At 51.7% G+C, this 56,726-nt stretch carries 61 protein-coding genes and 1 pseudogene (2 of these 62 running past the window's edge); 49 read left to right on the top strand and 13 right to left on the bottom strand.

Features of this window, described 5'->3' with window-relative positions:
* The 36 genes and pseudogenes from ACTU3N_RS22590 to ACTU3N_RS22415 form a co-directional block, all read left to right on the top strand.
* A protein-coding gene (locus tag ACTU3N_RS22590) for a hypothetical protein (protein WP_443088363.1) crosses the window boundary here: on the top strand, positions 1–67 show its 3' portion. Its footprint begins 152 nt before the window's first position; only the last 67 of its 219 coding nucleotides appear in the window; its start codon lies off the left edge, out of view; its stop codon occupies positions 65–67.
* A 137-nt stretch (positions 68–204) separates the two neighbouring features.
* A complete protein-coding gene (locus tag ACTU3N_RS22585) occupies positions 205–849 on the top strand; it encodes a hypothetical protein (RefSeq protein ID WP_443088362.1) in 645 nt (214 codons plus the stop codon).
* A gap of 237 nt (positions 850–1,086) precedes the next feature.
* The gene (locus ACTU3N_RS22580; RefSeq protein WP_443088361.1) at positions 1,087–1,650 is read left to right on the top strand and encodes a hypothetical protein; all 564 of its coding nucleotides are present in this window, start codon (positions 1,087–1,089) and stop codon (positions 1,648–1,650) included.
* Positions 1,592–3,715: a phage terminase large subunit family protein gene (locus ACTU3N_RS22575; protein WP_443088360.1), complete on the top strand. Its 2,124-nt coding sequence runs from the start codon at positions 1,592–1,594 to the stop codon at positions 3,713–3,715. The genes ACTU3N_RS22580 and ACTU3N_RS22575 overlap by 59 nt, the downstream gene beginning before the upstream one ends.
* Positions 3,716–3,723: 8 nt before the next feature.
* A complete protein-coding gene (gpW, locus tag ACTU3N_RS22570; RefSeq protein WP_443088359.1) occupies positions 3,724–3,987 on the top strand; it encodes a gpW family head-tail joining protein in 264 nt (87 codons plus the stop codon).
* On the top strand, positions 3,987–5,624 hold the full coding sequence (locus ACTU3N_RS22565) for a phage portal protein (RefSeq protein WP_443088358.1): 1,638 nt from the start codon (positions 3,987–3,989) through the stop codon (positions 5,622–5,624). Before gpW ends, ACTU3N_RS22565 begins: the two co-directional genes overlap by 1 nt.
* The gene (locus ACTU3N_RS22560) at positions 5,621–6,487 is read left to right on the top strand and encodes a S49 family peptidase (protein WP_443088357.1); all 867 of its coding nucleotides are present in this window, start codon (positions 5,621–5,623) and stop codon (positions 6,485–6,487) included. The genes ACTU3N_RS22565 and ACTU3N_RS22560 overlap by 4 nt, the downstream gene beginning before the upstream one ends.
* A gap of 1 nt (position 6,488) precedes the next feature.
* A complete protein-coding gene (locus ACTU3N_RS22555; RefSeq protein ID WP_443088356.1) occupies positions 6,489–7,100 on the top strand; it encodes a hypothetical protein in 612 nt (203 codons plus the stop codon).
* Complete coding sequence (locus ACTU3N_RS22550) at positions 7,100–7,504, top strand: head decoration protein (RefSeq protein WP_443088355.1); 405 nt, start codon at positions 7,100–7,102, stop codon at positions 7,502–7,504. Before ACTU3N_RS22555 ends, ACTU3N_RS22550 begins: the two co-directional genes overlap by 1 nt.
* Positions 7,505–7,605: 101 nt before the next feature.
* Entirely contained in the window at positions 7,606–8,655 is a 1,050-nt protein-coding gene (locus tag ACTU3N_RS22545; RefSeq protein ID WP_443088354.1) for a major capsid protein, read from the top strand.
* 1 nt (position 8,656) lies between these two features.
* Entirely contained in the window at positions 8,657–8,899 is a 243-nt protein-coding gene (locus ACTU3N_RS22540; protein WP_443088353.1) for a DUF7210 family protein, read from the top strand.
* The gene (locus tag ACTU3N_RS22535; RefSeq protein ID WP_443088352.1) at positions 8,899–9,255 is read left to right on the top strand and encodes a head-tail joining protein; all 357 of its coding nucleotides are present in this window, start codon (positions 8,899–8,901) and stop codon (positions 9,253–9,255) included. Before ACTU3N_RS22540 ends, ACTU3N_RS22535 begins: the two co-directional genes overlap by 1 nt.
* Positions 9,252–9,797, top strand: a complete 546-nt coding sequence (locus ACTU3N_RS22530; protein WP_443088351.1) for a hypothetical protein — start codon at positions 9,252–9,254, stop codon at positions 9,795–9,797. Before ACTU3N_RS22535 ends, ACTU3N_RS22530 begins: the two co-directional genes overlap by 4 nt.
* Positions 9,798–9,800: 3 nt before the next feature.
* Entirely contained in the window at positions 9,801–9,977 is a 177-nt protein-coding gene (locus tag ACTU3N_RS22525; protein ID WP_443088350.1) for a DUF2635 domain-containing protein, read from the top strand.
* On the top strand, positions 9,977–11,467 hold the full coding sequence (locus ACTU3N_RS22520; RefSeq protein ID WP_443088349.1) for a phage tail sheath subtilisin-like domain-containing protein: 1,491 nt from the start codon (positions 9,977–9,979) through the stop codon (positions 11,465–11,467). Before ACTU3N_RS22525 ends, ACTU3N_RS22520 begins: the two co-directional genes overlap by 1 nt.
* A gap of 15 nt (positions 11,468–11,482) precedes the next feature.
* Positions 11,483–11,851 (top strand): phage tail tube protein, encoded by a 369-nt coding sequence (locus tag ACTU3N_RS22515; protein WP_443088348.1) that lies wholly within the window; start codon positions 11,483–11,485, stop codon positions 11,849–11,851.
* Between the two features lies 1 nt (position 11,852).
* On the top strand, positions 11,853–12,140 hold the full coding sequence (locus tag ACTU3N_RS22510) for a phage tail assembly protein (protein WP_443088347.1): 288 nt from the start codon (positions 11,853–11,855) through the stop codon (positions 12,138–12,140).
* A gap of 117 nt (positions 12,141–12,257) precedes the next feature.
* Positions 12,258–14,021, top strand: coding sequence for a hypothetical protein (locus ACTU3N_RS22505; RefSeq protein WP_443088346.1), 1,764 nt, complete (start codon positions 12,258–12,260; stop codon positions 14,019–14,021).
* Between the two features lie 96 nt (positions 14,022–14,117).
* Positions 14,118–15,533, top strand: coding sequence for a DNA circularization protein (locus ACTU3N_RS22500; RefSeq protein ID WP_443088345.1), 1,416 nt, complete (start codon positions 14,118–14,120; stop codon positions 15,531–15,533).
* A complete protein-coding gene (locus ACTU3N_RS22495) occupies positions 15,530–16,585 on the top strand; it encodes a phage baseplate assembly protein (protein ID WP_443088344.1) in 1,056 nt (351 codons plus the stop codon). The genes ACTU3N_RS22500 and ACTU3N_RS22495 overlap by 4 nt, the downstream gene beginning before the upstream one ends.
* Positions 16,582–17,160: a phage baseplate assembly protein V gene (locus ACTU3N_RS22490; protein ID WP_443088343.1), complete on the top strand. Its 579-nt coding sequence runs from the start codon at positions 16,582–16,584 to the stop codon at positions 17,158–17,160. The genes ACTU3N_RS22495 and ACTU3N_RS22490 overlap by 4 nt, the downstream gene beginning before the upstream one ends.
* Positions 17,160–17,591, top strand: a complete 432-nt coding sequence (locus ACTU3N_RS22485; RefSeq protein WP_443088342.1) for a phage GP46 family protein — start codon at positions 17,160–17,162, stop codon at positions 17,589–17,591. The genes ACTU3N_RS22490 and ACTU3N_RS22485 overlap by 1 nt, the downstream gene beginning before the upstream one ends.
* 4 nt (positions 17,592–17,595) lie before the next feature.
* Complete coding sequence (locus ACTU3N_RS22480; protein WP_443088341.1) at positions 17,596–18,771, top strand: baseplate J/gp47 family protein; 1,176 nt, start codon at positions 17,596–17,598, stop codon at positions 18,769–18,771.
* Positions 18,768–19,658 carry a YmfQ family protein gene (locus tag ACTU3N_RS22475; RefSeq protein WP_443088340.1) on the top strand — a complete coding sequence of 297 codons (891 nt, stop codon included), beginning with the start codon at positions 18,768–18,770 and terminating at the stop codon, positions 19,656–19,658. Before ACTU3N_RS22480 ends, ACTU3N_RS22475 begins: the two co-directional genes overlap by 4 nt.
* Positions 19,659–19,660: 2 nt before the next feature.
* On the top strand, positions 19,661–22,114 hold the full coding sequence (locus ACTU3N_RS22470; RefSeq protein ID WP_443088339.1) for a discoidin domain-containing protein: 2,454 nt from the start codon (positions 19,661–19,663) through the stop codon (positions 22,112–22,114).
* A gap of 62 nt (positions 22,115–22,176) precedes the next feature.
* Positions 22,177–24,222: a tail fiber protein gene (locus tag ACTU3N_RS22465; protein ID WP_443088338.1), complete on the top strand. Its 2,046-nt coding sequence runs from the start codon at positions 22,177–22,179 to the stop codon at positions 24,220–24,222.
* A 3-nt stretch (positions 24,223–24,225) separates the two neighbouring features.
* Positions 24,226–24,900 (top strand): hypothetical protein, encoded by a 675-nt coding sequence (locus tag ACTU3N_RS22460; protein ID WP_443088337.1) that lies wholly within the window; start codon positions 24,226–24,228, stop codon positions 24,898–24,900.
* A gap of 201 nt (positions 24,901–25,101) precedes the next feature.
* Positions 25,102–25,521 (top strand): translesion error-prone DNA polymerase V autoproteolytic subunit, encoded by a 420-nt coding sequence (locus tag ACTU3N_RS22455; RefSeq protein WP_443088336.1) that lies wholly within the window; start codon positions 25,102–25,104, stop codon positions 25,519–25,521.
* Between the two features lie 2 nt (positions 25,522–25,523).
* Positions 25,524–26,792 carry a Y-family DNA polymerase gene (locus ACTU3N_RS22450; protein WP_443088335.1) on the top strand — a complete coding sequence of 423 codons (1,269 nt, stop codon included), beginning with the start codon at positions 25,524–25,526 and terminating at the stop codon, positions 26,790–26,792.
* A 258-nt stretch (positions 26,793–27,050) separates the two neighbouring features.
* Positions 27,051–27,743, top strand: coding sequence for a hypothetical protein (locus tag ACTU3N_RS22445; RefSeq protein WP_443088334.1), 693 nt, complete (start codon positions 27,051–27,053; stop codon positions 27,741–27,743).
* Positions 27,744–27,953: 210 nt separating this feature from the next.
* Positions 27,954–28,268, top strand: a complete 315-nt coding sequence (locus ACTU3N_RS22440; RefSeq protein WP_443088333.1) for a DUF1493 family protein — start codon at positions 27,954–27,956, stop codon at positions 28,266–28,268.
* A gap of 464 nt (positions 28,269–28,732) precedes the next feature.
* Positions 28,733–29,104, top strand: coding sequence for a nuclear transport factor 2 family protein (locus tag ACTU3N_RS22435; RefSeq protein ID WP_443088372.1), 372 nt, complete (start codon positions 28,733–28,735; stop codon positions 29,102–29,104).
* 344 nt (positions 29,105–29,448) lie between these two features.
* Positions 29,449–29,601 carry an isocitrate/isopropylmalate family dehydrogenase gene (locus tag ACTU3N_RS22430; RefSeq protein WP_077264251.1) on the top strand — a complete coding sequence of 51 codons (153 nt, stop codon included), beginning with the start codon at positions 29,449–29,451 and terminating at the stop codon, positions 29,599–29,601.
* Between the two features lie 443 nt (positions 29,602–30,044).
* On the top strand, positions 30,045–31,007 hold the full coding sequence (locus ACTU3N_RS22425; RefSeq protein ID WP_443088332.1) for a hypothetical protein: 963 nt from the start codon (positions 30,045–30,047) through the stop codon (positions 31,005–31,007).
* Positions 30,973–31,632, top strand: a complete 660-nt coding sequence (locus ACTU3N_RS22420; RefSeq protein ID WP_443088331.1) for a hypothetical protein — start codon at positions 30,973–30,975, stop codon at positions 31,630–31,632. The genes ACTU3N_RS22425 and ACTU3N_RS22420 overlap by 35 nt, the downstream gene beginning before the upstream one ends.
* A gap of 177 nt (positions 31,633–31,809) precedes the next feature.
* A pseudogene (locus tag ACTU3N_RS22415) lies at positions 31,810–31,983 on the top strand (hypothetical protein); the annotation flags it as partial.
* Between the two features lie 41 nt (positions 31,984–32,024).
* Here ACTU3N_RS22415 and ACTU3N_RS22410 read toward each other — a convergent pair.
* Positions 32,025–32,942, bottom strand: a complete 918-nt coding sequence (locus ACTU3N_RS22410) for a LysR family transcriptional regulator (RefSeq protein WP_443088330.1) — start codon at positions 32,940–32,942, stop codon at positions 32,025–32,027.
* Between the two features lie 272 nt (positions 32,943–33,214).
* On the opposite strand from ACTU3N_RS22410, the gene ACTU3N_RS22405 reads away from it, so the two are divergent.
* Positions 33,215–34,243, top strand: a complete 1,029-nt coding sequence (locus tag ACTU3N_RS22405; protein WP_443088329.1) for an alpha/beta hydrolase — start codon at positions 33,215–33,217, stop codon at positions 34,241–34,243.
* 201 nt (positions 34,244–34,444) lie between these two features.
* Here ACTU3N_RS22405 and ACTU3N_RS22400 read toward each other — a convergent pair whose 3' ends face one another.
* Complete coding sequence (locus ACTU3N_RS22400; protein WP_443088328.1) at positions 34,445–34,930, bottom strand: (R)-mandelonitrile lyase; 486 nt, start codon at positions 34,928–34,930, stop codon at positions 34,445–34,447.
* Between the two features lie 129 nt (positions 34,931–35,059).
* On the opposite strand from ACTU3N_RS22400, the gene ACTU3N_RS22395 reads away from it, so the two are divergent.
* Positions 35,060–35,956: a LysR family transcriptional regulator gene (locus ACTU3N_RS22395; protein ID WP_443088327.1), complete on the top strand. Its 897-nt coding sequence runs from the start codon at positions 35,060–35,062 to the stop codon at positions 35,954–35,956.
* A gap of 79 nt (positions 35,957–36,035) precedes the next feature.
* Here the strand turns inward: ACTU3N_RS22395 and ACTU3N_RS22390 are convergent, their stop codons facing one another.
* Entirely contained in the window at positions 36,036–36,827 is a 792-nt protein-coding gene (locus tag ACTU3N_RS22390; RefSeq protein WP_443088326.1) for a hypothetical protein, read from the bottom strand.
* 760 nt (positions 36,828–37,587) lie between these two features.
* Here ACTU3N_RS22390 and ACTU3N_RS22385 point away from each other — a divergent pair.
* The 4 genes from ACTU3N_RS22385 (at position 37,588) to ACTU3N_RS22370 (ending at position 40,724) form a co-directional block, all read left to right on the top strand.
* Entirely contained in the window at positions 37,588–38,499 is a 912-nt protein-coding gene (locus tag ACTU3N_RS22385) for a hypothetical protein (RefSeq protein ID WP_443088325.1), read from the top strand.
* An 801-nt stretch (positions 38,500–39,300) separates the two neighbouring features.
* Entirely contained in the window at positions 39,301–39,939 is a 639-nt protein-coding gene (leuE, locus tag ACTU3N_RS22380) for a leucine efflux protein LeuE (protein WP_443088324.1), read from the top strand.
* Positions 39,940–39,967: 28 nt separating this feature from the next.
* Positions 39,968–40,174 carry a hypothetical protein gene (locus ACTU3N_RS22375; protein WP_443088323.1) on the top strand — a complete coding sequence of 69 codons (207 nt, stop codon included), beginning with the start codon at positions 39,968–39,970 and terminating at the stop codon, positions 40,172–40,174.
* 295 nt (positions 40,175–40,469) lie between these two features.
* The gene (locus tag ACTU3N_RS22370) at positions 40,470–40,724 is read left to right on the top strand and encodes a hypothetical protein (RefSeq protein WP_443088322.1); all 255 of its coding nucleotides are present in this window, start codon (positions 40,470–40,472) and stop codon (positions 40,722–40,724) included.
* A gap of 186 nt (positions 40,725–40,910) precedes the next feature.
* Here ACTU3N_RS22370 and ACTU3N_RS22365 read toward each other — a convergent pair whose 3' ends face one another.
* Together ACTU3N_RS22365 and ACTU3N_RS22360 are read right to left on the bottom strand one after the other, a co-directional pair.
* Positions 40,911–42,500 carry a methyl-accepting chemotaxis protein gene (locus ACTU3N_RS22365; protein WP_443088321.1) on the bottom strand — a complete coding sequence of 530 codons (1,590 nt, stop codon included), beginning with the start codon at positions 42,498–42,500 and terminating at the stop codon, positions 40,911–40,913.
* A 219-nt stretch (positions 42,501–42,719) separates the two neighbouring features.
* Positions 42,720–44,534, bottom strand: coding sequence for a sensor domain-containing phosphodiesterase (locus ACTU3N_RS22360; protein WP_443088320.1), 1,815 nt, complete (start codon positions 44,532–44,534; stop codon positions 42,720–42,722).
* A 32-nt stretch (positions 44,535–44,566) separates the two neighbouring features.
* Between ACTU3N_RS22360 and ACTU3N_RS22355 the strand changes: the two genes are divergently transcribed.
* On the top strand, positions 44,567–44,791 hold the full coding sequence (locus tag ACTU3N_RS22355; RefSeq protein ID WP_443088319.1) for a hypothetical protein: 225 nt from the start codon (positions 44,567–44,569) through the stop codon (positions 44,789–44,791).
* Between the two features lie 12 nt (positions 44,792–44,803).
* On the opposite strand, the gene ACTU3N_RS22350 is transcribed toward ACTU3N_RS22355, so the two are convergent.
* Positions 44,804–45,409 (bottom strand): GGDEF domain-containing protein, encoded by a 606-nt coding sequence (locus ACTU3N_RS22350; protein WP_443088318.1) that lies wholly within the window; start codon positions 45,407–45,409, stop codon positions 44,804–44,806.
* Positions 45,369–45,833 (bottom strand): GAF domain-containing protein, encoded by a 465-nt coding sequence (locus ACTU3N_RS22345; protein WP_443088317.1) that lies wholly within the window; start codon positions 45,831–45,833, stop codon positions 45,369–45,371. The genes ACTU3N_RS22350 and ACTU3N_RS22345 overlap by 41 nt, the downstream gene beginning before the upstream one ends.
* Positions 45,834–46,146: 313 nt before the next feature.
* On the opposite strand from ACTU3N_RS22345, the gene ACTU3N_RS22340 reads away from it, so the two are divergent.
* Positions 46,147–46,392 (top strand): putative hemolysin, encoded by a 246-nt coding sequence (locus tag ACTU3N_RS22340; RefSeq protein ID WP_443088316.1) that lies wholly within the window; start codon positions 46,147–46,149, stop codon positions 46,390–46,392.
* A gap of 81 nt (positions 46,393–46,473) precedes the next feature.
* Complete coding sequence (locus tag ACTU3N_RS22335) at positions 46,474–46,779, top strand: hypothetical protein (protein ID WP_443088315.1); 306 nt, start codon at positions 46,474–46,476, stop codon at positions 46,777–46,779.
* Here ACTU3N_RS22335 and ACTU3N_RS22330 read toward each other — a convergent pair.
* The gene (locus tag ACTU3N_RS22330) at positions 46,776–47,123 is read right to left on the bottom strand and encodes a DUF488 domain-containing protein (protein ID WP_443088314.1); all 348 of its coding nucleotides are present in this window, start codon (positions 47,121–47,123) and stop codon (positions 46,776–46,778) included. The genes ACTU3N_RS22335 and ACTU3N_RS22330 overlap by 4 nt on opposite strands.
* 160 nt (positions 47,124–47,283) lie before the next feature.
* Here ACTU3N_RS22330 and ACTU3N_RS22325 point away from each other — a divergent pair, with 160 nt between their 5' ends.
* Entirely contained in the window at positions 47,284–47,991 is a 708-nt protein-coding gene (locus tag ACTU3N_RS22325; RefSeq protein WP_443088313.1) for a CTP synthase C-terminal region-related (seleno)protein, read from the top strand.
* Between the two features lie 36 nt (positions 47,992–48,027).
* On the opposite strand, the gene ACTU3N_RS22320 is transcribed toward ACTU3N_RS22325, so the two are convergent.
* Positions 48,028–49,212 (bottom strand): CynX/NimT family MFS transporter, encoded by a 1,185-nt coding sequence (locus tag ACTU3N_RS22320; RefSeq protein ID WP_443088312.1) that lies wholly within the window; start codon positions 49,210–49,212, stop codon positions 48,028–48,030.
* A gap of 99 nt (positions 49,213–49,311) precedes the next feature.
* Between ACTU3N_RS22320 and ACTU3N_RS22315 the strand changes: the two genes are divergently transcribed.
* The gene (locus tag ACTU3N_RS22315; RefSeq protein ID WP_443088311.1) at positions 49,312–50,088 is read left to right on the top strand and encodes an AraC family transcriptional regulator; all 777 of its coding nucleotides are present in this window, start codon (positions 49,312–49,314) and stop codon (positions 50,086–50,088) included.
* Between the two features lie 15 nt (positions 50,089–50,103).
* On the opposite strand, the gene ACTU3N_RS22310 is transcribed toward ACTU3N_RS22315, so the two are convergent.
* The 4 genes from ACTU3N_RS22310 to yeaG form a co-directional block, all read right to left on the bottom strand.
* On the bottom strand, positions 50,104–50,550 hold the full coding sequence (locus ACTU3N_RS22310) for a DUF441 domain-containing protein (protein WP_443088310.1): 447 nt from the start codon (positions 50,548–50,550) through the stop codon (positions 50,104–50,106).
* Between the two features lie 375 nt (positions 50,551–50,925).
* On the bottom strand, positions 50,926–51,420 hold the full coding sequence (locus ACTU3N_RS22305) for a YbaK/prolyl-tRNA synthetase associated domain-containing protein (RefSeq protein WP_443088309.1): 495 nt from the start codon (positions 51,418–51,420) through the stop codon (positions 50,926–50,928).
* A 372-nt stretch (positions 51,421–51,792) separates the two neighbouring features.
* Positions 51,793–53,076, bottom strand: a complete 1,284-nt coding sequence (locus ACTU3N_RS22300; RefSeq protein ID WP_443088308.1) for a YeaH/YhbH family protein — start codon at positions 53,074–53,076, stop codon at positions 51,793–51,795.
* Positions 53,077–53,141: 65 nt separating this feature from the next.
* Entirely contained in the window at positions 53,142–55,076 is a 1,935-nt protein-coding gene (yeaG, locus tag ACTU3N_RS22295; RefSeq protein ID WP_443088307.1) for a protein kinase YeaG, read from the bottom strand.
* Between the two features lie 437 nt (positions 55,077–55,513).
* On the opposite strand from yeaG, the gene ACTU3N_RS22290 reads away from it, so the two are divergent.
* Both ACTU3N_RS22290 and ACTU3N_RS22285 read left to right on the top strand, forming a co-directional pair.
* Positions 55,514–56,260, top strand: coding sequence for a MipA/OmpV family protein (locus ACTU3N_RS22290; protein ID WP_443088306.1), 747 nt, complete (start codon positions 55,514–55,516; stop codon positions 56,258–56,260).
* A 258-nt stretch (positions 56,261–56,518) separates the two neighbouring features.
* A protein-coding gene (locus tag ACTU3N_RS22285) for an aldo/keto reductase (RefSeq protein ID WP_443088305.1) crosses the window boundary here: on the top strand, positions 56,519–56,726 show its 5' end (the start). The gene runs 644 nt beyond the window's last position; only the first 208 of its 852 coding nucleotides appear in the window; the start codon lies at positions 56,519–56,521; its stop codon lies off the right edge, out of view.

The following is a 56,726-nucleotide window of genomic DNA, read 5'->3' as shown; positions in this document are numbered from 1 at the left end:
GGTTGCCGAAAAAGTTGAAGCGCTTGCAAATGCAATTCAAACTGCGCTTACTAAAAACATTGATTGAGTTATAACCGCCGTCGGGCGGTTTTTTTCCTCCAAAAAGCCACTGGCATCCGCTGGTGGTTTTTTTATTGCGCTTCGCATGTGCTTAATAATCGAGAGTCTTTCAGTCGTGAGCTTGGAGAAAGCCGGAGGCGAAGTATGGCAGACCTGAATGATCTATCCCGTCAGTTACGCCAGCTTCAGAAGCAGCTCCCGTTTGCGATGGCACAGGCATTAACAAAAGTTGCACGCCAGATAGAGGCAGCAGAACGTACAGCACTTCAGCGTCATCTGGATAACCCGACACCGTTCACCGTTAAGTCTGTTGGTTCACAGGGGGCGCGCAAAGATAACCTGCGGGCAAAAGTGTTTGTCCGTGACACAGCTGCTGCTTACCTTGAACCGTTCGAATTCGGTGGACAGCATAAGCTGCATGGCCAGGCACTGCTTAACCCAAAGAACATCAAACTCAATAAATACGGCAACCTGCCGCGAACCAAAATGGCTCAGCTCAAAGCAAAGCCGGATGTGTTTATCGGCACGGTTGGTGAGGTGAATGGCGTATGGCAGCGGCGTAAGCCACGGAAAAGCAAAAAAGCGGTGAAGCGTGCAAAGCGGTCGCCGAACGGTACACGTCGTGTTCGCCAGAAAAGGCCAGCACCAAAGCTGCTTATCCGGTTTGGTAATGCGCTGACCGTATCCCCGACGCTGGGATATATGGACCGGGCTGAAAAGATGGCTTCCGCACTCATGCCAGCAGCACTAAGCCGGGCGATCAGCGAGGCGCTGAGCAGCGCGCGATGACCCTGCTCCGTTTTGGGTCCTTCCTATGGCTTTTGTAAGGCACGGGCATTGCGCGCCGCGGTGTTTTTGCAGCTACAAATTTTTATTTTGTGTCCCATGTCCCACCTGTTGAGATCGTACCGGACACCGCGCCAGCTCTGGTTATTCCTGTTTATTCCGGTGGGACATTGGGGTGGGACATTGCAAAAATGTCCCAGGTAAATGTCCCACCCCTGAAAATGTCCCAGGTGATGTCCCATGACAACGATGAACCAGAGTCAGTACGCGCAGCATTCTGGCGTTGATCGCAAAACCATTGGCCGCTGGATCAAAGCGGGCAGATTCATCGTGATGGACGGTGACCTGATTGATGTCGAAGCCAGCGATGTAGCACTCAAAAAGAATCGCGACGGAAAAGATCCGCGCGCGTCGAATGCGAAGAAAAACAAAGCGCCGGTTATCAGCGAAGATGACGGTGATGACATTGATAAAACTGTACAGCAGATAATGCTCACGGAGGGCGCCAGCCTCACAAGGGAGGAAGCGGCACGTATTCGTGAGAACTACATGGCTCTGCTGGCAAAGCTTCAGTATGAGAAAGACAGCAGCCAGCTCGTTGAGATGGCGGTCGCCGAGGAGGTTCTTTTCAACGCCTTTCGCCAACAGCGTGACGCCTGGCTTAACTGGCCGTCCAGAGTGGCGCCGCTTATGGCTGCTGATCTGGATGTACCGGCGGACAGGATGACAGAGGTGCTGATTGAACATGTCCACAAACATATCTCAGTCCTCGGAGAGCCAGAGTTTAAGCCAGCAGAAGATTGACCGTCTTTTGCTGAGTGCGCGGAAAGGCTGGACGCCGCCACCAAGGATCAGCGTTCCCCAATGGGCCGATGATTACCGCAAACTGGCGAAAGAGGCGGGAAGCACGTCGGGGAACTGGGAGACATCTACTGTTGAGATCGCCAGGGGGCCGATGCTGGCGGCAACGGAATCTGGTGTTCACATCATCACCGTGATGTGCTGCACCCAGTTAATGAAAACCGCATTGCTGGAAAACCTTTTCGGGTATTTCGCACATCTCGATCCGTGCCCGATATTGTTGCTGCAGCCGAAAGAGGAAGCGGCAGAACAGTTTTCAAAAGAGCGAATCAGCCCTCTGGTGCGCGTAACGCCAGCTCTGCGCAGGATTATTGGCGACTCAAAACAAAAAAGTTCGAAAGAGACGATTCTCTATAAATCCTTCACCGGCGGATTTCTTGCGCTGGCGGGGGCCGGTAGCCCGGACAACCTTGCTCGCCGGCCAATTCGTATCCTGCTGGCGGATGAGGTGGACAAATACCCGATAACGCGCGAGGGCGATCCCATCGCACTGGCGGAAGAGCGAACGGCAACGTTTGGCCTGACCTGGCTGTCTGTCCGGGCCTGTTCTCCGACGGTGGAAGATGAGAGCCGGATAGCGGACAGCTATGCCGATTCCGACCAGCGCCGCGCTTCCGTGGTGTGCCCGCACTGCGGACACCGGCAGTTCCTTGATTTCTTCAAACACGTTCAGTGGCCGAAGGACGGGGACAAACACCTGACCAAATCGGCCATGATCCACTGCGAATGCTGCGGGGCGGGATGGTCTGAAGGTCAGCGGCTGCGCGCGTTACAGACCATCCGCTGGCATCAGACAAAGGCGTTTGAATGTTGCGGAGAGCGGTATTCCCCGCTGATGGCTTATGACAATGCCTGGCGGGCAGAGGATGACGGCAGCATTGATGCCGTATGGCGCTGGTCGGAATCAGAGCGTCACGCTGTATACAGGGCCATCTGCCCGGTCTGTGGACGCGAAGCCGTTGAAAATACCCATGCCGGTTATCAGGCATCAAAGTTGTTCAGCCCGTGGCAGAAAGACAAGCCGTCCGATATTGCAGAGAAGTACATCAAGGCGAAAGGGGATCCGGACAAAGAACAGGCCTGGTGGAACACCCAGATGGGGCTGCCTCACCGGCCAAACCATGGCAAGCAGCTTCCTGTCGATATTTTACTGGCGCGCCGGGAAGTATTCCCCGCGCCGGTACATGACAGGGTGGCCGTGCTCACCGCCGGGATTGATACCCAGGACGATCGTTTCGAAATTGAGGTGATTGGCTGGGGGAAAAACGAAGAATCCTGGTCGGTGGCGCACGATGTTATTTACGGGGATCTGGAGACCGATGAACCATGGAAGCGACTTGATGCGTATCTGAAACAGGTCTGGCGCCGGAACGATGGCAGGGGACTGACCATCATGGCGGCCTGCCATGACTCTGGTGGTCACCATACCCAGAAAGTTTACGAGTTCGCGAAAGAACGCCTCGCCCGTCGCATCTGGGCTGTAAAGGGGGAGTCTGCCCAGGGCGGTAAACGGAATCCCGTTTGGCCGACCAAACGGCCATCCTCAAAAAGCAAGGCTCAGTACCGGCCAATTATTATCGGCGTCAATGCGGCCAAAGATGTTGTGCGCGGCAGGCTGCACCTTGAACCACCCAAACAGGATGAACCGGCGCCGGGGTACATGCATTTCCCGGATGATCGTGATGTTGGCTATTTCAACCAGCTTCTGGCGGAGCGCCTCGTTTACAAAGTAGTTGCCGGGCAGCGGTTCAGTGTCTGGGAACAGATCCCCGGACGTGCGAATGAGGCGCTGGACTGCCGGGTTTATGGGTATGCCGCGCTGTGCGGACTCATGCATATGGGGCTGAAACTAAACGTTCGGGCTGCCAATCTTGAAGCGAACCCGGACAGATTGCAGCCACCTCCGGCAGAGCCTGAAGAAAAAATCAGCTACGAGCTTCCTGGTGCTGTTATTGAAGAATTAACGGCATCGAAGCGGAAAAGTCTGTCAAAACTCCTGCCCAGATAAGGATCTCCATGTTTAACCGAAACACCAGTCTGCTTGCCGGTGGGATGACAGACGCGCAGCTACGGGAGGCGCTGACGAAAGCCCAGCAGGCCTACATCGATCTGACCACAGGAAGCCGTGGCGTTTCCTTCTCCTATTCGCAGGGTGACGGTACACGGTCTGTGACTTACCAGCAAAGCAGCCTTGCCGATCTGCTGGCGCTCATTCAGTTGCTGCAGGCGCAACTGGGAATTGTGTCACGGCCACGCAAACCAGTGAGGTTCAGATTTTAATGAACAAAGTACAAATCCTCGGCGCTGACGGTAAACCGCTGCGGTCTGCCCGTCCGTCGATGCTGACCGGCGGCAGCCGCGTGCCTTATGATGCTGCCGATTCGTTCAGTGACCAGCTGGCGAACTGGCAACCCGCTTTGTGGTCGCCAGACAACGAGATCAATATTTACCGGGATCGCATCGTTTCACGTGCGCGCGACCTGGTGCGAAACGATGGCTGGGCGAATGGCGCCGTTACCCGTCTTCTCGATAATGCTGTGGGGGCCAACTTTCGTCCGATCATGAAGCCGGATTACCGCGTGCTCAGAATGATCACCGGGAACAAAGCATTCGATGCAACATGGGCGGAGGAGTATGGCAAAGCGCTGGAGGCGCACTGGCGTACATGGGCTTATGACCCCGGACGCTACTGTGATGTTGAACGCAAGCTGACAGTACCCCAGATGCTCCGCCTGGGTTTCCGCCACAAACTTATTGATGGCGATGCGCTGGCGGTCCTCCAGTACCGTACGGACAGGCTGGGGCGAGGCAAGGGCCGTTTTGCCACGACGGTTCAGATTGTGGATCCCGATCGGCTGAGTAACCCGCAGCAGAACTTTGATATGCCACATATCCGCGGCGGTGTGGAGATTGACGAAGATGGTGCGCCGGTGGCCTACCACATCCGCGAGGCGCATATCGGCGACTGGTGGAGCGGCGAAAAAACACTGACGTGGAAGCGCATTCCGCGCGAAACGGACTGGGGCCGCCCGCATGTTGTGCATGACTTTGACCATGAACGCGGGGCGCAGCACCGGGGCAACGGGATACTTACCCCCGTCGTTCAGCGCCTGAAAATGCTGATTAAGTATGACCAGAGCGAGCTGGAAGCGGCGATCCTGAATGCTATATTTGCCGCCTATATCGAGTCACCCTACGATTCTGAAATGGTGCAGGCCGCCATGGGAGAAAACTTCGATGATACGAGTCTGGGCGCCTATCAGGACGGGCGTATTGAGTTTCACAAAGACCGGCGACTGACCCTTCAGAACGGTGCGCGTATGCCCATTTTGTACCCCGGTGAAAAAATCACGACGGTAAATGCCGCACGCCCTTACAGCAATTTTGAAGTGTTTGAGTCGGCGGTACTGCGTAATTTCTCTTCCGGAACCGGATTATCACCCCAGCAGGTGACGCAGGACTGGTCAGATGTTAACTACAGCTCTGCACGTTCATCCCTGCTTGAGGCCTGGAAAACACTGTCACGTCGTCGCGACGATTTTTCCACTGGCTTTGCCCAGCCCATCCTTACTGCGTTTGCCGAAGAGGTCCACGATAACGAGGATTTACCTCTGCCAGCCGGCGCGCCCGATTTTATAGATGCCCGCGCGGCGTACTCACGAGCGCGCTGGATGGGGCCGGGACGTGGATGGGTGGATCCTGTCGCAGAGAAAAAAGGGGCCATTCTTGGCCTGGATTCCGGTCTGTCAACGCTGGAAATCGAAGTGGGCGAGAACGTCGGTGAAGACTGGGAAGAAGTCCTGGATCAGCGCCAGCGTGAAATCGAAGCCTGCCGGTCGCGCGGGCTTCCGTTGCCGAGCTGGGCGCAGGCCGACGAATTCGCCAGTGAAACCATTACTGATCCGGAGGAAAAGTGAATCTACCTCATCTGGCGCAGCGTCTGTTTAATACGCCGCTGGCCATTCATCCCAGTAAAGCCGAGGTCATTATGGCCGCCGTTATGGACCGGTTCGGCATTTCCCGGATTGAATCCTCCTTTGCGATGGAGGACGACGATTATTGCTATGACGATAACCAGGGGCGAAACACACGCCGGGATCCCGGATATGACAATGTCGCCGGGGTGGCGGTTATTCCGGTGCGTGGCACGCTGGTCCAGAAACTGGGAAGCCTTCGCCCCTGGAGCGGCATGACCGGATATGACGGTATCCGGCAGGTATTTCTTACCGCAATGGCCGACCCGGAGGTGAAGGGAATTTGCCTGGATATTGATTCGCCGGGCGGAGAGGTCGCAGGTTGCTTTGATCTGGTGGATGAGATCTATAGCGCGCGCGGGGAAAAGCCCATTCACGCCATCCTGTCTGAGAGCGCCTATTCGGCGGCATATGCCATCGCCAGCGCGGCAGACAAAATTTACGTTCCCCGCACGGGGGGCGTGGGATCGGTTGGCGTCATTACCATGCACATCGACTGGACCCAGCGGATCAAGGACGAGGGGCTGAAGGTGACGATTATCACCTTCGGTACCCGAAAAGCCGAGGGTTCGCCTTACCGCGAACTATCTGACGAAGCACTGGCCGCCATCGAACATGACATCAATGCGATGGGGGAGTTGTTTGTCAACACTGTTGCACGCAATCGCGGCATCAGCGCAAAGGCGATTAAAAGCACTCAGGCAGCCTGTTTTATGGCGGCTGACGGCGTGGAGCTTGGACTGGCGGACGGGGTAATGCCCCCTGACGCAGCGTTCAGGCAGTTACTTTCATTAACAGGAGCCTGATATGGCAAAGAATAAAACGTTCAGTTTTGCTCATCTTTTCGGCAGCGGTGTTCGTGCATCTGATGAAGAAGATGACAAGAAGTCTAAAAAAGCCCGTAAGGCGAAAGGTCGTGCGGAAGAAGATGAAGACCGCGACGATAACGCTGAAGATGATGATCGAGATGACGACGCGGAAGATGAAGACCACGATGATAACGCCGAAGACGATAACAGCGACACGGATGCCGACGAAGGCGATGATACCGATCCGGATGCTGAAGACGATGACGGCGACGATAACAGTGATGGCAAAAGCGCCAGTAAGGCACGCCAGGCTGAACGCCGTCGCTGCGCGCGTATCTTTGGCAGCAAATATGCCGCCGCTAATCTGCCGCTTGCCGCTTCTCTGGCATTCAATACCGGCATGAGTTCTGCCGATGCCGTCAGCATTCTGAAAACGTCCGGCACGCCGGCTGCGACACAGACTTCCCGCCGACATTCTCTTGATGAGCGCATGGAGAGGATCGGTAAGGTCCGTCTGGAGCGGGATGACAGCTCACGGGCTCAGTCCAGTAAATCAGTGCTGGTTTCGAAAATGACCAGTCTCTACAACAATGCACGGGGTGAAAAATAATGGTCGATCAGATTGGTCAGAATCCCTGGTCTCCAGGGGTGAAGAGTGCGGTTTTTGTTCCCGATCAACTGGTATCCGGCCCGCTGCAACTTGTCACGGATACCGTCACCCTTACTGGCGGCGCGGTGTACCGTCGTGGCACGGTGCTGGGCATGATTACCGCCAGTGGGAAATACACTATCAGTGTGAAAACTGCTGAGGATGGCAGTGAAAAACCCGTCGCCATTCTGGTTGATGATGTGGATACCACCAGGGCTGATCAGCAGGGTGGCATTTACCTGATGGGTGAGTTTAACCAGAGCCGCCTTATTATCGACGCAACCTGGACACTGGCAGAGCTTAAAACAGCCCTGCGTCCGCTGGCAATTTATCTGCGCGGCGCCGTGCAGGCTCCCGCTTCCTGATTTAACCCTCTCCGTGAATACCCGATGCCACTTACGCGGCAGGGATTCGTACGACCTGAATTCGTGTCGGTGTCCTCACCGACATAACAAAGAGATCGCATATGGATAATATTTTTGATACCAGCGTGCTGGTACAGGTTGTTCCCAACCTGAAAACCAGCCAGAACTGGTTGCTGGACCGTTTCTTTCCGAACGTGGTGACCTACGAGACGGAAGAAGTGGCGATCGACGTGGACATAGGTCTGCGCCGTATGTCGCCGTTTGTCTCCCCGCTGGTGGAAGGAAAACTGGTGGAATCCCGTAAATACCAGACCAATACCTTTAAACCGGCCTACATCAAGGACAAGCGCGCGCCGGATCTGCGCAAACCGATCCGTCGTCAGATCGGCGAACGTATCGGTGGCGAGTATACGGCGGCTGAGCGTGAAATGCTGAACCTCCAGTTTGAGATGGCGGACCAGATCGACATGATTCAGCGCCGTATGGAATGGATGGCAGCAAGCGCCCTGGTATCCGGTACCGTAACAGTTACCGGCGAAGGGTTTGAAACCAAAGTGATCAACTTCGGACGCGCTGACAGCCTGACTATCACGCTGAGCGGTTCGGATAAATGGCCTGTAGCTGTTGCGGCAGGCGCCACCAACACCAGGCCGTCAGACGATATTGAGGCCTGGCAAACTGAATTCCTGAAACAGTCCGGCGCCACGCCAACGGATCTGGTTTTCACTAATGCATCCTGGCGCGCTTTCCGGCTGGATACCTCCATCAAGGATAACGCCATCACGTTCCCGGCGCTGAGTCCTTTCGGTAACCAGATCAACGCAGGCGCACAGATTATGAAGGGGGCGGTTTATAAAGGCCGCTGGGGTAACTTTGACCTGTGGCTTTATAACGACTGGTTTATCGACCCGGTTGATAACATTGAAAAACCGATGATCCCCGATGGTGCGGTGATTATGTCCAGCGCAGACCTGATGGGAACCCGCGCATTCGGTGTAATTCTTGACCCGGAATTCAATTACGGGCCGCTGGCATATGCGCCGAAAACCTGGGTTGAAAAAGATCCTGCGCAGCGTTTACTGCTGATGCAATCCGCTCCGTTGGTTATTCCGAGCCGGGTAAACGCGTCCCTCTGTGCAACGGTGGTGTGAAATGGCAAAACAAGATAATGAAAGGCTGAACGCTGATGGCGAGAATGGAGAAATTGAGTCCGTGCAGGAACCGGAATACGTGGTCCTGAGGGGAAACACCATCCGCCACAATGGAGCGAAATTCGCGTCCGGCGAAACCATTCCTGTTGCCGGCGATGATGCCCGGCGCCTGTTAAAAATGGGGATTATCGCCGATATCCAGGTACTACGGGCGAAAGCCCTCGGCATTCAGGACGCGGAATAATGGGCGTTAACTGGGATAAACACCTGCTGGCGCCGCTTCATGTCCAGTTCGGCGATACCCAGGAATACCGCCCGAAGGGCCAGTCCCCGTTCATGGTGAACGGGGTTTTTGATCGCGGCTATACCCTGATTGCCGAAAATCTGGACGGGGATTCAGATATCAATACCACCAGTCCGGTGCTGGGCGTGCGGGATGCGGAGTTTCTGGCAGCCGGACGCGCGCTGCCGGTTAAAGGTGATCGCGTGTTTGTCGGCGTGGTGGGCGGTCGCACGGTTAACCAGCTTTTTGTGGTTATGGATGTTCAGCCGGACAGTCATGGCGGCACAAAGCTGGTACTCAATAAGGTCGGTACATGAACGCATCAACCCTCCGTCAGATGGTGGTCACCGCGCTGATCGGCAAAACGGATGCCGCTGAGCGGGTATATTCCCCGCGTGACTGGCCGACTACCGCCGATCTGTATCCGGCGATTTTGGTTCAGACACCTTTTGATCACAAGCGGTCGCTGGGGCGCAATGCTCCCCAGTTCAACACGATCACCACAGTGCGTATTTCCGGGCGCATTCAGGAATACGACAGCGAAACTGATGATGACGGCGCCATGAAAGCAGAGATCGCGCTGGAGCGTCTGCGGGAGCAAATCGAACGGGCAGTCATCAACAGCTATGAGCTGACCCGCGTAATTCAGCAGTATGCAGAAGTTCGCTCAACGCTTGATGTTGATGCCAGCGGTGAAGCACATCTTGGGCAGTTACTGATGGAAATTGACATCGAGCACTATCAGGGACCGGAGGACTTTTACCCCGTCGATATTAATACACTGGAAGGCATCGACGTCACCCTCAGCATGCCGGATGGCACCACGCGGCCTGTCGTACAAATCAATCTCACGGAGTAATCCATGAAAATTAAACCCACTGCCGGGCGGGCTGTGCGCGATCCGGTTAAAGGCACTCTTTTGCCCGAAGAGGGCGCAGACGTTGAAAACTCTCCGTTCTGGCGTCGCCGTTTACGTGACGGGGATGTGGAGCTGGTGACGGAGAAAACTATCCGTACCAAAACCGGAGGGACTGAATAATGGTTGCATTCGCGAAAATTCCTGACCAAATCCGGGTGCCGTTGTTCTATGCAGAATTTGATAACGCGCAGGCCAATACAGCCACGGCGACACAGCGTACGCTGATCATCGGGCAGAAGCTGGACAGCAGCACGCAAACGGCCAATGTACCCGTGGAAGTCTCTTCGGCTACCAAAGTTGCTGGCCTGTATGGCGATGGATCCATGCTGCATACAATGATGACTGCCTATCTGGAGAATGACACCTCGGCAATCATCCATGTACTGCCGCTGGCGGATGATAGCGAGTCCATGACCGCGGCGAGGGGCACTATTACCGTGGTGTCAGCTGCTTCGGCAACGGGAGTTATTTCGCTTTATATTGCCGGGCAGCGTATCCAGCTTACAGTTATCGCGTCCGACACCGTCAATGCCATTGCTGCCGCACTGGCTGTGCGGATCAACGCAAAATCAGGTATGCCCGTTATAGCGACAGTGGCTAATAACGTCATCACCCTGACCGCCAGAAATCGCGGCGCCCACGGCAATGACATTGATATCCGTCTGAATTACTTGGGCAGCGCAGGCGGTGAAGCCACACCTGCCGGGTTGTCGCTGACGATTGCTGCAATGTCTGGCGGAGCCGGTGCGCCGGCTCTGGAAGATGCGCTGGCGAACCTGGGTGATACTACTTATGACTTTATCGTTAATCCCTACACCGATACTACATCGCTGAATGCCCTGAAATCATTCCTGGATGATAGCACCGGGCGCTGGAGTTATAACCGGTTGATCTACGGTCACAGTTTCAGCGCGGTGTCCGGCAGTTACGGCTCACTGACAGCAACGGGGGAAGCGCGTAATAATCAGCATGAAACCCTGCTGGGCGTCACTGGTTCCCCGTCGCCTGCCTGGGTGTGGTCGGCTGCGCTGGTGGGGAGCATTGCCCCGGCATTGCGAAACGATCCGGGGCGACCCACACAGACACTGAATATTGCTGGTGTCCTGGCGCCGCCGAAGGAAAACCGCCTTGAATGGACCGAACGTAACAACCTCTTATTCAGTGGTATCTCGACATTCACCGTGGCGGATGACGGAACCATTCAGGTGGAGAATGTCATCACGACGTACCGTCATAACAGCTATGGCGTGGAAGACGACAGTTATTTGCAGATTGAGACAATGTACCTGCTGATGTTCGTTACCCGCTACCTCAGAACGCAGATTACGTCGAAGTTTCCACGTATGAAACTGGCGGCTGACGGGACACGCTTCCCGCCCGGTCTGGCTATCGTTACCCCCAACATCATCAGGTCGGAACTGATCGCGCAGTACACCACGCTGGCAACCGGCGGTTATGTGCAGGATCCGGCGGCGTTTGCCAGAGGTTTGGTTGTCGAGCAGGCCAGCGGCAACCCCAACCGGGTTAACGTGCTGTGGGATGGCACGCTTATCAACCAGTTGCGCATCTTTGCCGTTCTGAACCAGTTCCGGCTGAAAGCCTCTTCTTAACAGGAGCATATACCCATGGCGGATACATCAAGACGCCTTGCCGGTACCGCATACGTGACTGCGGACGGTGTGAGCATTATGGTTGCCGGCCAGTTTCAGTACCGCCCCTCCGGCGTGGAACGCACCACGCTGTCGGGCATGGATGGTGTGCACGGGTACAGCGAAAAGCCTGTGCCCGGTTTTATTTCTATCCAGGTGCGCGATAACTCAGGCGTGACCGTCGAATACTTTAACGGCCTGACCAACACCACCGTTTCCGCAGAGCTTGCCAACGGCAAGACTATCGTCGGCACCGGTATGTGGGCGGTTAATACCCAGGATGTCAACTCGGAAGATGCGACGTTCACACTTCGCTTTGAAAGCGACAGCGTGAAGGAATATTGATATGGAAAAAACCAAAGTTATCCCGCTTTCAAAGCCGCTGGAAGACAGGGCGCAGAAAACCGCCTGGGAACAAATCGAACTTCGTGAGCCCGCGCTGCTGGAGGTTGAACAGTTCTACGACAAACAGGAAAAATCGTCCTCCCTCCCGGCCATGCGCCTGTTGATTTCCCTGGTTTCAGGCATTCCTGAATCGGCGCTGGCCCGCATTGCCTTCACCGATTACCGTAAGTGCGAGGCTTATCTTCTCGGTTTTTTGACTTACAACGTCTCGCAGGATGGCGAGAGCTAGCTGCTGACGTGACGTTTTACTTTCACTGGGAGCCTCATGTGGCATGGGGTATGTCGTTCACCCGTCTTAAATGGTGGGCTTCCCAGGCCAGCCGTATAAACAAGGTAAGGAAGGACAATGGCTAACGCATTCGATTTTCAGCTAAACGCAGATGACAATGCGTCGGCGACGATTATTCGCATTGAAGAGGCCATTCGTCTCCTGAATCCCCAACTGGACAAAACGAAGGAGGGGTTAAAGCTTGGCGGTGATGATTCAGTTGATAGCGTCAGCAAGGTTAATCAAGCTGTTAACGGACTGAGTAAAGCAGCGAAAGACTGCGTTCAGTTTATCGGTGATATCGTCCCTCCGCTGAAAATGGTCACGGCCCTTAGCGGATTGGGAGGGGGGGCGCTCGCCTTTAACGCGATTAAAAACAATCTTAAAGAATTTGCCGATTATGGATATCGCGTTGATACCATGGCAAAGAATGTCAGTATGACAACTCATGCCTTCCAGGAACTTACGGGGGCGATGGTGGAGAACGGCTCGGCGAGGGAGGCGGCAGAGTCAGCAATTGCTGATTTATACAATAAGTCCGAGTCAGCTCTTCTCGGCGGTAACTCCATGTTTGCCAGCCTGTTGCAACAGCAAGGTATTGATATTCACCTGACAAAGGAAGGCCTGGCGGATGTCAGCAGGCTGGTGGATGATATCAACAAAATGGCGCAATCCATGACACCAGGAAAAGCGGCTTTGTGGATAAACTCACTTGGCTTATCGCCTGAGATATTGTCGCTTGTACGCAACTCGACTGATGAAGTTAAGCGTTTCAAGGATCAGGCTCAGCGTGACGGGCTGATTTTCAGTGATAAAGATATCCAGAATGCCCTGGCTTTCAAGCAGCAAATGAATCAAATCGCTGCGTTGTGGGAAGGCCTGAAGATGCAGTCACAGGCAAGGCTGGGAGGATGGCTCAGGGATAACCCGGACATAAAAAAAATAACAAAGTATGAAAAAGATAATGAAAATAACTTTTATCACGGGGACAAACAGCAGGACATAATGGCCCGCGCCAGAAGGGATAAATCTTTTAAAGGTTCATTAACGTTTATGGAAGGGCTGGAACTGGCAATAGGGCGACCGGGGAAAGATTTACAGGAGAAATTAAATAAAAAATATTCCGATCTCTGGGATGCTCAGAAAAAGGCCGCTGAGCAATCAGCCTCGCAGGGGGGATATGTGTTACCTGGCGTTCCATATAACGAACCGCTCAATATTACCAAAGGGATACGCAATAATAATCCAGGTAACCTGAGAAATGCGCCAAATACTGTTGGCTACAGCGGTGGGTTCCCGACATTTGCCTCTTCATCTGATGGGCTGTCCGCGTTAGCCAGACAGCTAACATTATATGGGGGACGGGGTAAAAACACGCTGAACGAGATTATTAGCACGTATGCTCCACCCCAAGAAAATAATACTCAGGCTTATATTGATCACGTTTCTGAAATAACGGGATTTAAACCTGGACAGCGCCTTGATTTAAGCGATCCGGTAGTGATGCAGGCGTTGATGGCTGCAATAGTTAAACATGAAAATGGCACGCAGCCTTACAGCTCGGAGGAGATACAAAACTCTGTCAGTAATGCAATGAATAGTGAGCGCTGGACGGGGCGGCGCTCCCCGGACGGTCAAAATCAGAAGGAAGACCTTTATTCTGGTGATTCCATTCTCAGGCAAAATGAGCAGAGCAACAACGAGGGATTAGCAGCCGCGTTTCGTTCAGCTCTTCAGGACAGCAAAATGCAGATTGAGCTGACGCTGATCAATCCTCAGACCGGGGAAAGAAACACCATGACTGGCAATGGCCCAAGGGTGACCAGGGCGATGCCATATTAATTCTGTATCAATAGTTTGGTGAGCCCGGCCTGGTTTGCGGGATCGTTAAGCGCTTTTACACCCCGCCTGGCGGGGTTTTTTATTGCCCGGAGAAAAATGATGATTTCACCACCAACCATTCCCAGCCTGCAAAGTTTGCTCTCAACTGGTGGTGACAGTTGGAAGTGGACCGAGCACCTACAAAAGGCTTCATTTCGTGGTGTTCCCTTCGCTGTAGTATCTGCTGATGGATCATTTGGGCGTAGGCAGGCGGTTCATGAATATCCCTACCGGGATATGCCATGGATCGAGGATATGGGACGCTCAAGCCGGAAAATTACCATCCGCGGCTTTCTTATCCAGAGCAGCCTCCTTTATTCTGCTGCTGACGTTTTTACTCAACGCGATTCCCTGATCGCCGCCTGCGAAACGGGTGAACCCGGCACACTGATTCATCCCACGCTGGGCGAAATTAAGGTGAGTGTGCCTGACGGTGGTCTGAGGATCTCCGAGGCTAGCGAGCATGGGCGCGTATTTCATTTCACGCTGGCTGTGATGGAAGTAGGGGAAAAGCAATTTTCTGTCAGCAATGCATCAACGGCAAAATCATCGGTCACTGAATCGTGGGCATCCACGCTGTCAAAATCAGCCACCTCCTGGCTTGGGACAATAAAAAGCGCGCTGCGTACCGTTCCTCAGGCAATAAAGACTATCAGGGCTACGACTCAGTACTGGTCTAATTCGGTAATGTCACTGAGCGACCAGGTCACCAACATGGGGAACGTGTTATCCAGCACGTTCGGCAGCGATCATTATGGGCGCTATAACCACGGAACCGTCGGTGGCAACAGCTCCGGTACCAGTACGGTGATGAATCCGGGCACTGATACCAGAGATTATGACGGTCTGGTGGAGACAACCATTGCCACGGTAGTGATGAATCGTGAAGCCGTGACATCAGCAATCGAAGCCCTGCAATCTACGTCTGACCTGGATGATTATCCCGCGAACGTGGCCGCTGTCATTACCGTTGTGATTGAAACAATACCGAACGTCTATGACCAGATCCATGTGCTGGAAAGCCTGCCTGGTGTCACTGACGCCACGCTTTACGCCTCGGTCAGCGATACCCTGATACAAGCTGCCACGCTGAATTACCTGCAAATTATCAGTGCATCCGCAATGGCTTACGCCGCCGCCAGCTACACGCCATCCAGTCGCGATGATGCCATGGCGATGCTGAACCGGGTAACGGTTGCCCTGGACACGGCAACCGTTACTGCTGCTGACGCGGGTTACGTGGTGCTGTATCAGGAACTACTGGCACTGCGGACTCACATCACAGATGTGCTTAAAAACATCGGAGCAGATCTGGCCAGTGTACAAACCGTGATATTTCCTGTCTCCCGTCCTGCACTGGCCGTGGCAAATCAACTCTACCAGAATGCCGACAGGGCCTCGGGCCTCCTTAAATCGGTGAATCCGGTACATCCGGCATTTATGCCCACTTCATTTAAGGCTATGACCTCATGACTGATGAATTAATCCTTACTGTTGGCAATAAATCCCTGAAAGGGTGGGACAGGATCCGGGTTACGCGCACGATAGAGTGTTTGCCGTCTGATTTTGATCTTGGGCTAAAGGATTATTACGCAGCGGATAAGGAAAAACAGTTCGTTAAACCCGGTGATGCTTGCTCCGTGTCGCTGGGCGATGACCTGGTCATTACTGGTTATATCGATCGGTGGACCGGCGCCCTCACACGCAACCGGCATGAAATCCGTGCTATGGGACGGGGGAAATGCCAGGATCTGGTGGATTGCTCAGCAGAGTGGCCCAACAACGTTATCAGCAACGGGACTGCTCTGCAGATAGCCCAAAAACTGGCCAGGCCCTATGGTATATCAGTAACCACTGACGTTACCGATATGAATATCGTGCCTGTATTCACCCTTAACTGGGGCGAATCTCCTCAGGAAATTATTGAACGCATATGCCGTTGGGCCGGGTTGCTTTATTACGATCTACCGGATGGCAATCTCTGCCTTACCCGCGTAGGGACAAAGTCTGCCGCCAGTGGCGTGGAGGAGGGGCGTAATGTTGAAGAGGCACATTTTCAGTCCAATACAGATGAGCGATTTTCTGATTATGTCGGCGTCTCTCTGTCTGTTAACGGGATGGGAGGTGACTACAGCGTTATAACACTCGCAACGGCTCAGGATCCTGATGTTTCCACGATGCGCTACCGGAAGCGCATTGTCCTGGTTGAAAGCACAATGGCGGTTAAAAACCTGGCACAAAAGGCTATTCAGTGGGAAATGAACCGGCGATATGGACGCTCGAAACAGTTATGGGTGACCGTTGATAGCTGGCGGGATAGCGCTGGTGTGCTATGGGAGCCCAATACACTTGTTCCGATTTCCTTACCGGCGTTGGGACTGAGCGACGAGTCCTGGCTTCTGGCTGGAGTGACCTTCATTCGGGATGATAATGGTACCCACGCGCAGATGATGCTTATGCCGCCGGAGGCATTCATCGTGCAGCCCTATGAGTTTTATCAACTACTGCCGGTATTAAACCAATGAATATCGGAGATATTTACAGACGTGTACTGATGATGCTGGGCCGGGGGGTTGTCACCGCTTCTTCCGATGACGGGAAAGTTCAAAGAATTCAGTATCAAGCTCCTCTGGAGGTACGCGGCGATACCCCGCGCATGGCAGAGTTTGGTTTTTCGTCCGGCCTTCCGGCAGGAAGTGATGTGGTTCTGGCATTCATTGGTGGCGATCGTTCTAACGCCGTTGCCATTGCGACCAATAACCAGGCATACCGGCATACCGGACTTAAACCCGGCGAAACGGTTATTTATAACCAGTGGGGGATGTACATCAAATTAACCGAAACGGGAATTGAGGTGGAAGCCAGAGAGCAGCCCGTCAAAGTCAGTAATGCCACTACGGTAACGATTGTTGCCTCTGAAAAAATCCGCCTTGAAACGCCCGATCTGCTTGTTACAGGAAATATAACGGACAACTGTGACTCTCAGACCGCAACACTTAAAGACCTGCGCGATGCTTACAACCGGCATGATCACAATGTTGAAAACGTTGAATCTGGTGGAAGCACCATAACCAGCACAGCACCGATGGAGACGATTTGATGGCGGATATTAAAACGCTGTGGATAGTGGATGAGGCGCGTGGAGACTGGCAGTTAACAAAAGGTGATCTGTCCAGTGGTGATGACCTCCAGACAGCCATTCTTATTAGTCTCTTTACCGATCGCCTTGCCCGCAGTGACGATGATTACGACAACGGAGATCGTCGTGGCTGGTGGGGGGACACAGACGTTGATTACAACATTGGTTCCCGGCTGTGGTTACTGAACCGTCAGCGGCTCAGCTACGCAGTGGCCCAGCGCGCGGAAGATTATGCCGCCGAAGCACTGCAATGGCTGATTGATGACGGCGTGGTGGAAGCCATCAGCGCGGAGGCGCGGATTGTTTACCCGTCGCGCCTGTACCTCACGATCACCTATCAGAAACCCGGACAGAACAAAGCAACGATGAAATTCTACTGGGTATGGGAGTAAGTCAATGCCATTTAACCGCCCGACACTGACAGAGCTGCGCGAGCGTAACCAGGCGTTTTTCGAGTCGGAACTGAAAGACGTTGGAGCGCTGTTACGCTTTTCGAACATGCGTGTGATTGCGGACGCTGATGCGGGTATGTCATGGCACCATTATGGATACCTGGACTGGATAGCCCGTCAGGCCGTCCCGTATACCGCCACCGACGAACATCTTGCCGCCTGGGGAGCCATGAAGTCGGTATACCGCAAGGCGGCGAAACCCGCCAGAAGCCCTTCCGCCCAGTTTAGTGGTACACCCGGAAAGACTGTATCTGCCGGTGCCGTGATTAACCGTGGCGATGGCTATCAGTACAGGCTTGATGAAGAAATCACGATAGACAGCAATGGTATGGCCTCGGGAGGTGTTACAGCCATACTGCGCGATCCGGCAGAAGATGCCACTGCTGGCGGCGATGCGGGTAATGCTGATGCCGGTACCCTGCTGACGCTGGATATTTCCTGGAGTGGTGTTGATTCAACGGTGACGCTGTTTGCAGCCGCAACAGGTGGCGCGGATATCGAGGATGAAGATGATTTTCGCCTTCGCGTACTGTACGCCTACCAGCATCCGCTTCAGGGCGGTGCTGAGGCAGATTATGTCCAGTGGGCAACCTCAGTACCCGGCGTGACGCGGGCATGGACCCTTAAACATATCCTGGGAATTGGATCCGTCGGCGTCTACATCATGAGTGATGGCGATGAGCGCAATAACAGCGCGGGATTTCCGGTGGGCACTGATGGTGTTGCAACCCGTGAGGTGTGGGGGCTGGACGGAACGGGAACCGGTGCGGCTACAGGTATGCAACTGACCGTAGCGGACTATATCTGGGAACGACAGCCCGTTACGGCACTGGTGTGGGTTTGTTCGCCGATTGCCAGAGCGGTTAATTTTGTTATCGACGGTATTGCCAGTGCTGACAGCTCGGTAAAAGAAGCGATCGCCACAGCGATTAATGGTGTGTTTTTTGATAAGGGAGATCCACGCGGCTCTGCCGGCGCCGGGATGGTTTATCTTTCCGATCTCATCTACGCCATTGCGGATGTGAACGGAACAACGGGGTTTGTACTTACATCCCCCTCTGCAAATATTCCCCTTAATACCGGAGAACTACCTGTCCTTGGTAGCGTGGAGTACACATGAGCGCACGTTACAGTACAGATGATTACACCTTCGCCATTCAGTCATTATTCCCGACTGGTCGCGTCTGGACCCGTGCCACCAATTCCGTTATGACAGGCGTTATTCGCGCACTGGCGGCAGCGTACCAGCACAGCGATGCTGATGCCATTCAGTTACTGGTTGATGCGTTCCCGGCGACCGCGTCAGCCATGCTGCCGGAATGGGAAGCCACACTGGGGTTACCGGATGACTGTGCATGCAACGCACTGAGTGATGAAGAAAGCAGGCGGCAGGCTGTCGTATCGAAGTTGATCGGTACTGGCGGGCAATCTGCATCCTATTTCACTTCATTACTGGCATCGATGGGATACGGCATATCCATTAAGCAGTTCCGCACCGCACGTGCAGGACTGGCTGTATGCGGTGATGCTATTAACGGCGATCGCTGGCCATATGTCTGGGAAGTTACTGTCACTGACGCCGCCAGTGATGCTGCCTGCACGCTGAAATTACTGCTGTGCCGGTTAGCTGAGTTTGCGCCAGCGCACACCAAACTGATGACGTCTTATGATGCAAAATCCCTGTTTGGTATTGATATCCGGCTCACCCTGGCTGACGGCATTTTGTCCGGACGCCTGACGGGCAGTGCCTGTATCGCGGTTGATGATGTTGATATCACGCTGACTTATACACATGCTGGTGGCCAGATAATCCAGCGTTCCTTTACTGATTCAGAGGGTTCCTTCGCCGCCACGCCACCTTTGTCCGGAACGTTCAGTGTCATCGCCCGTGCGCAGGTCTGGACGCCGCCTTGTGAATGGGCTGATGTTGAGAGCGGCGAGGTGGCAATGAATCTTTTTTTTGATGGGGCCGTGACCTATGACGGCCGCAATACGTACAGAGGTTGAAGATGGCAAAGCTGACAGAAACAGCAGAATTTACAGCAGATGTGCTGCGACTGGACACCGACACGCCTGTACGTGGCTTTGACGGGACGGATTTAGGCCCGTCCAATGAGCAGGCGCAGACGCTTGCAAACCGAACCCAATGGTTAAAGCAGAAAGTTGATAATCTGAGCACCACGCAGGTTCGCTCTGTGAATGGCAAAACCGGCTCAGTGACACTGACCGCGAAGGACATCAGCGCAGAACCAGTGGGAATGGCCGACAGCCTGCTGACCGGGCATTTAAATGACAGCGATCCGCATGCGCAGTATTTTGATGAAACGCGCGGCGATGCACGGTATGTCCAGATATCCTCCGCAAACATCGGCGGCGGCTGGCTGCAACTGGACTCATCCGGTAAAATTCCGGCCGCGCTACTGCAAACCCTGACATCCCGTTATGTTGTCGTGGCTGACCAGGCCGCACGGCTGGCCCTGACATCTTCCTCAAACCTGACTATCTGTGCACAGGCGGATATCGACACGCTATTTTATCTCAATGGCGGGGAAAATCCTGCGGTGTCTGCAAACTGGGTAAAAGGGCAGGCGGCTACGGTTTCCGGCGTGTCATCCGTGTACGGGCGCACCGGAGCGGTAACGGCACAGGCAGGAGATTACGATACCGATCAGGTGAACGAAACTGCAAACCGCGAATTCGCCACCCCAGCGGAAAAGGCGTCATGGAATGCGAAACAGAAGCTGCTCGTCTCAGGGCAGAATATCCGTAGCTTGTTTGGTCAGTCGCTACTTGGAAGCGGCGATCTTTCGCTGATCCCTGCCCAAATGGGAAGCGCTGCGGAAAACCACATACACTCAACCGCAGATATCAAAGATTTTGCATCACAGACACAGCAATTAATCACCTCCTCGCTGCAGGCGGGCACCGGGGTAACCCTTGGTCAAAACCCTGTCAGTGGAAAGACGATCATCAGTGCATCCGGCGGCGGTGGCAGTAGCGGTTACATAGTCGTTGAGCGGCAAGGCGTCACGGCGGGGCAGAATCATTCATTTAACTTTAGCCAGCAGAGCGCGTTTAATCTTCACGCATATGCGCTGAAAGAGGTCACAGGCTCAACGAACCAGACATACCTCGTGGATGATTTCGAGGCAGTGAGCGAAACCAGTTACAGCTGTACTGATGCCCTTATCTTTGACGGGACGCTAGCGCCTTATTCAGGCGGTACCGTCACGCTGGAACGTGATGGTGATAATTATTCGACACCAGTCCGCGCGGATGGCGAGCAATTACAAATCGCAGCAGTAGTAAATAATACAATCCCTGAGATGACATCTGAAAACACGCCAGCGGGTTATGTGGTGGCGGCATCGTCTGTCTATTCAGGAAGTAATTTCAGGTCGTGGTTTCCTTTTACAAAAAGCAAAACAGCGCAGCAGGCATGGGCTTCTTCAGGCAGGCCAACTTCAGAAAAACCAGAATGGTTGCAAATTACATTGCCATCGGCGATCAGGATAGGGGGATACCAAATCAGGAATCGTCAGGTTTACGATATGGCCAACCTTAAAACATGGAAATTTCAGGGCAGCAATGATGGTGTTAAATGGGATAACCTTCACAGTGTTACAGGAGACAGCAATAACAAGGCTGGTGCCGTGAGAAGTTATTCCTTAACGGCTTCATCCTCTTATTCCATTTATCGATTGCTGGTGACAGATATTAATAGCTCTTTCAATTTCCTTACTCTTGATTCTCTGGAAATTTATCCCTTCGCAGGGTTACTAATAAACGGAGGCGGGAAATGGTACTCAGCGAAAAATGGTACGTTACAGGAAACAGACGCTGCTGATTTTGATAATGGATTCACTGACTCTGGCACCATCACCGCTACATCATTAACCGGAATTCTGCCGGTTAAAGTTTACGGTAGCTCTCCGGTTGATGTCAGCGCTGTTTATACTCCCTATCCACAAATAGCGATCCAAAAATCGTTGTCTGCTGCTACGTCCTGGAGCCAGATTAACAGCGCGACACTGACCGCAACACAGGACAACGATGGGTTTGTGCGTGTTGCCGTCAGCAGAGATTTAACAAACTGGTCTGTGTGGCGCAGTGGCGGCTGGGTGGATATTGGGTCGCTTTCAGCAGACGTCTCAGGTGCGACGAAATTAATATCGGAGGGCATGACACCATCGGATATTAACGGCCTCAATAATGCTCAGTGGGCGCAGCTTTATCACGATAATAATGACGTACCCGATTATCTCGCATTTGCTTCTGCGCTGGATATCAGCGATCCGGCAACTGATGTCGCGACCATTGACAGGCTGACGCTTAACGTCAATGAAGCTTCAAGCTGGATGCTACAAACCCCGGCGCAAGTGGAAATACGCTGGCGCACCGACAGTGTGACATTCCGCACGGTTACTGCCGGGAATTACAAACTCGCTTATCAAATCCCGTAAACATTCCCCCAAAATTTCCTCAGGTCGCATATTGCGGCTTTTTTATTTTCCGGAGCGCCTGAATGAGAAAGGTTAATACTGTAACCAACACGGCAAACAAAAATGGTGAATTTACCGACGGTAATGCTGCAGCAGGCATTAAACCCACTGAGCTTCTGGCGGGTTGGTTTAATACCGTTCAGCGGGAGTTGGTTGCTGTCGTCGAGGATGCCGGAGAGTATCTTGATCCCGATGATGACGAGCAGATCAGCAAGATAATTCGCGGGATGCGTAATTATATTAATCACTACAGAAATTACGGCTACCCGGAATGGGAAAGTGGCATTTCATACTACGAAGGGGCGGTCGTCTATTATCACGGCGATCTTTATCTGTCCCTTAGTGATAGCAATTCAGCAAACATACCGGGAACCAATGACTCTATCTGGCAGCGCTATATTCAACGTGAAGCGACTAAAGAAGAGGCAATTGCTGGTGATGGCAGTGTCCAGGCTATTACCCCGCGGCGTCTGCATGATGGGGCGAGCTATCTGGACGAGCAACTGAAAACCACACTGACGCCATATCTTCTGCCGGTGGGCGCGATCATTATGTGGCCGTCAGCAACACCGCCGGATGGCTGGCTTGAACTTAATGGCCAGGCGTTCGATAAAGCGGAGAACCCGAAACTGACCGCGCTTTTCCCTGGCGGAGTCATACCTGACTATCGTGGGCGATTTGTCCGGGGTTGGGCGAATGGGGCAACTGTCGATCCTGATGCGGGCAGGGCGGTAAACAGCCTCCAGGGGGATGAACTGCGCGCGCATTTCCATTTTTCACAATGGCTGGGCTTTGATAACTCCAATAACCGCAACGGAAGCGGTGGTGGTCCTGGTGGGTTCCGCTATGCGGGCGGTGATGACAGAAACTGGGCCGGAGTGGCAAACCGAGACCTGATGGTTGGCGGAAGCGAAACCCGGCCCGTTAATATCGCTGCGATGTATATCATCAAAACTGACCGGGCCGAGGCTGATAACTCAGAATCCACCACGCCCTCATCGCTGGTCATCACTCCTGCATCGGTAACGATTAGCGCCGGTTCTACACGAAAATTTACGGGTACACTTTTACCTGCCGAGCTGGCGGTAGGGTATCCGGTATCGTGGATCGTTTCTGACCCGGCACTTGGCAGCATCGATAGTAATGGTCTGTACACAGCAACCGCCGGGCAGAGTGGGACACAAAGCATTATTGCCAGTATTTCCACCGGCCTGACATCGACGGCGGTAGTTACTCAACATGTTTACTTGACGTCGATAGAAATCGGCGCAATCCCAGCGAAACTACTGGTGGGTAACACCTACAGCATTCCTGTCCTGTATTCCCCTACCCATTACACCGAGGAGATTAACCCGGCCTCATCTGATACTGCAGTCGCGATTCTGGCATCCGATGGTACGCTGACCGTCAGCGGCGCGGGGACGGCTACGCTGTCACTCACTGGCGCAAACTCCGGCGTGACGGCATCAATAACGATCACGGCGACAGAAGAAGAGGTGCCGGAGGTTTATCTTGCCATTGACAATAATTTGTCTGAGATTGCGGGCAAAGGCGCTGAGGCACAGGCGAAAACACGTAAAAACATCGGGATGGGTGAACTTGCGACGAAGGATACGCTGACTGCCGGTGAAGTGGGCGCTGTTCCACAGGATACGGCGTCACTTGGCTCCACAGACCTGAACACCGTCGTTTTACCTGGACGTAAATTCCAGTCGCTCACCAGCAATGCAACCACCGCCCGGCACTACCCCGTCACCCTGGCGGGAATGCTGGACGTCATCAAAACCGCGCAAACCGGCATCCGACAGATTTACTATCCGTACAACACTACGGATGTTTATCACCGGTACTGTGAGGATGTGACAGCAGATGCGTCGGTCTGGAGTGACTGGGGAACCGCCAGTGGCGGCGATTATCTGGACGCAGCTAATAACCTGTCTGACGTTAAAAACGCGGCTACTGCGCGGCAAAATATTGGCGTGAGCTACACGATATCGACCGATGTGGCTCCCGCTGACGCAAGTAGCTATGCCGCCGGTCATGTCTGGTATCAAGTCGAGGAAAGCTGATTCATGCCAATTTTCCGCAAAACCGGAGGGGGCGATTTCGCCCCTGTTACCACTCTGAACATTAAGGACGGAAATACATTCAGGGCAGTTGCCACAGCATGGATTAACGATGGCGGGGTATTCAGGAAAGTATTTCCCAATGCCGGGTATGAAGATCCAACCGCTGATTATGATATTGCTAAAGCCACCATCCCGTCGCTGGTTCTTTCCAGGACATCAGAAAGCGCCACTCTAAACGCATTCAAAATTGCTCGCGTGTTCATCCCGCTTAAAGAGGCGCTGGCGACAAGTAACATTGATGTGGACTGGTCGAGTCTGGATATTGTCACCATCGACACACAGGAAGAATTGCCTTTTGGTGTATGGTCTACGAGCTCAGCACTGGAGATATGGACAAAAACGGAGTTTAAAGATGGCGTCGTGACAAACACCCGCCAGGATGGCGTGACCACCACGGCGAATCCCTCTAACCATATTCCCCCGGCGAGAGACTGGAAAACGCAGCTATCATGCGGAGCTTCGGGAGCGGATATGTATATCAAGTACGGATGGTATGACTATTCAGCGTATTACGGCAGGCAGATCGGCATACGCTGGCGCTGGCACAGTCGGCTGAACGGGAAGAATTACGAATACATTTTCACCAATGCAAACATGGTACTGAAGGCGTTGGGTTAACCATGCTGCTCTGTGATGAGTTTTTTCTCCTGATACCTTTTTGTATAAAATGTGAGCATTCGGAAAAAATACCTTTTCCGCTATTCCCTTCACCTTAAAAGATAAATTTCCTTTGTTAGCAAAAGTAAGCGGAGCGGGGGCTTGATCAGGCCCAATTATAAAACTACTGTATATAAAAACAGGTTTTAATTGAGGCTACATATGCAGTTCTTCCAACCCACCGATTTGCGCGCAGTTGTCGCGCTCCCGTTGTTCAGCGATGTCGTTCAGTGTGGGTTTCCTTCCCCTGCTGCTGATTATGTTGAGCAGCGTATCGATCTGAACGAGCTGCTGGTACAGCACCCCAGCTCAACTTATTTCGTCAAAGCTGCTGGCGACTCAATGATTGAGGGAGGGATCAGCGATGGCGACTTGCTGGTGGTTGACAGCTCACGCACCGCAGAACATGGCGATATTGTGATTGCGGCCGTGGACGGGGAGTTCACCGTAAAGCGTTTGCAGCTTCGCCCGACCATTCAGCTCAATCCGATGAACAGTGCATACCGACCGATCCGGGTGACCAGTGAAGATACGCTCGAAATATTCGGCGTGGTGACATACATCGTTAAATCAGCGAGCTGAATATGTTTGCCCTGGTGGACGTTAATTCGTTCTATGCGTCGTGTGAGGCAGTTTTTCGTCCGGACCTGAAAGGGCGGCCGGTGGTCGTCCTGTCCAATAACGATGGCTGCGTTATCGCCAGGAGCGCAGAAGCTAAAGCCCTTGGAATAAAAATGGGCGAGCCTTTCTTCAAACAGAAAGATATGTTCAGGCGCTTCGGTGTGGTCTGTTTCAGCAGTAACTACGAGCTGTATGCAGATATGTCGAACCGGGTAATGACCACGCTGGAGGAAATGTCGCCGCGCGTGGAAATTTACTCCATCGACGAGGCTTTTTGTGATTTGACCGGTGTGCGTAACTGTCGTGACCTGACGGAGTTCGGCAGGGAGATACGCGCGACCGTGCTGAAGCGTACGCACCTGACCGTCGGCGTGGGTATCGCGCAGACCAAGACGCTGGCGAAGCTGGCAAACCATGCCGCCAAACAGTGGCAGCGGCAGACGGGCGGGGTTGTTGATTTGTCGAACGTGGAGCGCCAGCGCAAGCTAATGGCACTGCTTTTGGTTGATGAGGTGTGGGGAGTAGGGTGCCGCATTTCGAAGAAGCTGGAAGCAATGGGCATCAAAACAGTGCTGCAGCTGGCGGATACTGATATCCGTTTTATCCGTAAACACTTTAACGTGGTGCTGGAGAGGACGGTGAGAGAGCTGCGCGGCGAACCGTGCCTTGGGCTGGAGGAATTTGCTCCGGCAAGGCAGGAAATTGTGTGCAGCCGATCATTTGGCGACCGCATCACCGATTATGACGAGATGCGCCAGGCGATATGCAGTTATGCCAGCAGAGCGGCAGAAAAGCTGCGTGGCGAGCATCAGTATTGCCGCTTTATATCCGCGTTTGTAAAAACGTCTCCGTTTGCCCTTAATGAACCTTATTACGGCAACAGTGCGTCTGTAAAACTGCTTACACCAACCCAGGACAGCCGGGACATCATCGACGCGGCGACGCGTAGTCTGGATGTTATCTGGAAGGATGGTCATCGGTACCAGAAAGCCGGGGTGATGCTCGGGGACTTTTTCAGCCAGGGCGTCGCGCAGCTTAATCTGTTTGATGACAACGCATCGCGACATAACAGCAGCGCGTTGATGGAAGTGCTGGACCATCTGAACGCCAGAGAAGGACGCGGCACGCTGTACTTTGCCGGGCAGGGCATTCATCAGCAGTGGCAGATGAAGCGAGAGATGCTGTCGCCGAGATATACCACGCGATTCGCAGATTTATTGGTTGTAAAATAGCGACCTCTATCATTTATGTATTTGATATAATTGCAACCTAAAATAAATTTCTTTTGCTATTTAAAATTTTTAAACGAAAATAGTAAAAGCACCTATAAGTATAGATGTGGTGAATATTAAATGTCTTTTTCAAACCCTGTTAAAAGTAACCTGATGATATATAATATTAGCACGTGATACGAATGCATAAATCGTTTAAAGGAAAATAGTTTATCCTCGTTATGTTTATTCATTATCAGAAATAATAAAGAATGTGAGATGTATACGAATAATCAGATTATCGATAAATTACAGGCGGATAAATTACTGGGGCTGAGGCTTGAACATGCACTGAAGGGAGTGCAAAAGGAAGTGCTGGCGCAGGCCAATCGTGTTCAGGAGGGCGCAACAAGGCTACTTTTCTACACTTCATGTTTTACTCAAAATTACCAGGATGTCTGCGCAAATCAGAAAAAAGAAGATACGCGTTTTCTGGAGGCTCTTACCCAACTGGTTTCCGGGCGTGATATTATTTATAGCATGCTCAAAATTTATGTTGATCAGCTCTTACAAAATCTGATGCCGGAGCGCATTCAAAAAATACAAAAAATCCTCCTTAAAACAGGGGTTAATATAGCTTCAGCGACGTTAACTAACCAGGCTCTTTCTGCGGCAATAGTTGCTGCTGCCTGTTATAGTTTTGGTTTGACGTTCTCGATAGACCGTAAGTTGGCAAAAATTGCGGCGGGTGCTGTAACAATCGCCGGTTACTACGGTTATGTGCAGGAAGCGGCAGATGCAGCTAACAGGCTTAAGCAACAAAATGGAATGTACTATCATGCGCTGTATGCTGAAAAACTTGAAATGATGTATTTTCTGATAGAACCTGTAATAAGCCGAAATGTGAATTTGAGTATTTTACGTTCTACGGATGAAGACATAGCTGAGGCTATCAAACGGATAATCAAGTAATGAGTAATTTTTTTAAGGATTGGTTACGGCGCCAACTGCGCTACTTTATCAGCACTATTGTTCCAACAGTACTCATCTTAGCGTTCGGGATGTTGGCAGTTACCTTCTGGCCCGATCATGCCTGGGGTTCGACAGCGATATTTGCCGTCATTATCCTGGCCGTCACCTTCTGGCTGGTGTAGGTATAACAATTCACTATTGAGAAAGATAATGTCAGACAAAGCAGCACAGGTCAGGGATCTTATCAAAAAGCACTTATGGGAAATGCCTGATGATGCCTCTATCAGTACGGGGAAACAAAGCGTTTTGCCGGAAGATGCAGCAGACTTTCTTGAAGAATATGCGGAAAAACTAAACGTGGATATGTCCGGTTTCAGTTTTAACCAATATTTCCCTAATGAAGGGATTCGCTTCCTGCCAAATGCCATATTACCCCGCTACCTGAAAACTGATCATCACGCGCCAGAGCAGTTGACGGTGAATATGTTGATTGACTCGACTAATGCCGGTCGCTGGATTTTTTAGAGTTACTTGAGGGGATTTGAACCTCCGCCCCTGACACCCTGTGTCGGAGTTCTTCATATTGAAAGCTGTTTTGTGCCAAAAGCTGGCATCGTTCACATAATAGTCTAGTAGTCACAATCCACCTCCCATCCGAGCTTGATAATTCTTATCACCCCCCTTATATCCATATTGAGGAATAACCTCTGACACGGAAAAGGAACACGATTATGGGTCTTAAACCTGGTCCAAAACCAATTGCAAAATCAACAGGAAAACCCGATCAACGCAGACGTGATAATAAGGATACACCCGGCAATACCCCAGGGCTGAAACCAAGCAAATCAACTGGGAAGTAATCGTTCAGGGGTATGGATGATTCATCCATACCCTTATCTCGTCAAATCAGCCTGCTCTAGCCCGCTTAGTGCCAGGAGCGGAAGTTGCATTCCAGCGATTATTGCCTTAAGAGTTAATGTTTGAGTGTGATGAGGATCAACACAATGCTCCTGGATACGTTAAAAAGACTTGAATGTTCTCTTCATGGCAACAGGCGGAAAGATCGGAAATGGCTTGAACAGATACTCCATGAAGGATTTAGTGAAATAACACGCTCAGGCGTATTAGTTGATCGTGCACAGACTATTGAAGCGCTTTCGGGTGAAGATAGTTTTCCGGCTATTCTTAGTAGTCATTTCCGGCTTATCAGCGTTGGCGATAATTTCGCAATATTGCACTACAGAACTGTTAATCCAGATGGTAGTCGTGCATCCCTACGTTCTTCATGCTGGGAAATCTCTGAGAACGGGCAATGGCAATTGGTATTCCATCAGGGAACACCTGAGGCAGAGAGCGTATAGGTGCCAAATACAATTTCCGCTTTTCGCTCATAGCGGAATTTTTTCTAGTAAAAAAATTTTGCCATTGATAATCACTGTTAGTGGCAACCTGTTGAATTACCTGAACTGAAAATGATGAGTTACTGTCGAAAAAATAAGATAACAAATTGATTATGCTTGATAACACGCCTGATTTAGAATCCCTTGTTTGGCTCGGAAGCGCATTCCCCAAAATGATACACGTCGTATTGATAATCAATAGGTTAGTTGCTATGCTCCACTGATTATTTAATAGACGTAGTTGCTTTGTTTATTCAATAAAATCAGTGTGTTGAGTTTGATTTAACTATGTACTGCTGCGCCACATGGAATGGTTCGAAGCCGCAGACCTGATCGTCAAAGGTATGGAAGGCGCGATTGCCGCGAAAACTGTAACTTACGATTTTGAACGTCTGATGGACGGCGCTAAACTGCTGAAATGTTCAGAGTTTGGCGACGCGATCATCGCGAACATGTAATCCGCTTGGCGGGTTAAACAAGAACGGGAGCCTGTTGGTTCCCGTTTTTTATGACACCTGAAAAATCGTCCTCCATATCCTCTCATTGCCCTAGTCTATGTAAAGCATGCCGTCCAAAACGTCTGTCAATTTCATATTGCAGATATCATCCAGAAACTGGCCGATAATAAGTGCGAGCATAAAAGTTAATGAAGCTCAATGCAGGTTTGTTAGGTTCGGTGTGCGACGCATACAACCCGTGTCATTTGCGCAATGTTATAGTCTTTTTCATATATAATTTTCATAGGCATAGTGCCCCACATAACCTGGAAAATTTATTCTGTGCTGGTGCTCATAATTTTTTGTTGCAAATCTTCTATTAAGAACATTCTTAATTTTTTTACTGGCTCAGGACATTACCCTTGCTTACTTAGCCGCAAGGAATTTAAAAAGGGGTGAAGATAATGTCAGACTATCTGCCAGGACGGAGCGCGGAAAGCCTTCCTGCTTTTAATCGACCACAAACGTGGGGAGGCCCTGGTCCTGTCGATTTTGATTTCCATGCTCTTGCGAAGCAACTTGATTGCACGCGGGATTTTAATCAGGTCGGCATTATTTATTCTAACGGTGTGAGCCAGTGGCTGGTCAGGCCGTCCAGAAGAATTGCCAACCCGGCACAAAGTACTGTAACCCATGTTATTGTTACAAAGGTAAGCAACATTTCACCGCAGGCCGCGGCACAGGCGACAGCTAAGACAATCCAGGCACCTTCTCTGGCAGCAGAAATTACATCAACAGCAATGTCATGTGGAGCAATGGTAGCAACTGCGGTTGTTGCCATGACGTCCACTTTCTTTATACCTTTTACAGCAGCGGCTACCGGGTATATTGCTGGTGTAATGATAGCTGGTAGCTTAGCAACCGGCGCTCAGTGCTTTATTGGTGCGGGACGTTTAATTTACATTCATAATGGGAATGAAGATGATGTTGCCTGGCTGGATTCTCAGGGATGGTATACGGCGACGGTAACAGCTCTGGATATCATTTCCCTTGCGGGTGCCGGTGCCGGGTTAAAAAAAACAGTAGAGATATACCGGATGATGAAAAGCTCATCCTCTTTAAAGGCCATTGAATGGCTCAAAGGTTTAAGTAGGCCTGAACGTAAACGGATAACGATTGAAATAATTCGCGCAAAGAATCCGGGTATATCCAATGACGGAGTTAAAGCTCTTATAAGAGCTGGGGCATATCCCACACGCTACCCTGCAGAAGCATTACAAAAGTCGCTTCAGTACGAATTAATGAAGGCTGTTACCAACTCTTCTGCGTTTACCGGGAGTGCGTTTTCTGGAACGCTCAGAAATCCGCAAAATGTGCAGAAGTCCGGGCAGTATGTATTTGGACTCATACAATCATTTTCAGTTTAAGGAAGTAATTGAACCTGCAATGCTAAATAATCTCAAAAAATGCTTTGCACTTACTACGTTAGTTGCAAAAGAAATTAAGACGAATGACAGACATGGGCTTGAATCACTGAAAAACCGTCTGATCGCTGATACAGATATTTTTGCTGAATGGTACAAAATTGTTCTGCCAGTGACTTTTAGCGGTATTTTTACGGTTTTTTGCTTTGCTATCCCTCAGGGCTTTCTGTGGGACTCGATCTCTGAATGGCTGGACTGGCCTGAGCATTATTCAGTCGTTGGGATGGTATTGGGCGCTCTTACATTCTGTGTGTTCTTTATGCCATTAATGTTCCTTATCGCCCGCGGTAATTTCTTTGCGCTGAAATTGCATGTGGCTGTGATATTTCTCGTAGCATTGGTTGCTGTTATATATTTTATATCAACTTATACCACTATGCTGACTGGCGGTGACAGAAATACCTGGGATTTAGTTGGATCTGTCCTGGGTTTGATTTTTATTGCGCTTAGCATTACATGCCTGAACAGCCCCTGGTTCGTGAAGTCTACGGCGGTTGGGTTACATAATCGTATATTGCGCGAGTTGTCTAAACGTGGGAAGCAAACGCTGACAGCAACGAAACGGTAGAAATACTTTAAGTTTTATCTACCAGTAATATCCGCGGCTCAGTTAAATCTTCGCAACAACAAAACCCGCCAGAACACCGGCGGTTTTTTCATTTTCAGACATCGGAAATCATTCGCGAATGACGCCTTCATTATATAATCCGCTGTCTGGCTATTTTGCGGAGGCAGGGCCTGCGAAAGAATGACTGAAGCTGGTTTCAAAATGACGAATTCGTTTAACCCTTATTGGGATGTAAATGGAAAGATATTCTTTGAGTTGGTCGGCTATAGGGTGGTAATACAAAAAAGCCTGCATCATGCTCCTGGCTGCCCGGATCTCTGCCAGAATTATTTAAGGCAAAAGATTCAATGATTTGAAGATCAGGAAAAGTGTCAAACCTCAAATTCTCGCAGTCACTTTAGCCGATTGGCCGGTTGTCGTTTCCGGTCAACGCGCAAGGCATCGACCACCAGTGAAAATGCGCGAGAGACTTGCTTGCGGCTGGGGTAATACAAATAGTAACCTGGAAAAGGTTTGCACCACGTTTCAAGCACCCGAATCAGACGGCCTTCTTCAATAAGAGTGCCAAACTCTTCTTCTGGTAAAAAAGCGATACCCAGCCCCGCCAGTGCGGCATAAACAATGTGTTCTGAGGTATTAAACGTCACCTGTCCGTTAACCCGCACGTTCAAATCGCCGCTGTCCTGATCAAAATCCCAGACGTACAGCCCGCCTGACTTCACCATGCGCTGGTTTATACAGCAGTGCTGTGTCAGTTCATGCGGTGTTTGTGGAATGGGGTAACGTGAGAAATACTCCGGCGAAGCCACTGCCGCCATGCGTAATTCCGGGCCAATCGGTATTGCTATCATATCTTTATCAATGGTGTCGCCCAGGCGCACTCCGGCGTCAAACCGGTCGGCAACAATATCGCGGAAACCGTGATTGGCATCGAACTCAATATGAATATCCGGGTACTGGCGTAAAAGCGGCGTTAGCTTGGGTAACAGTGTGGTACGCAAAACGTTTGGCCCACAGGTGATTCGCACCGTACCGGCAGGTTTGTCACGCAATTCTGTGAGCATATCCAGCTCGGCTTCAATCTCATCAATGCGATTGCCAATGGCCTGCAACAGCCGTTCTCCGGCAGCGGTGGGTGACACGCTGCGGGTGGTTCGGGTGAGCAGACGAATTTGCAGACGATCTTCCAGCGCGGAAATCGCCTGGCTGAGTGCGGGTTGCGTCACACCAAGATGTGCCGCTGCGCGGGTAAAACTCCCTTCGCGGGCGACGGTAACAAAATAGAGAAGGTCATTCAGATTGCGTTTCATCTGGCATATGTTCCTGATTAATAACTCAGGCTTATAAGCCCATTAAGTATTCATTAGCTAGTCAGGCTACACCAGTCGTGTAAAACTTTCAGCAAGAGAAAATCGTGAACGGCATGTTTATTCGTGCTTTTTTTGTCGTTATTCCCGTGAATAGCGCCCGGCCCCGGCTTGCCTGAATTTAGCCAGGTCGACATTCAGAGGTAGTCATTAATGCCCACACTCACTTACGAAACAACGCATCACCAGGAGCACGTACACAGGAGGATAAACGTATGAAAACAATGACCCTGGCGCTGGGGCTGTTAATCAGCTCATTCGCTGCGACTGCGGCGGATATGTCACAAGGCGCGGACAACTTTTATAAAAGCGATAAGGTCACCCGGCAAAAGGTGACGTTTAAAAATCAGTATCAGATGGACGTCGTGGGTAATTTGTATATCCCGAAAACGCTGAATCAGAATGAGAAATACCCGGCGATTGTTGTCGGGCATCCGATGGGGGCGGTAAAAGAGCAAAGCTCGACTCTGTATGCGCAAAAACTGGCGGAGCAGGGCTTTGTGACGCTGGCGATTGATCTCTCTTTTTGGGGAGAGAGCGAAGGCAAGCCAGGCCATCTGATTTCGCCGGAAATTTATTCTGATGACTTTAGCGCGGCGGTCGATTACCTCAGTACGCAGCCGTATGTCTCTCCTGAGAAAATTGGCGTGCTGGGGATTTGTGGCAGCGGCAGCTTTGTCATCAGCGCGGCCAAAATTGACCCGCGTATGAAAGCGATAGCGACTGTAAGCATGTACGACATGGGATCTGCGTTTCGCAATGGCCTGAACCATTCCCAGACGCCGGAGCAGCGTAAAGCCTTTATTCAATCAGCCATCGAACAGCGATTCGCAGAATTTAACGGTGCAGAGAAGGCGTATATTCCGGGGACAGTCAATAAGCTTGATGAGTCAACACCGGCCATTCAGCGTGAGTTCTTTGATTTCTACCGTACGGAGCGAGGCGGCTATACCCCGCAGGGCGAGAAAGAAGAACTGACCACTAAGCCTTTATTAAGCAGCATTGGCAAGTTTATGAACTTCTACCCGTTCAACGATATTGAAACGATTTCACCACGCCCGATGCTGTTTATTACCGGCGACCAGGCACATTCAAAAGAATTCAGCGAAGATGCTTACAAACGTGCAGCTCAACCGAAGGAGCTGTATGTCGTTCCGGGTGCAGGTCATGTTGATCTGTATGACCGTACTGACCTGATCCCTTTTGAGAAGCTGGCATCATTCTTTAAAGCGAATCTGAAATAATGATCAAAGCCGCCCCTTAAAAAGGGCGGCAACGCTGCGGGAGAGTCTGATTGAAAAACAGTTTTTCTGTTCCTTTACCTGGCCTGGACTCGCGGGTGAGTGAGCCTTGTACCTGTCATTTTCGGTGAGAAAGACAAGAAATCGAAGGGAGAAGACAGTGCCGCACACAGGATGCGTGCGGTACGCTTCATTACACCATCGTCACAACGTTTTAGCAGAAGCATACTGCTCGTCGGTGACGTGTTCCATCCACTCAACGACCTTACCTTCTTGCGCCTCGGCAATGGCGATATGCGACATGGCAGTTCCAGGTGCCGCCCCGTGCCAGTGCTTCACGCCAGCGGGTATCCAGACAATGTCGCCGGGACGGATTTCTTGCGCCGGAGCGTCCCACTCCTGCACAAGGCCGAGGCCGGCGGTGACAATCAAGGTCTGGCCGAGCGGGTGCGTATGCCAGGCGGTGCGGGCAGAGGGTTCAAACGTTACGGTCGCGCCACCCACACGTGCGGGGTCTGTACCCTGAAAAGGTGAATCGATGCGTACCGTTCCCGTAAAATATTCTGACGGGCCTTTTACCGAGGGTTTTGCTCCGCTTTGCATTACAGTAATCATGGATGTGTTCTCCTTTGAATAACCAACTGAAACAGAAAGCGCCAGCGACACAGCAACGACGGCAAGTCTTTTCATATGCGCTCCATTTACAGTTCCGGAAATGGCGGGCGAAATTGTTCGCCGGGGATTTTTAACAGTGTAGGCCCGACTTGATTAGTTGATAAGCCAGGCAAATCTGAATGTATATGTGCATGGGATGCAACAATGACACATGAAAATCTGAACGACCTGCGCGCCTTCCAGATTGTGGCGCGAGAAAAAAACTTTACCCGTGCAGCCGCTCAGCTCGGCATGTCGCGCTCCGGGCTGAGTCATGCCATAACGGCGCTGGAAGCGCGGCTGGGCGTCAGGCTGCTGACGCGAACGACGCGCAGCGTTTCCCTCACCGAAGCCGGGCTGCGCCTGTACACGACTCTGCAACCGATGCTAACTGAGCTGGACAGCGAGCTGGCTTCCCTGCGCGCCCTGAGCGAGAAACCTTCCGGCACGGTGCGCATCACCGCTCATGATCACGCCATTGTATCCATACTCTGGCCCCGGCTTCAGGTTTTGCTTAAGCGCTACCCGGATATTCAGATAGAACTGAGCGTTGACTACGCACTTACCGATATTGTTGCGCAGCAGTTTGATGCAGGGATCCGGTCAGGCAGTACCGTTGATAAGGACATGATAGCCGTAAGAATCGGCCCTGACTTTCACATGGCGGTGGTGTGCTCGCCGGAATACCTGAGCGGGAAAAGTGTACCTGTAATGCCCGGAGATTTGATGGCACATCAGTGCATAAACCTGCGGCTGCCAACGCACGGAGGGCTTTATGCCTGGGAGTTAGAAAAAGAAGGAAAAACATTACCGGTACGCGTGCGAGGGCAAACTGTCTTTAATAACACCTATATTATGTTGCAGGCAGCACTAGATGGCCTGGGGTTTGCCTATATTCCGCTTGAGCTGGCGCAGCCGCATATTGCATCGGGAAAGTTGATCCCGGTTCTAAAAGACTGGTGGCTGTACTGTCCGGGATATCATCTTTATTATGCCAGTCGGCGCCAGATGGCACCGGCGCTTGCTGAAGTTATCGCTGCGCTACGCTATCGTGAAAAGTAATAAATGGTGCCGTACATTTTGAGCAAAGCCTGTATCACCGGGCAGAAGCGAACGTCGCTATCAGTGCATTTCTGCCCGTTTATCTGAGGCAGGAAATATACTTTTCGCCTGAACGACGCACGATTTCATCGGCATTTGCCGTAATATCTTTTCCTTCAAACGCGCCGTAGAGTTTTTTAAATTTTACCGTACTCAGGCGTTGGATAATATCGCTGACCGTTGCGGCGGGTAACGGTAACATATTGGGGTAGCTCCACATAAAGGAGACGGCATGCGCACCAGGGGTAACCTGAACGATGTCGCCGGAAAGCACCACGCCTTCATCTCGCGCCCAGTGCAGAACGCAGCCGCCAGCAAAATGCCCTCCAAGACGTATCACGCAGACGTCACGGGTTAGCTCAAGGGTATCGCCTTCCCAAAAGGTAACCCAGGGGCTGTCGCGCATCACCCACTCGCAGTCGCTGGCATGAAGGTAAATCGGGGCGTTAAATTCTTCGGCCCAATCTTGCATGGTGGTGTAGTAATGAGGATGCGATATCGCGATGGCTTTAAGCCCGCCCAGGGAAGCCACAAGCGTTTTCGTGGCATCGTCAAGTGTGGCAATGCAGTCCCACAGAATATTGCCCTGCGGCGTACGCAGAATAAACGCGCGCTGATCAATCGCAAAATCTGGAACGGTGCGGATGCTGAGAAGAGTGCTGTCATGTTGTCTCCACTTATTTGTGTGCGAAGCACAAAGGGCGTCAAAATTAACCCATTGCTGCCCGGTAGCGGGGACATACTGGCGCTCATCTGTGCATATATTGCAATGCGCCGGATAGGAATCGGTTATCTCATAAGATGTACCACAGGCTTTGCATAAAGTGATCATTCAGTCTTCCTCATTCTTCTGCGTAAGCCGGTAGCAAGGGCGCGGTGCGCTCAGCTTGCACGGCTTCGTATCTGCACAGCGTTTTGTCACCTTCAGTATGGCAGTGAAGCATCCCGACCGCCGGGGATTACCGTCTGCCTGAAACTTTTTTTACGTGTTTACTGCTTACGGCTGTGGTTGCTTTAGGCATCAAATACTCTTTCAGTCAGCTATATAGTCGAACGAAAGTATCTTATTTACTCAACCGGCGGGATTCTCCCTGGGGGTATTTTTTGCTGTAGAGATGAGGCATTCGAATAATGTAGCAATGTATATTCTTATAATATGCACGGCCAAAAAACTTCAAATAACATATTTAAGAAATTTCATTCCTTTATTTTATTTCGAAGAGATTTACAGCAACGTGATGATAAATTTCATTTTAAGAAGACTTAAGGTCTGCCATTGGTAATCAAAACCCGATAGAGGATGTTTTTTCTGATTGACGGAATAAACCCCACTCCCTATGTTTGAATGCGTGAAGTGAACAATGTATGGATAAGTTTCCGTAAAAGGAGGGGGATGTATTGCCATGCCAACAACGCTTGTCCATTGTCATAAGGATTTATTTAAAGTAAAAGTGTAATTTTCGGTGTTAGCTGTTTTAAATATTAAAGCATTCTTTATGTGGAGTCGCGGATGTAAATAATTTTACTGGGTGAGTTAGCATTGTTGAATGTTTGCAATATCCTAAAATATTTATTTTCTATGGGGCGTTAAAATGACGACAATATACACACCGTTTATTGATGTTACCATAAATGCAGAGTGGAGCGACTGGCAAAATTATCCCAATGGTCGTCCGAGTCCCTTATATTTTACTCAGGCTATCGACTGGAACGTAGAAGGGTTAGTTTTTGGTTTTATTACCCTGGCAGCCTCAACAAATACGCCTTGCTGGGGAGCTCAACCGACAATGCCGCTTGACTGGGCAAAACCTTTAGCCGACAGTCTTAATGCTGAAGGTAAAAAGGTTGTTATTTCTTTTGGCGGCGCAGCCAATATGGATATCTCATATAACTTTACGGTTGATGAACTGGTTAATACTTATGAGTCTACCATTACTATTTATGATGCTGCCGGGCTGGATTTTGATCTTGAGAACGGTCTATATGATATTGATAAAATTTGCGAAGCTTTAGTGACCATCCAGGAGGAATATCCGGATGTAACCCTCAGTTTCACATTACCCACTTTACCTACAGGTTTAACAAATACAGGGTTGGGTGTCGTCAGTAAGGCCGTTGATGCCGATTTAGATTTTGTCATAAACGGTATGGCAATGGATTATTATGATGCCAACTATGCATTAAATATGGGGCAGGCAGCCGCCGATGCTGCAACCAGTATTGCGACGCAACTGCAACGCTATTATCCCAATGCGTCCATTGAGGAGCTTTACACAAAAACGGCTATTACTCCCATGATCGGTCTGAATGATGATCTTTCGATATTCACCTTAGCCGATGCGAGTTTAGTCGGCGATTTTGCGGCACAAAACGATCTGGCTTTCCTGGGCTGGTGGGATTTTAACCGCGACAATCCCTCAAAATATACCTATACAGACCTTACGACGAGTAGTAATCCGGAGCAAACCGTATCAGGAGAGTACGCACAAAATTTTGTTTCCTGAAGATAACGCGCTAACTAATCATGAAATAATGACTTCTGTAACAGGAAGCCATTTTTGTATTATCGTGCGCCGTCAGTCTAATGGCTATATTTAATTATAAGCGAGCAGATTAATAGGTAAAATATATCTGTCACGCTAATAGCTGATAACAAAATTTAACTCGCGAATCACGTACAACTATTTGAAAAACAGGTTAAGAACATTAACAGGAAAATATAAACGTCTCAGGCAAACGTCATCCCTCATTTTTTGCCGGCACAAGGTGTACAAGCAAGGAACAGTTGGCGCATGAGAGGGAAACATAATCTGCTTTTGCCCCGACGGGCAGGCTGGTAAAAAAATAAGCGGAGTGAAATCGGCTGAATGCGCGAGCGATACGGCGGCAATGTTTTCTGCTTTGAGCGACCATATTAGCCTCCTGAAGCCGCCCGCAGGCGGCATGGGTTGAATAATGGAGAAAATGCATCGGCTACTGGCGGAGCCGATATAGCCAAATTAATGTAAATGATTATCATTATCAATGATAAATTGCCAGGATATTTCCCCCGAAAAAATTACATCATGCTCTGCAAGGAAGCATAGCGCCTGTTGCTACCCGAAAACAGACCGTGCTAACCGCTGCGTTTTGCTCTTTTGTTGCCTGTCCGGTCAGCCAAAACATGCATGGCATGTTGCCGTGCCAGGCGGTATTATTTTAAGTCCATTGAAAGCCTGACCGGGTAGCCATGACAGCGCGATGTATGCGCCGGAGGGCATATCGGTCGCAGTATTGCTGAGTTTGTTGTATCTAAAGGAGTAGTTGTGTTTGCTGAGTATGGCGTTGTCAGTTATTGGTCTTATTTTATTGGCGCAATTTTCATCATATTAGTTCCTGGGCCGAATACTTTTTTTGTTCTCAAGAGCAGTGTCGCCGGTGGGTTAAAAAACGGCTACGTCGCGGCAAGTGCGGTATTTATTGGTGATGCCATATTAATGTTTCTCGCATACGCAGGTGTGGCTACGCTGATTAAAACAACACCTGTACTATTCAATATTGTTCGTTATCTGGGCGCATTTTATTTGCTCTGGCTGGGAATCAAAATGCTCTACAGCACTTTTGTCAGCAAAGCGAAAGTCGCGGGTGAGCATGAGGCGCACAAAGGCGATATATTTAAGCATGCGTTGATCCTGAGCCTGACCAATCCGAAAGCGATTTTGTTCTACGTTTCATTTTTTGTGCAATTTATCGATGTGAATTCCGCAAGCCCTGGTATGGCATTTTTTATACTTGCCAGTACGCTGGAAGTGATTAGCTTCTGTTATTTCAGCTTCTTGATTATTTCCGGTTCGTACGTTACGCAATTCGTTAAGACGAAAAAGGAATTAGCGAAGCTGGGGAATTCACTTATTGGACTTGTTTTTGTAGGGTTCGCGGCCCGTTTAGCGACCCTGCAGTCCTGAGTGCGTAGTTTAAATTAAGGAGATAAGCATGTTAGAAGGGTATTTTACGTCGTCTGATGGGGCAGAAAAGCAAAAACGTCTGCTGGCGGTGCAGGCCGCACTGGAAATCATTCAGGCATCGGTTAGCTGTACAAACGCCTACACCGGGCGCGATAAGCTCTCCAAAGATATCGATTTCACCAAGGATAAAGTGAGCGAACTGGCAGACGCTATTCAGGCCGCGCTGGAAAAGTAAAAGTTAAGGTCAGGCGTTTTTAAGCCTGACCGTGCAAAAGGGCTAAAATCGCTTCAGCCGGGCGGTTAGCACGCCAGGCTGGTATTGTGCAGGACGATAAACATTCCATACCAGCGCATGAATTTCCGCCAGTCACTGGTTAACGTTTTATTCCTCGTTGGCTTCCCCTTATTTCCCTGCAATACATAATATATTCTGCAAATTGTTTCCTGGCTCACTAAAACGGCAGCTGCTTATTTCCTGTATGCGACGTTTCCGCTACGCTGAAAATAATCTACAGCGAAAGGGTTGGCGTATGAAAGGTACTGTTGTGCATCACGAGCATCGCACCGGTTTTATCATTATTCGTGACGAAGTGGGTGAGTTCGCAATCGCGCAGTTGTCTGAAAAATATGATGTTGAAAGGGGTGATATTGTATCCGGCAACCTGAATAGCAACGGTCGCGAGACATTTTTAAACCAGACGCAGAATGAGTCAATGACTGTTTTGGTGAAGGGATTTGGTTTAACTGAACAGGACGCCATCACGATGATGCTGAACCCGCAGTAAATAAAAACAGGCAGTTTCGACATCAAAACTGCCATAAAGAGTAAAGCGTATTCCATTATTTGCGCACTTTATAACCTGTAATGCTGAATCGATCAAATTCGATTTTTTCTGTCGAGGGATTGATAAATTTGATGATCAGGTTATTAATTCAGCAGGAGTATGATTATTTACCTCCCGTTGTGCACGTTATGCCGCTTGTTGTTGCGCACGTAATTTAAAAATCTGCACCATCTCCAGTAGATTCTCCGCCTGCTGCTGCATGGCGTGTGCGGCGGCAGAAGATTCCTGAGACAGTGTCGCATTTTGCTGCGTGGCTGTGTCCATATGCGTAATCGCCACATGCACCTGATCGATACCCACACTTTGCTCCTTACTGGCAAGTGAAATCGTTTCAACCAGATGGCTCACACGTTTCACACTTTGCAGGATCTCACCCATCGCACTGCCGGCATTTTTCACCAACTCGTTACCTTGATCGATGCGGCTCACCGAGCGCTGAATAAGCTCGCCTATCTCTTTTGCTGCTGTCGCAGAACGTTGTGCCAGCGCGCGAACCTCGGCGGCGACCACGGCAAAACCACGTCCTTCGCTGCCGGCACGTGCGGCTTCGACGGCGGCGTTTAAGGCAAGGATATTGGTCTGGAAGGCGATACCATCAATAACACCGATAATATTACCGATTTCACTGGAGAGTTGATTAATTTCACTCATGGTGGTGACAACGCGCTCGACCACTTCGCCGCCCTGGTGCGCGGCGCGGAAGGCTTCCTGAGTGATATCGCTGGCGATGCGGGAGTTTTCCGCGTTATTTTTCACCACTGACGTCAACTCTTCCATTGACGCGGCGGTTTGTTCCAGCGCGCTGGCCTGCGCTTCATTGCGTGAGGAGAGCTCACGGCTACCGGTCGCGATTTGCTGCGATGCCCCGGCGATGGTTTCTGTACCTGAACGCACCCCCGTAACAATGCGTGTCAGATTAGTGTTCATCTCTTGCAAGGCGCGCATCAACTCTGCGGTTTCATCGCGCCCGCTGACCATGAAAGCGGATTGTAAATCACCGGCCGCCACGTTACGGGCAATGACAACGGCCTGCGCCAGCGGCTGAGTGATGCTGCGAATCAACCACCAGGTGACTAATAACCCGACAACCAACGTGATGGCCATCACCAGTAATACCATCAGACGCGTTTGCTGATAATGTTGCAGGTTACGCGCCTCGGTTTGCTGGCGAATATGTGCGGCCTGTTTCAGGGTCGTGGCGACCATTTCATCGATCATGTGCGTGGGTTCCCTGTCAATACCGGAAACCAGCCGATCGACACGCTGGGCGCTGCTGGCATCTGAAATAACGTATTGTTGCAGGGCAGAAAGGTAATGCTGCTCCAGCTGTGCATGCAGATTGATGGTTTTTACTGCCTCATCGTCCGGCAGGCCAATTTGCGGCAGCAGCTCGCGCAGCGTCTGTAAAAGCGCCTGCGTTTTCTGGCTTTGTGCGATAAAGGCGTTTTTATATTTATCGAGCTGTTGCTCACCTTGCGTACCGCGCAGCAGCGTGTTTTTCCACTCCTGCACCTGAATTTTGAACTGTACCTGCGCGTTACGCGCGGTGTCGATACTGTCCGCCACTACCTTCTCCGTGGCCATAATATGTTGGTTCTGCACGAGGCCGCTGGCATTGATAGACAAGCCGCGAAGACCAATAAACAGCGTTGCCAGCAAAAGAATGGCCGCCAGGAAACCGAGTCGTTGCCCGATAGTGAGGTGGTTCAGTTTCATCAATCAATGCTTCCCATGGTCAGTTAACGTGCCTGATGCGCACGCCAACAGTATCGACAATGCTTAAGCGTCGCTTTAATCCGGAAGTGAGCGAAAAAACAGCGATTTTAGATTAACTGATTGAAATTAATGAGAATAGGCTCATTGTGACATTTTCATGACATCGACTGGTTGCTGCTAATTCTGTCAGTCTGGCTAAAATATTTACGATGAAGAACTCTATTGGCGCTGTATGTCACCGAGTTTTGCCAGCAGGCGAAACGGCTTACTGTCGGCAAGCCATCCGGGGATATCATTCGGGGAGAGAGGGCGGGAGAAAAAATAGCCTTGCGCCTCATCGCAGCCATACGTTGCGAGCATGTGTGCGGTTTCACCATCTTCAACACCTTCTGCCAGCACCACATAGTCCAGCTCTTTAAGCATGGTGATAACGTTTCGCGCGATGATACGGCTTTCGGGATCGGTGGCGAGCTGGCTTACCAGCGAACGGTCGAGCTTAATAATATCAACAGGAATTCGGCGTAAATAGCTGATATTGCTGTAACCGGCCCCAAAATCATCGAGCAAGATAGTCAAACCCAGTTGCCTGAGGCGCGCCAGTTCCTTGAGCGCGGCGTCACTTTCCAGCACCTTTTCCGTCTCCAGGCACTCAACGCGGATATCGGCGGGAGCGAGTCCGGCACTGTTAATATGGGCAAACAGTTCATCAGCAAAGCCTGGGCGGGAGAAGTCGCTGACCGTCACATTAATAGACACCGGCAGCAGGATGCCACACTGCTGCCATTTTTTCTGTTGCGCAATCACCGTTGCGATCACCCACTGGGTAATATCGGCCATCAGCGAGGTTTTTTCTGCCAGTGTGACAATCACAGCCGGCGAAATATCCCCCAGCTGCGGATGTTTCCAGCGCAGCAGGGCTTCTGCGCCGACGGTCTTGCCGCTGGTGAGCGAAATCTTTGGCTGATAAGCAAGGCTGAGCTGATCGGCGGACTTGATAGCCTCGCTCAGGTCATACAGCAGCTTAAAGTCTTTATTCCGCTGGTGATCCAGCACAGGGTTGAACTGAAATACCGGTGTTTTCTGCCGGATGGCTTCATGTAAGGCGCTGATACCCTGGCGCACGACTTCCTGCGCGTTATCTTCCTGCGGCGTAAACTGCACTAAACCTGCGTGAATAGTAATGTTGATATCAATATCACCGGCAATTTTCGCATGGGTGCCGGGCAGTTTCTCCACTCGCCTGAGCAGCGCGAGCGCATAGTCGCTCTCCACCAGCACCGCATAACGCCCGGAAGCAAAGGCATACAACGTTGTGCCTGCTTTTAATTTCAGGCGCATCCTGAGTAAAGGGGTAAAGCTACGCAGCAGTTTTTCTACCGCCGCAAGACCGAGATAGCGCGATAATTCATAGGCACGCGGCATATCGATACAGTCAAAAATAATCAGACCCCAGGCGCCAGAGTCGTTTGCCAGAACCAGCTGCTGCATCTCTTTCATTAAAAATTGACGGTTTGGCAAACCGGTCAGCGCATCGACACGACCAACGGCGTAGCTGGTTTCTAAATAGAGCGTGGTGAGGTTTGCAATACGCTGAAAACTGGCAATTTGCTGCGCTGTGGGCAGAGAGGGTTCAGGGTGCGTGACGCATAGCGTACCGAGCACGATGCCCTCGGCGGTCATTAACGGTGCTGAAGCATAAAAATGAATATCGCCGCTTTTTACCAGCGGCTGATCATTAAATCGTTCATCAAGGCGAGTATCAGTACAAATAATCGTCTGGCCACTATTGCGTGAATATTGACACAGGGTTTGCTCAATGCGTATTTGCGTGTGGTTAACAGGGACGTTGTTAACATATTTTATATACTGATACTCTTCATCGAATGTGGTGATAAAACAGCCTTCGACACCCATGACCTGGCTTGCCAGGCAGGCAAACTCTGCCAGCGCGGTATCACGGGCGTCATCTTCTTTGCGCAGCATTTCCAGAGCAGCGAGCCGTCTGCTTTCGCTTTTCTTGAGACCCGTGAACATAGCAAGATCCCGACCAACTAAATGAGACAAGGGTGTTCTGCTCCGATGATGCCACCATTCGATTGCCTAAGTTTATACCTAAAAATAAAATCGCGACTTTACCACCAGCCGAATTGGGTTCCGGCAACGGCGACAATCGCGACAATCAGCATAATGATGGTGGTTTTTCTCACGAAAACTCCTCAACTGGCGCTAAACGCCAGAAATCAATTGTAGAAGAAATAAAACATAATAAGTTTTTGCTTAAACCTGCGTGACGCCCGTTACGTTTAATCCAGGCGGGAAAAGATTTTCTTCTCTTTACTGTTTTTAACCTGATATATCACTTCATCAGCGTAACGCAACGCGCCATCAGGATCGATGATATGCGGATTAATTTCAATAACCCCGACACTGGCTCCCGGATAATCGATACGGCAAGCGCCCAGGTTATACTCACCGCAAAGGCGGCTATTGAGGGTGTTTTGTAACGCTATCCGGTTTACGCCGTGCGGTTGTGAAAGCAGCCCGCCGGGGCTGGCAATCAGAAATTCGTCGCCGCCAAGCCGCCCGACGATATCATCCTTACCACGCTCCTGCGCCAGCCGACGGCCCACGTCGATAAGAAACCGATCGCCTGCCTCATGACCAAGCTGATCATTGATAACTTTAAAATTGTCCAAATCGATAAAAGCAATAATGACGTGAATGTCCAGGTGGCGGGCGAGGGAAAACAGCGTGGAAAGGTTATCAAAAATAGCGCGGCGATTGGGTAAGCCGGTCAGGGCATCGGTATAGGAATGGGTTATTAGCGCCGCATTCGCCTCGCGTAACTGATTGACCAGGTGCTCTTTCTCAATGTACTGGGCAATCAGCCCGGCAAACAGGCGCAGCACGTGCTGGCCGCGAAGGCTGAGCGGCTTTGACTCGGTACTGGCCGGCGCATAACGTGCCGTACAGCGAGCCGTCGGCAAGGTGGACCGGCGTGCTCAGATAGGTGGTGATCCCCAGCGCTTTCGCCGCTTTGCAATCCGGCCAGCGGCTGGCGACATCGTTGGAAAAGGCGCAGCCATCATCAAGCGCGCGCTTGCACAGGCTCTCGCCCCAGGGCACCGCGAAACCTTCCGGGATAGCTAGCTGTTTACTGTTGCGGGAATAAACAATGTGCTGCATCCGCGCGTCGTCATCGATTTGGGTCAGATAGGTAGACTCCATCTCTGTCACCGTCTCCAGCATTTCCAGAAGCTGGCGGACGAGGCTCTCCAGGGAGTGATCTTTGGCGAGGGTTTCAGAGACGCGGGCGAGGATGAAATCGGACATAAGCGGTTGCTCCTGTGCAGGGGCGTGATATTGCTGAAAAATTCGACTACGGGCTATTAAAACATGAAGCCAGAAAATTTGATATATCGTGGCGGGAGGATCACCAGGAATAGGCAGGCGAGCAAAAAAAAAGCCCCGTTGATGATGCGGGGCAAAAAACTCATTGATTACGGAATGATGTTCCCGGGTCATTGACGAGAACAGGGCAAACTATAGTGCTGAAAAATGCAGTAATGATGGAGAAACCGTGGAGATATCATAAACATGCGACTATGCTGAAAATCCTGTCCCTGTTACGATGAAGGAGAATCTGATGCGTTATTGCCTGTTACTGCTGCCGTTTGTGCTGGCGGCGTGTTCTTCTGCCAAACCTGATGCACCCAGGCCGCCTGAAATCGGCATGGCAAACCCGGCGGCAATCTATTGCCAGCAGCGGGGCGGTGAGCGAGTGCCGGTGCAAAGCCCACAGGGTGTACGCACCGAGTGCAAATTGCCCGGTGGCGAGGTTATCGATGAGTGGGAGCTGTGGCGTCGCGATCACCCGCGTTCCGGCTCGTGACAGTTAACGCAAAGCGCGGTAAACTTCTCTTTAGGATTTATCTTATGTTCTGTCGACGCGCAAGCGCATGTGAAGAGAAGTATGTTCCAGTTACGACCGGGCAGCCTGGCGATGATTATAGGCGCCCAAACCGCCAACGGGCGTCGCAATATCGGCAAATCCGTTGAATTATTCGGCCAGTTTCAGCCCGGAGAACGTTTTCTGAACCCGGTGAATGGCATCGTGACAGAGCTGCCCCGTAATACGGGCCGCGCGCTCTGGCTGGTGACCGGGGACGTCAGCGCTTTCGACGGGCAGCCAGGTTTTGCCTTTGTTCGCACTGAGCACCTGATGCCGTTACTGCCGGACAGCGAACCAGAGGCCGAGCGCGAGCGGGTCGCAGATTAAAGCGAGCTAAGCCACTCTGCCAGCACCCTGGCGTGGTTCTGCTCGGTGTTTTTGGCGGCATACAGCAGCGTGACGGTGCCTTTTTTACCGCGCGCTGCCAGCGCTTTGCCTGCTTCGGTTTGCAAAGCCAGCTCCTTGCAATAGCTGTCGCTGAACGCGGCAAAATCAATCACCTCGCCATGAAATGCTTTACGCAGCGCCGTTGACGGTGCGAGCGTTTTGCACCACTCGTCATAGTGCAGCGCGCTTTTTTTGATACCACGCGGCCAGAGCCGGTCAACCAGCACCCGGTAGCCATCATCCGCGGCTGGCGCGTCATACACACGTTTGCATTGAATAGTCATCCTTTCTCCTTGTCTTCGCCCCTGGTCGGCCATTATAGATAACTCGCCGCGCGGTAATAAAACACCTGCTCATTTTAAGGTGTTGTGATTACTGTAAAAGACAGATAGTGTGATATTCCTTATGTTATCTGTTATTTGCCCAGGTCATAAGGACTCGTTCATGCAGCATATCCCTTTGAAAACAACACTTCGAATTGCGCTTGTTGGCGATTATAACCACGACATTGCCGCACACCAGGCTATCCCGCTGGCGATTGATGACGCGGCGGCGGTACTTGAGGTCACCGCGGATTACGACTGGCTGGCGACAGAAGAGATAGACAGCGCAGAAGATCTTGTGGGTTACGATGCCATCTGGGTAGTGCCCGGAAGCCCCTACAAAAACGCGCGCGGCGCATTTATTGCTATCCAGTACGCGCGGGAAAACGCGGTGCCGTTTCTCGGTACCTGCGGCGGGTTTCAGCATGCTGTAATCGAATACGCCCGTCATGTGCTGGGCCGCGAAGAGGCGGCGCATGCCGAAACGGACCCGGCAGGGGAAATGGTTATCTCGGCGCTTAGCTGCGCGCTGGTAGACAAAGCAGGCACGGTGGAGCTGCGCCCTCATACGCTGATTGCCAAAGCTTACGGTAAAGAGACTATCGAAGAGACGTATCGCTGCAGTTATGGCGTGTCGCCTGCATTTGCTCATGAACTGGAGCACGGCGATTTGCGGGTGACGGGCTGGGACGAAGAGGGGGAAATTCGTGCTGTCGAACTGGTCACGCACCCGTTTTTTGTCGCCACGCTCTTCCAGCACGAGCGCAATGCGCTCCAGGGGCGCCCGGTTCCGCTGGTTCAGGCGATGCTGCGCGCAGCGGAAGCATAATCTACCGCCCGGTTGCATGCGCCGCCGGGCATCTTTCTACTCTGCAATCTCCCGCTCACGGCCAGCACACGCGCCGCACAGCGCCATCACCACGGACAACATCGCGCACACCAGCAGTGGGATATGCCAGTCGCCGCTGGCATCGTGGATTTTCCCCATCAGCGGCGGGCCGCTGGCGGCCAGCAGATACCCGACAGATTGCGCCATGCCGGAAAGGGCAGCGGCCTGATGCGCGGAACGGGTGCGCAGGCCGATAAAGGTCAGGCCGAGGATCATGGTCGCGCCGGAGCCAAAACCGAACACAATTGTCCAGAGCGCAGCGTAGTGCGGCAGTAGCCACAGGCCGAGCGCTCCTGCAGCGCAACATAGCGAAACGAGCACGGCGATCCCGCGCTGGTCTTTCAGGCGATGCAGTACCAGCGGGATCAGCAAGCCGGGCGCGGCGGTCGCCAGTTGTAAAATACCGTGCAGCGAACCTGCCTGCGCTTCACTGTAGCCCAGGGCAATCAGGATCGAAGGCAGCCAGCCGATCACGATGTAATAAATTAACGAGTTGATACCCAAAAACAGAGTGACTTGCCAGGCGAGCGCTGAGCGCCAGATGCCCCGGTTATGCAGCGCGGGCGAGCTGCCGATATTGGCAGGCACGCCGGAGCGTAACTGTACCAGCCACAGCAGCAGCGCGCACAACGGAAACACCATCAGCATCAGCAATGCGCCGTGCCAGCCCGCGCCGCTTTGCGCCAGCGGAACAATGGCCGCAGAACCCAGCGCCGCCGCCGCGCCCATCGTCAAAGAGTAAGCGCCCGTTAATTTCGCCACATGACCGGCAAAATCACGCTTAAGCATTCCTGGCAACAATACGTTGCCCACAGCGATACCACAGCCAATTATCGCGGTACCGATAAACAGCAACGAAGCCGAGGGCAGGGAGCGGATGGCGATGCCCAGGCAAATCAGCACCATCGCAGCGCCCAGGCTGCGCTCCATGCCGAAGCGGCGCGCAACACCTGCGGCGAGGGGTGAGATCAGGGCGAAAGCTAAAAGCGGCAGCGTGGTCAGCAAACCGGTTTGCGCGGTGGTTAAACCATATTCAGCGCGAATAGCATCAAGCAGCGGGGCGGCACCGGTAAAGGTCACGCGCAGCGTAGTGGCAATCATCAGGATCCCGGCAATCAGCAGTATCCGGTGTTGGCCACGGGAAGTCAGGCGAGGGGTCATTGGCGTCTCATCATAAATAACAAGCCGTTAGCTTACCGATTTTTATTGATGCTGGAATCAAGCTAAAATGACAGTTTATCGCTAAATGCGGACAAATTTATGCACGGTCTTGGGTTAGAGGGATACGATCCGGATAGCCAGCAGGAAGCGGCGGTGGCGTTTAGCATCACCGTCGAAAGGGGTGAGCAGCGTATCGCTGAGCATCGTCACCGTAAAGGGCAGCTCATTCTCGCCCTGAAAGGGGCAATCACTTGCGAGGTGGAAAATGCGCGCTGGATGGTGCCGCCGCACCACGCTATGTGGCTGCCGGGGCTTGTGCCGCACAGCAACCGCGCGACTGAAAACGCCGCGCTCTATTTCTTATTTGTTGAGCCCTGGGCGGTGGTCATGCCGGACTATTGCTGCACGCTGAAAATATCGCCGCTGGTGCGTGAGCTGATAGTCACGCTCGCCGCGCGTTCTCCGTCAGAGCGGCGCACGCCCGCCTCCCGGCGTCTTACTCAGGTGCTGTTTGATGAACTTCCCGACCAGCCGCAAATGCACTTGCAGCTACCGGTATCGGCGCACCCGAAAATACGCCAGATGGTTGAGAGCATGGAGAATTCGCCGCAAGCCCGGCAAACGCTGGGGCAGTGGGCGCAGGTGTTTGCAATGAGCGAACGGAATCTGGCGCGGCTGGTGGTCAGGGAGACAGGACTGAGTTTTCGCCGCTGGCGCGCGCAGATGCAGCTCATCCTCGCACTGCGCTTGCTGATTAGCGGGCACTCGGTTCAGCACATAGCCCAGGCGCTGGGGTATGACTCCACCACCGCTTTTATCACGATGTTTAAAAAAGGTCTGGGTCAGACGCCGGGGCGCTATCTCAGCAGTTTGTGAATGCGTTATTGACCTTTACTGGCGGCCAATAAGCAGCGATACCAGCCCGGCTGCAATCAGCGGCCCGACCGGCACGCCCCGGAACAGCGCCACGCCGAGCACGGTCCCGACCAGTAAACCGGCGACCAGCGACGGCTGCGAACTCATCAGCGCCACGCCGCGCCCGCCAAGCCACGAGACAAACACCCCAACGGCGATAGCCACCAGCGATTTCCAGTTCATAAACGCGTGCAGCAGCGTGGAGGAGGGCAGCGTGCCGCTGGCGATGGGGGCCATAACACCGATGGTAAGAATAATGATGCCAAGCGTCAGCCCCTGTTTCTCGATCCACGGGAAAAAGGTATTCAGCGGAGTGATGCGTACAATAATTAACACCAGGATCGACACGGCGACCGTGGTGTTATGGCTGACAAACCCGAGCGCGGCCAGCGCAAGCAAAATAAACAGCGTGATATCAAACATGCCATACTTCCTTGCCAGAATTTACACTTGCTTACTCTACCCGCAATAGCAAATCACATCAGCGGTTTTTCACAAGCCTGATGATTTTCAGGCAGTTGCCCGATTCTCGCGATTCTTATTCACGGAAAGTCCGTCAAATTGTCATGTTTTGTTCATAGCGCTGGCTTATGAATGTTGCATCGTCAGGTTAAAAAACAGGCAACGCGAGGTAACAATCATGTTCTCAGATGCGTTTATTATCACAACACTGTTTCTGATGCTGGCAGCCGGGCTGGTGCTTTCGGTGCTGGTGCTGGAAAGAACGCAGTGGTAAGCATCGCCGCCCGGCCACCTGCAAAAGCGGCGCGCCTGAAAAGTGTCCGCTTTTTCGTGTGATTACTGGCGGTGGAAATCCACCAGCACCGGCTGCGCGATGCGCAAATAGTCGCCGGTATTCATAATAATGGATTTTTCCAGCAGCCCGGCGTTGAAGGCAATATCGTCAAAGCGCTGGAACAAAAGCGGGTCGGCAACAAGCGTCAGCGCCGGGTGAAAACTAAACGGCGGAATGGCGCCGAACACACAGGCGGTCAGCTCACCGACTTCGGCGGGGCTGGCAAGCGAGGCTTTAAGCCCACCGAAATGGCTTGCCAGGCGGGCGAGGTCGGCTTGCAGATCGGCGCCAAGAATGGCGAGCACGTGTTTTTTCACCCCATTGCCTTTGATTTTGCACACCAGCGCTTTTGCGCCCTGGCCAAGATGTGTGCCGCGAATTTCACTGACCGCTTCACATTTGCCAACGGCTTCATGTTCCACGACGAGAAAGCGGGCATTGTGCTGTGTCAGCAGGGTAATCAGTTGCTGGTGGATATTGCGGCTGGCTATAGACATGATCGCTCCGGATAACCATAGAGGCTATTTAGCATAATCCAGTGCGAGGGGGATGAAAATAAAAATGCCGCCTGACAGAGGCGGCGAAAAAATACAAGCACTACAAACAACGCTTTTTTGTGTGTACTGTTTATTTCTTTTCAAAAGTAGCAGTTATCGCTACCAGGCTCATTTTCTTCACCGAAGTGAAGCGAGCTGAAATGCACTGACGCAAACCGTATCCTGCTTGCCGTGCCACAAGTTTCTATGGGGTTAATGTGCCATATTTTGTGCCGGGCAAGGCGGGAAATAGCTGCTATTTTATACCGCAATTCAGCCATTAGATAAGTGAGGAAAAAAAGCCGGAACGCTGTGGTTCCGGCCGGGTGGGCATTAACTGGCGGAGGAGGTGGTTTGCTTATGGAACAGTTCGCGAAATACCGGGTAAATATCTTCCTGGTCGCGAATATGTTGAATAGCAAAGTTATCAAACAGGGTTTGCAGGTGCTCGTACTCCCGCCACAAGGTCTGGTGCGCGCGGCGGGTTATCTCGATATAGCTGTAGTAACGCACCACCGGCAAAATATTCTTCGCCAGCAGCTCATGGCACAGCGGCGAGTCGTCCGCCCAGTTGTCGCCATCTGACGCCTGCGCGGCGTAGATATTCCACTGCGCCGGGTCGTAGCGGTCTTTTACCACTTCATCCATTAATTTCAGCGCGCTGGAAACAATCGTACCGCCGGTCTCCTGCGAGTAGAAAAACTCGTGCTCATCCACCTCTTTGGCCTGTGTATGATGGCGAATATAGACCACTTCAACGTTTTTATAGGTTCGGCTCAGGAAGAGATAGAGCAGAATATAAAAGCGTTTAGCCATATCTTTCGTCGACTGATCCATCGAACCGGAGACGTCCATCAGGCAAAACATGACTGCCTGGCTGGATGGCTCAGGGCGTTTCTCGTAATTTTTGTAGCGTAAATCAAAGGTGTCGATAAACGGCACGCGTTCGATTTTGGCGCGCAGCTCGGCAATCTCTCTGCGCAGTCGCTCCTCTTCAAGTAGCTGGGCGGGTTCGCTTTTGGCGACAATCTCCAGGCTCTCCTCCAGCTCGCGCAGCTCACGGCGCTTGCCCGCGGTCATCGCCGTGCGGCGGGCCAGCGAATTTTGTAGCGAACGTACTACGCTGATATTGGCCGGTACGCCGTTTGAGGTAAATCCTGCGCGATGTGTTTTAAATTCATTGAGCTGCCGTTGCTGATTTTTCTTCAGGTTTGGCAGCGCCAGGTCTTCAAACAGCAAATCGAGATACTCATCTTTGGAAATCTGGAAAACGAACTCATCCTGGCCTTCGCCGTCAGGGCTGGCTTCGCCCTGACCACTACCGGAACCGCCACCGCCACCCTGAGGACGCTCGATGCGGTCATTTTGCACAAAATGGTCGTTTCCCGGATGCACGCGATTGCGCAGGCCGCCGCGTCCCTGATGAAACATCGGTTCGCTGATATCCTCCGTTGGGATGGAGACGGACTCACCGTTCTCCACGTCGGTCACCGAACGTTTATTGATAGCTTCGGAAATCGACTGTTTTATTTGCGCTTTATAACGGCGTAAAAAGCGCTGGCGGTTAACCGTGCTTTTATTTTTGCCGTTCAGACGCCGGTCAATAAACCAGGTCATAGTCCCTCCCGCTGCGTATGCCAACTTTGCCGTCAGACCGCGCAATCAGCGCGGCCTGCGGGTTGTTATGATGATTTACGTACACGCAGATACCATTCGCACAGCAGGCGAACTTGTTTGCGGGTGTAACCTTTCTCCATCATACGGTCGACAAAATCGTCATGCTTTTTCTGCTCGTCGGTTGAGGTCTTGGCGTTAAAAGAGATAACCGGCAGCAGCTCTTCGGTATTAGAGAACATTTTCTTCTCGATAACCGTGCGCAGTTTTTCATAACTGGTCCAGTTCGGGTTGCGGCCATTGTTATTGGCGCGGGCGCGCAGCACGAAATTGACTATCTCGTTACGGAAATCTTTCGGGTTACTGATCCCGGCCGGTTTCTCGATTTTTTCCAGTTCCGCGTTTAAAGATTCCCGGTCAAACAGTTGTCCGGTATCCGGGTCGCGGTACTCCTGATCCTGAATCCAGAAATCCGCATAGGTGACATAACGGTCAAAAATGTTTTGCCCGTATTCCGAGTAGGATTCGAGATAGGCGGTCTGGATCTCTTTACCGATAAATTCGGCGTATTTCGGGATCAAGTAGCCTTTCAGGAACTCCAGGTAACGTTCGGCCAGCTCTTGCGGGAACTGCTCGCGCTCGATTTGCTGCTCAAGAACATAGAACAGATGCACCGGGTTCGCGGCGACTTCAGCATGGTCAAAGTTGAACACGCGCGAGAGGATTTTAAAGGCAAAACGCGTCGACAGACCGTTCATCCCTTCATCCACCCCGGCGTAATCACGATACTCCTGATAGGATTTCGCTTTCGGATCGGTATCCTTAAGACTCTCACCGTCATACACGCGCATTTTTGAGTAGACGCTGGAGTTTTCCGGCTCTTTCAGGCGCGAGAGGATAGAAAAACGTGCCAGGGTTTCGAGCGTGCCGGGCGCACACGGCGCATGGGACAGCTCGCTATGGTTAAGCAGTTTTTCGTAGATTTTCATCTCTTCTGAGATGCGCAGGCAGTAAGGCACCTTGACGATGTAAACACGGTCGAGGAACGCTTCGTTGTTTTTATTGTTACGGAACTGTACCCATTCCGACTCGTTCGAGTGGGCAAGGATGATGCCGTTAAAGGGCAGGGCGGAAATCCCCTCCGTGCCGTTATAGTTCCCCTCCTGGGTGGCGGTCAGCAGAGGGTGCAGCACCTTAATCGGCGCTTTAAACATTTCGACGAACTCCATAATGCCCTGGTTGGCGCGGCACAGCGCGCCGGAATAGCCATAGGCATCAGGATCGTTTTGCGCGTGGTTTTCCAGTTTACGGATATCCACCTTACCGACCAGCGCGGAGATATCCTGGTTGTTCTCATCGCCCGGCTCGGTCTTGGCAATGGCGATTTGCTGCAAAATAGATGGCCAGACTTTCACCACGCGGAACTGAGTAATATCCCCGCCGAATTCGTGCAGGCGTTTTGCCGCCCACGGCGACATAATGGTGCCAAGATAGCGGCGCGGCACGTTGTACTCTTTTTCCAGAATCTGCGCATCTTCCTGCGGATTAAACAGGCACAACGGGTGATCGTTGACCGGACTGCGTTCGCCGTTGGCGCTCAGCACATAAATAGGCACCCGCTGCATTAACGATTTCAGTCTTTCAGCAAGGGACGATTTACCGCCGCCGACCGGGCCGAGCAAATAAAGGATCTGTTTCTTCTCTTCCAGCCCTTGCGCGGCATGTTTCAGGTAAGAAACGATTTGCTCGATAGCCTCTTCCATTCCATAAAACTCTTCAAACGCCGGGTAGCGTCCGATAACCCGGTTCGAAAAGAGACGGGAGAGCCGTGGCTCCTGGGCAGTATCCACCATCACTGGTTCACCAATGGCCATCAATAGCCGTTCTGCCGCATTAGCATAGGCACTGCGATCCTGCTTACAGACAGCAAGAAACTCCTGCAGTGTGAACTCTTCGTCCTTGGCAGCTTCATAGCGCTGGCGATAGTGATCGAATATATTCATGGCATGCCGTCCTTTCGTTTTTTAGCACAGGTAACAGAGCCGTTCATATGAATAGTAGAGGCTCCCGGAAGCGTCGCTCGAACCTCGCCAGGCGCTAAGCTTGCAGTGCAATGCTTATGCCAGGGTGTGTGTTGTTAACAAATTGCGTGTTCGAAAAATCGTCTTCTTAAATTAAGCGTAGATGGCTTTGCAAATCTTGCATGCTGCCAAAAAGCAATTTCAATGGCATATCAATAACTCATCCAAAAAAGGTTGCTTTTCAGATAAGCATCAATCGGCGCTATCTTTTAGTGGTCATATAATTGCAAGCAGCCTGTCATCAGGCTGACGCATGCTAATGCGTTAGTTTTGTAATGATTAGGAAAAATATTTGGGATGGCAGCTGAGGACAGGTACACTTCTCTCGCCAATTATTTGACTACAGGAAAGAAAGGACTGTGACCAAATTCAAACTCCTGGCACTGAGCGTGCTGACTGCAACTTGCGCTTTTGCAGTAAATGCTGAAGACACTTTTTCTCTGGGCGCTGGCGTCGGTGTGGCAGAAACGCCTTATAAGCAGTACGACAACAAAGCTGTCCCGGTTCCGGTCATCACTTACGAAAGCGATAACTTCTGGTTTCGCGGTCTGGGCGGTGGTTATTACCTGTGGAATGACGATGTGGACAAGCTGTCTGTCACGGCTTTCTATTTCCCCTGGGAATTCAAACCGAAAGACAGCGACGATAACGCATTACGTCAGCTGAGCAAACGCCACAGCTCAATGATGGCAGGGCTTTCCTACATTCATAACACGCAGTACGGTTTCCTGCGCACGACCCTCGCGGGCGATGTGCTGGATAACAGCAACGGCGTGCTGTGGGATCTGGCCTGGTTGTACCGCTACACCAACGGCGCGCTGACCTTAACGCCGGGCATCGGTGTTGAGTGGTCGAGCGAAAACCTCAACGATTACTACTACGGCGTTTCTCGTTCTGAATCGCGCCGCAGCGGTCTGAACAGCTACAATCCGGATGATGACTGGAGCCCGTATCTTGAGCTGACCGCGAGCTACCGTCTGAATGATAACTGGAGCGTATACGGCAGCGGGCGCTACAGCCATCTGTCTGATGAAGTCAAAGACAGCCCGATGGTGGATAAATCCTGGGCCGGTCTGCTGTCTGCCGGTGTGACCTACCGCTTCTGATTGCGCTCGTTAAGTGGCGCGCGTGTTTGCGCTGCGCTTCATAACGCCACAGGCCTGTAATGCGCAGGCTTGTGGCGTTTTTATTTACTGATTGACCTGACTCTCCCCGTTACATAAGTACAACCAATCCCGCCGGGCGCAATAGATTGTTACGCCGACTAAAATTTTAAGCATATTGCGATGTCGATCTGTGCAACGCAACAAGGCCAGCGGCTCTGCTTTGTTCTACCCTAAAAATATTTATCTTCGGAGGATGATATGAAGAACGTGTTTTTTTCCGGGCAGGCAGCGCTCCCCGCCATTGGGCAGGGGACATGGTATATGGGCGAAGAGGCGCATATGCGCGCCAAAGAGGTGGATGCTCTGCGCGCAGGCATTGATTGCGGGCTGACGCTGATTGATACCGCAGAAATGTATGCAGATGGCGGGGCTGAAGAGGTGGTCGGCGAGGCGTTGCGGGGCGGTT

The sequence above is a fragment of the Vagococcus sp. WN89Y genome, assembly GCF_052220145.1.
Classification (GTDB): Bacteria; Pseudomonadota; Gammaproteobacteria; order Enterobacterales; family Enterobacteriaceae; genus Kosakonia.
Note: the sequence above shows the minus strand (reverse complement) of the source record. Positions and strands in the feature narration are given on the sequence as shown.

Coding starts and splice junctions, on each gene's coding strand:
- ACTU3N_RS22585 (WP_443088362.1), top strand. CDS start 205: ATGGCAGACCTGAATGATCTATCCCGTCAGTTACGCCAGCTTCAGAAG.
- ACTU3N_RS22580 (WP_443088361.1), top strand. CDS start 1,087: ATGACAACGATGAACCAGAGTCAGTACGCGCAGCATTCTGGCGTTGAT.
- ACTU3N_RS22575 (WP_443088360.1), top strand. CDS start 1,592: ATGTCCACAAACATATCTCAGTCCTCGGAGAGCCAGAGTTTAAGCCAG.
- gpW (WP_443088359.1), top strand. CDS start 3,724: ATGTTTAACCGAAACACCAGTCTGCTTGCCGGTGGGATGACAGACGCG.
- ACTU3N_RS22565 (WP_443088358.1), top strand. CDS start 3,987: ATGAACAAAGTACAAATCCTCGGCGCTGACGGTAAACCGCTGCGGTCT.
- ACTU3N_RS22555 (WP_443088356.1), top strand. CDS start 6,489: ATGGCAAAGAATAAAACGTTCAGTTTTGCTCATCTTTTCGGCAGCGGT.
- ACTU3N_RS22550 (WP_443088355.1), top strand. CDS start 7,100: ATGGTCGATCAGATTGGTCAGAATCCCTGGTCTCCAGGGGTGAAGAGT.
- ACTU3N_RS22545 (WP_443088354.1), top strand. CDS start 7,606: ATGGATAATATTTTTGATACCAGCGTGCTGGTACAGGTTGTTCCCAAC.
- ACTU3N_RS22540 (WP_443088353.1), top strand. CDS start 8,657: ATGGCAAAACAAGATAATGAAAGGCTGAACGCTGATGGCGAGAATGGA.
- ACTU3N_RS22535 (WP_443088352.1), top strand. CDS start 8,899: ATGGGCGTTAACTGGGATAAACACCTGCTGGCGCCGCTTCATGTCCAG.
- ACTU3N_RS22530 (WP_443088351.1), top strand. CDS start 9,252: ATGAACGCATCAACCCTCCGTCAGATGGTGGTCACCGCGCTGATCGGC.
- ACTU3N_RS22525 (WP_443088350.1), top strand. CDS start 9,801: ATGAAAATTAAACCCACTGCCGGGCGGGCTGTGCGCGATCCGGTTAAA.
- ACTU3N_RS22520 (WP_443088349.1), top strand. CDS start 9,977: ATGGTTGCATTCGCGAAAATTCCTGACCAAATCCGGGTGCCGTTGTTC.
- ACTU3N_RS22515 (WP_443088348.1), top strand. CDS start 11,483: ATGGCGGATACATCAAGACGCCTTGCCGGTACCGCATACGTGACTGCG.
- ACTU3N_RS22510 (WP_443088347.1), top strand. CDS start 11,853: ATGGAAAAAACCAAAGTTATCCCGCTTTCAAAGCCGCTGGAAGACAGG.
- ACTU3N_RS22505 (WP_443088346.1), top strand. CDS start 12,258: ATGGCTAACGCATTCGATTTTCAGCTAAACGCAGATGACAATGCGTCG.
- ACTU3N_RS22500 (WP_443088345.1), top strand. CDS start 14,118: ATGATGATTTCACCACCAACCATTCCCAGCCTGCAAAGTTTGCTCTCA.
- ACTU3N_RS22495 (WP_443088344.1), top strand. CDS start 15,530: ATGACTGATGAATTAATCCTTACTGTTGGCAATAAATCCCTGAAAGGG.
- ACTU3N_RS22490 (WP_443088343.1), top strand. CDS start 16,582: ATGAATATCGGAGATATTTACAGACGTGTACTGATGATGCTGGGCCGG.
- ACTU3N_RS22485 (WP_443088342.1), top strand. CDS start 17,160: ATGGCGGATATTAAAACGCTGTGGATAGTGGATGAGGCGCGTGGAGAC.
- ACTU3N_RS22480 (WP_443088341.1), top strand. CDS start 17,596: ATGCCATTTAACCGCCCGACACTGACAGAGCTGCGCGAGCGTAACCAG.
- ACTU3N_RS22475 (WP_443088340.1), top strand. CDS start 18,768: ATGAGCGCACGTTACAGTACAGATGATTACACCTTCGCCATTCAGTCA.
- ACTU3N_RS22470 (WP_443088339.1), top strand. CDS start 19,661: ATGGCAAAGCTGACAGAAACAGCAGAATTTACAGCAGATGTGCTGCGA.
- ACTU3N_RS22465 (WP_443088338.1), top strand. CDS start 22,177: ATGAGAAAGGTTAATACTGTAACCAACACGGCAAACAAAAATGGTGAA.
- ACTU3N_RS22460 (WP_443088337.1), top strand. CDS start 24,226: ATGCCAATTTTCCGCAAAACCGGAGGGGGCGATTTCGCCCCTGTTACC.
- ACTU3N_RS22455 (WP_443088336.1), top strand. CDS start 25,102: ATGCAGTTCTTCCAACCCACCGATTTGCGCGCAGTTGTCGCGCTCCCG.
- ACTU3N_RS22450 (WP_443088335.1), top strand. CDS start 25,524: ATGTTTGCCCTGGTGGACGTTAATTCGTTCTATGCGTCGTGTGAGGCA.
- ACTU3N_RS22445 (WP_443088334.1), top strand. CDS start 27,051: ATGTATACGAATAATCAGATTATCGATAAATTACAGGCGGATAAATTA.
- ACTU3N_RS22440 (WP_443088333.1), top strand. CDS start 27,954: ATGTCAGACAAAGCAGCACAGGTCAGGGATCTTATCAAAAAGCACTTA.
- ACTU3N_RS22435 (WP_443088372.1), top strand. CDS start 28,733: ATGAGGATCAACACAATGCTCCTGGATACGTTAAAAAGACTTGAATGT.
- ACTU3N_RS22430 (WP_077264251.1), top strand. CDS start 29,449: ATGGAATGGTTCGAAGCCGCAGACCTGATCGTCAAAGGTATGGAAGGC.
- ACTU3N_RS22425 (WP_443088332.1), top strand. CDS start 30,045: ATGTCAGACTATCTGCCAGGACGGAGCGCGGAAAGCCTTCCTGCTTTT.
- ACTU3N_RS22420 (WP_443088331.1), top strand. CDS start 30,973: ATGTATTTGGACTCATACAATCATTTTCAGTTTAAGGAAGTAATTGAA.
- ACTU3N_RS22410 (WP_443088330.1), bottom strand. CDS start 32,942: ATGAAACGCAATCTGAATGACCTTCTCTATTTTGTTACCGTCGCCCGC.
- ACTU3N_RS22405 (WP_443088329.1), top strand. CDS start 33,215: ATGAAAACAATGACCCTGGCGCTGGGGCTGTTAATCAGCTCATTCGCT.
- ACTU3N_RS22400 (WP_443088328.1), bottom strand. CDS start 34,930: ATGAAAAGACTTGCCGTCGTTGCTGTGTCGCTGGCGCTTTCTGTTTCA.
- ACTU3N_RS22395 (WP_443088327.1), top strand. CDS start 35,060: ATGACACATGAAAATCTGAACGACCTGCGCGCCTTCCAGATTGTGGCG.
- ACTU3N_RS22390 (WP_443088326.1), bottom strand. CDS start 36,827: ATGATCACTTTATGCAAAGCCTGTGGTACATCTTATGAGATAACCGAT.
- ACTU3N_RS22385 (WP_443088325.1), top strand. CDS start 37,588: ATGACGACAATATACACACCGTTTATTGATGTTACCATAAATGCAGAG.
- ACTU3N_RS22375 (WP_443088323.1), top strand. CDS start 39,968: ATGTTAGAAGGGTATTTTACGTCGTCTGATGGGGCAGAAAAGCAAAAA.
- ACTU3N_RS22370 (WP_443088322.1), top strand. CDS start 40,470: ATGAAAGGTACTGTTGTGCATCACGAGCATCGCACCGGTTTTATCATT.
- ACTU3N_RS22365 (WP_443088321.1), bottom strand. CDS start 42,500: ATGAAACTGAACCACCTCACTATCGGGCAACGACTCGGTTTCCTGGCG.
- ACTU3N_RS22360 (WP_443088320.1), bottom strand. CDS start 44,534: ATGTTCACGGGTCTCAAGAAAAGCGAAAGCAGACGGCTCGCTGCTCTG.
- ACTU3N_RS22345 (WP_443088317.1), bottom strand. CDS start 45,833: ATGTCCGATTTCATCCTCGCCCGCGTCTCTGAAACCCTCGCCAAAGAT.
- ACTU3N_RS22340 (WP_443088316.1), top strand. CDS start 46,147: ATGCGTTATTGCCTGTTACTGCTGCCGTTTGTGCTGGCGGCGTGTTCT.
- ACTU3N_RS22335 (WP_443088315.1), top strand. CDS start 46,474: ATGTTCCAGTTACGACCGGGCAGCCTGGCGATGATTATAGGCGCCCAA.
- ACTU3N_RS22330 (WP_443088314.1), bottom strand. CDS start 47,123: ATGACTATTCAATGCAAACGTGTGTATGACGCGCCAGCCGCGGATGAT.
- ACTU3N_RS22325 (WP_443088313.1), top strand. CDS start 47,284: ATGCAGCATATCCCTTTGAAAACAACACTTCGAATTGCGCTTGTTGGC.
- ACTU3N_RS22320 (WP_443088312.1), bottom strand. CDS start 49,212: ATGACCCCTCGCCTGACTTCCCGTGGCCAACACCGGATACTGCTGATT.
- ACTU3N_RS22315 (WP_443088311.1), top strand. CDS start 49,312: ATGCACGGTCTTGGGTTAGAGGGATACGATCCGGATAGCCAGCAGGAA.
- ACTU3N_RS22310 (WP_443088310.1), bottom strand. CDS start 50,550: ATGTTTGATATCACGCTGTTTATTTTGCTTGCGCTGGCCGCGCTCGGG.
- ACTU3N_RS22305 (WP_443088309.1), bottom strand. CDS start 51,420: ATGTCTATAGCCAGCCGCAATATCCACCAGCAACTGATTACCCTGCTG.
- ACTU3N_RS22300 (WP_443088308.1), bottom strand. CDS start 53,076: ATGACCTGGTTTATTGACCGGCGTCTGAACGGCAAAAATAAAAGCACG.
- yeaG (WP_443088307.1), bottom strand. CDS start 55,076: ATGAATATATTCGATCACTATCGCCAGCGCTATGAAGCTGCCAAGGAC.